Here is a 55,588-nt window from a genome sequence, read left to right as displayed (position 1 = left end):
GGTCAAGGCCGTCATGTGGCTGGCGGTGGTGGCACTGGTGATCGTGGGCGCCTTCACGGTGTTCAAGGCTTTCGCCAAGAGCTGACCGGCCGCGGCCGGTCAGGGCCAGCGACATGTCGATCGCGTCGTCGGAGCCGACGGTGTCGGCCACCGCGGTCACCGGCGCGGGAGCGGCGGCACTCATCGCGGCCGCCAGGTCGCCGTCGTAGGCCACCGGAATCGCGCCGAGCCCGCGGTGACCCCGGCCAGCAGCAGTGCCGCCGCCGAACCCGCCGCGCGCACCACCACCACCACGTCGTCGGGGCCCGGCTCGGCCACCTCCATGTCGATGAGGCGCACCACCTCGGTCGGCTCGCCGGACTGTGTCGCCACGCTCCGATGTGCCATGCCCGAGCCTAGCCATCCGCCCGCCCGCAGCTCCCGAGAGCCGACCGCGCTCCCGCGAGAGGCTTGCGCTCCCGCGGCCTCGGGAGTACCCGCGGGAACGGGAACTTCTCGCGGGAACGGGCGGGTTCGTGTGGGGAGGGTGGGAAGCGGATAGCGTGGGGACGAGAGTTTCGAGTGAGGAGAGACATGCTGCCGTTGAGTGTTCTGGGATGGGTGCTGATCGGCGGTTTCGCCGGCTGGATCGCCGCCAAGGTGATGAAACGCGGCGACTCGATGGGCCTGCTGCTGAACATCGTCGTCGGAGTGATCGGCGGATTGCTGGGCGGGTTCCTGCTCAGCTTGATCGGCGTGAACGTCGACGACGGCACGTGGGTGTTCAGTTTCCTGACGTGTTTCGGCGGCGCGTGCCTGCTGCTGTGGCTGATGAACGTCGTCAACGCCCGGCAGAACCGGTGAACACGGACCGATGACGACCGCCCGATTGCTCGCCGACCTCGCCGAGGTGGTGGGACCGGCGCACGTCCTGACCGATCCGGCGGTCACCTCGGCCTACTGCACCGACTGGACGGGTCGGTGGCGCGGCGTCGCGCAGGCAGTGGTGCGTCCGGCCGACACCGCGCAGACCGCCGAGGTGGTGCGCCGGTGCGCCGCGGCGGGCGTGGCGATCTGTCCGCAGGGCGGCAATACCGGCCTGGTCGGCGGTGGGGTGCCGCCCGCCGACGGCAGGCCGACGATCGTGCTGTCGATGACCCGGCTGACCGGAGTCGACGACGTCGACGTCGCCGCTCGGGCCGTCGGTGTCGGTGCGGGCGTGACGATCGGCGACGTCCAGCGGGCCGCCGTCGCCGCGGGCCTGGACTTCGGGGTGGATCTGGCCTCGCGCGATTCGGCGACGGTCGGCGGTGCGATCGCGACCAACGCCGGCGGCATCCACTTCGTCCGATACGGCGGCATGCGCGCCCAACTCCTGGGCATCGAAGCGGTGCTGACCTCCGGCGAAGTGCTGCGTCGCTGGCGCCCGCTGCGCAAGGACAACGTCGGCTACGACCTGCCGGGGCTGCTCGCGGGCAGCGAAGGCACCCTGGCGGTGATCACCGGGGCGCTGCTGCGACTGGTGCCGCAGACGCGGCGCGGCGCGGTGGCCGTGGTCGCCGTGCAGGACCCAGCGCGCGGTCTAGCGGTGATCGACGCCGTGGAACGGGCCGGTCTGACGCTGCACGCGGCGGAACTGATGACCGAGGCGGGACTGGACCTGGTACACCGCCACGGGCAGCGTCGAGCACTGCCGGCGGGCACGCCGTTCGCGGTGTTGATCGAGGTGGCCGGTGCCGACGCCGGCGATCTGGCAGCCGTGTTGGCGGAGGCCTCCGTCGACGACGCGGCGATCGACGACAGTCCCGCCGCCGACCTGTGGGCGCTGCGCGAGCGGCACACCGAGTCCATCGCGCGCGACTCGACGACCCCGGTGGTCAAACTCGACCTCACGCTGCCCGCCGGTGCGCTGGGGGCGTTCGTGGCGACCGTCGAGCGACTCGCCGCCGCAGCGGGCGTGCGACCGATTATGTTCGGGCATCTCGCCGACGGCAACGTGCACGTGAACCTGCTCGATGTGGACCCGGCGCACGCCGAAGACGTGACCGACGCGGTGCTGCGTGAGGTCGCGGCCGTCGGCGGCAGCATCAGTGCCGAACACGGGGTGGGGCGCGCGAAAGCGCCGTGGCTGGGGCTCGGGCGCGACGCCGTGGACGTGGCGGCCATGCGGGCGATCAAGCGGGCCCTGGATCCGGCCGGGCTGCTGAATCCCGGCGTGCTCGGCCTGTGAGCTTCACAGGTGACGCGCGCCGTGCCCTGAGTTACTGTGAGTGCCTGTCACAGTAAGTGTTAGGCGGGGTTTTCATGAGCACTCAGCAACTCGACCACGACGCGGTCATCGTCGGCGCCGGCTTCGGCGGCATGGGCGCGGGCATCGAACTGCGTCGGCAGGGCGTGGAGAACCTGGCGATTCTGGAGCGCGAGGACGACCTCGGCGGCACCTGGCACGTCAACCACTATCCGGGGCTGGCCGTCGACATCGCCTCGGTGACCTACTCCTACTCCTTCGAGCCCAACCCGCACTGGTCGCGGCTGTTCGCGCCCGGCGCCGAGCTCAAGCAGTACGCCGAGCACATCGCCGACAAGTACGACCTGCGTCGCGTGATGGAGTTCGGCACCGCCGTGGAGCGTGCCGAATGGGACGACGACGGTCAGTTCTGGACCGTGTACACCGCCGACGGCCGCAGTCGCACCACGCGCTACCTGGTGACGGCCACCGGCTTCCTGTCCCAGCCGCACACCCCGGACTTCCCGGGCATGCCGACCTTCGCAGGAAAAATCCTGCACACCACCGCGTGGGAGGACGGCTACGACTTCACTGGACAGCGCGCCGCCGTGATCGGCACCGGTGCCACCGCGGTGCAGCTGATCCCGGAGATCGCCCGAAAGGCCAAGGCGCTCACCGTGTTTCAGCGCACGCCGATCTGGGTGGTGCCCAAGCTCGACTTCGCGATCCCGGCCCCGGTGCAGACCCTGTTCGAGAAGGCGCCGCTCACCCAGAAGGCCGCGCGGCTCGTCAACACGACCATGCTCGAAGCCCTGATGGTGGTCGGCGTGCTGCATTACAAGCAGGCCAAGCCCGGCAACCGGCTGGCGTCGCTGCTGGCCAAGGCACACCTGCGCGCCCAGGTGCGTAACGCCGACACCCGCCGCAAGTTGACGCCGACCTACGACTTCGGCTGCAAACGCCCGACCTTCTCCAACGCCTACTTCCGTGTCTTCAACCAGCCGAACGTGAGCCTGCAGACGTCGTCGATCGAACGCGTGGAACCCGACGGCATCGTGTGCGCCGACGGCACCAAGGTGGAGATCGACACCCTGGTGCTGGCCACCGGCTTCAACCTCTGGGACACCAACTTCCCGGCCTTCGAGATCATCGGCCGCGACGACCGGAATCTGGGGCAGTGGTGGAGGGACGGCCGCTTCCAGGCCTACGAAGGCATCACGGTGCCCAAGATGCCCAACTTCCTCAGCCTGAACAGCCCGTACTCGTACAGCGGTCTGAGCTACTTCACCACCATCGAAGGGCAGATGAAGCACATCGCGCGGCTCTTCGGCGAGCTCCGTCGCCGCGGCGTCGACACCTTCGAGGTGACCGAGGAGGCCAACACCCGCTTCCTGGACCGCTCCACCGCGGCGCTGGACTCGTCGGTGTTCTACGCAGGCGACTGCGCCGGGTCGCGCAGCTACTACTTCAACCAGCACGGCGAAGCGACGCTGCTGCGCCCCAGCTCCACCCTCGCCACGCTCCGCGAGATGGAGAGCTTTCCGCTCGAGGACTACACCTTCGCCTGACCCGGGGCGTCCGGGCCCGAGGACTGCTCGGGGTCCTTCGGTTCGACGATCACCGAGTCGATCACCGCCCGGTTCTGCGGAGTCGGCGGTGTCGCAGGCTGCGGGACGTCGTACGGGGCCATGGACACCTCTTGGGGCCGGTGCTGGCTCCGATACAGCGCCTCGGCCTCGGAGAGCCGGACGATCGTGACCTTGTCCGCCAGCTTCGGGTCGAGCCCGTTGTTGCGCAACAGATGTCGGCGGTAGATGTTCATCAGCGCCAGCTGGAAGTACAGCAGCGGAATCGCCAGGAGCAGGATCATGCCCGCGCGGACCATCCAGCTGCCGGGCACGAAGCACAGCCCGATCGCGATCGGCAGGAACGGGATGAAGCCGCGCAGCAGGTAGCGCACGACGTGCCCGCGGCCGGTGATGTCCTTGCGCACCCAGTCGGACATCTCCGGGGGCAGCCGTCGGCCCAGCAGGTAGCCGATACGTTGCAGCGGTCCGGGCCGGGTGGCGCTCATGAGACGGGCTCCAAGAGTTCGGGGCCGTTGTTGGCGACCCGGTTGACCAGCGGGGACACCTCGCGGATCGTGATGGCCTCGACCAGCGACGCGGCGGGCGGCGCCAGCAGATCCGGATCCACCGGATGGTCCGGATCGAGCCAGGCCTGCCAGTACTCCAGCGGCATGATCAGCGGCATCCGGTCGTGCACCTGCGTCAGGTGCCCGACGGCGTCGGTGGTGAGGATGGTGGCGCTGGAGATCCAGGCGTCGTCGTCGCCGGCCTCCCGGGCCTCCGGCGACCGCCACGCGCCCCACAGTCCGCCCATGAACAGCCGGGAGCCGTCGGCGGGGGATATGTAGAACGGGATCTTCTGCGGCTTGCCGTTGGCACCGACCGGTCCTCTGCGCCACTCGTACCAGCCGTCCATCGGGAACAGGCAGCGCTTGTTCTTGGCGGCGGCGCGGAAGGCGGGCTTGGTCTGGACGGTCTCGGCGCGGGCGTTGAACAGTAGCGGCCCCTTGCCGAACTCCTTGGTCCACGGCGGCACCAGGCCCCACCGCATGGCGCGCACCCGCCGCTCGATCGGCTGGTCGGCGTCGTTGCCGTCGTGCCGGTCGACGACAGTCAGCACGGTGGTCGTCGGCGCCACGTTGTAGTTGGCGGTGCTGGCGACGTCCTCGGGGACCTCGTTGCGCGCGTCGATCTCGGCGGCCAGGCGTGCCGGGTCCGTCGTCACCGCATAGCGTCCACACATGACCCCCATTGTCCCACGTCGTCGGCCGGTCGCCGCGCCCGCTGGGAGCGGTCGCTGTCACAGAGCGGTCCACCGTGGTCATAGTGACCACGGTGCGCCCGGATATGCCGGCGAAGCTGCTCGCGAGGGGGCCTTTGGAACAAGACCGGGGGTCGGGGTGTTGGCATATCCAGAGGAACCGACCCAGAAGTGAAGGGGACGTCGTGACTGCGGCAACCGTCGACAGGCCTACAGCGCAGCGGAGTCTGCGCGGCTCGCTAGACTTGGTGGAGCATATTTCCAGCGAAGGGATAGCTGTGTCGCCATCCGATCCGCACGACGAGCCGACGCCGGAGGAGACCCCGGATGAACTCACCGCTCGATTCGAGCGAGATGCCCTGCCTCTCCTCGACCAGCTCTACGGTGCCGCGCTCCGCATGACCCGCAATCCGGCCGACGCCGAGGACCTGGTGCAGGAGACCTACGTCAAGGCGTTCACCGCCTTCGCGTCGTTCAAGGCCGGTACCAACCTGAAGGCCTGGATGTACCGCATCCTGACCAATACGTACATCAACTCGTATCGGAAGAAGCAGCGCCAGCCGGCGCAGTATCCGACGGACGAGATCACCGACTGGCAGCTCGCCGCCAGCGCCGAGCACACCTCCACCGGGTTGCGGTCCGCCGAGATCGAAGCCCTGGACGCGCTGCCCGACAACGAGATCAAGGACGCGCTCGGCCAGCTGCCGGAAGACTTCCGGATGGCGGTGTACTACGCCGACGTCGAAGGGCTGCCGTACAAGGAGATCGCCGAGATCATGGACACCCCCATCGGCACCGTGATGTCGCGCCTGCACCGCGGGCGCAAGCAATTGCGTGAACTGCTCGCCGACGTCGCCCACGAGCGAGGTATCGGCCGCACCAAGAGTGAGGCCGGCCGATGAGCGGATACGAGGAACTGGACTGCTCGGCGGTACTCGCCGACATCTACCTGCTGCTGGACAACGAGTGCGACACCGGCGCCCGCGATCGGTTGCGCGGCCACATCACCGGCTGCTCGTCGTGCCTGGAGCACTACGAGGTGCAGGACCAGCTCAAAGCATTGCTGCGGCGTAAGTGCGGGGAGGCGGCACCCGAGGGACTCCGCGAGCGGCTGCGCGTGGAGATCCGGCGCACCGTGATCGTGCAGACCACCCAGATCCGCGACGTCGACTGACCCCGCCGGTACCTAGAACAACGGCCCGGCCCCGAGTGAATCGGGGCCGGGCCGTCGGCGTTCCTGGCTGAGCGAGAATGCTCAGGCGTTGGGGCGCTTGCCGTGGTTGGCGGCGTTCTTCTTCCGTGCACGCTTCTTGCGTCCGCGCTTACCCATGACGGGCCTCCTGTCGTTCTCGGGAAGTTCGCCACTGATTCTGTCACGACGGCGCAGATCAGCGGTAATCGCATGCCACGGATTCCCGCGGGGGCCACTAGGATTGACCGCATGATCGAAGACGTGGTCGCAGAGATCGTCGCTACGGTTCTGGAAGTGACCGCCCGCCCGGGCCAGGAGGTCGCCGTCGGCGACACCCTGTTGCTGCTCGACTCGATGAAGATGGAGATCCCGGTGATCGCCGAGTACGAGGGCGTCCTGGACACGGTCACCGTGACGCCGGGCGATCAGATCCGGGCCGGCGACGTGCTGGCCACCTACCGGCACTGAGCGGGGCCGTCGCCGATGGCCACGCTGCACGATCTCCTCGCCGAGCACACCGCTCTCTCCGAAGCCGCGGCCCTGCACCTGCAGCGTCTCGTCGCCGAATGGCAGCTGCTCGCCGACCTCTCCTTCGCCGACTACGTCCTCGCCGTCCGCGGCGCCGACGGTCAGCTGGTCTATGTGGCGCAGGTGCGCCCGAACACCGCGTCGACGCTGTTCCAGCACGACGAAGTGGGGCACCGGGTGCAGAATCCGGCGAGTCCGCAGGGCGACAACCCGCTCGTCGAGGCGGCCTATGCGAGCGGCCGGATCGAGCGCGACGCGGCGCCGGTGCGGTTCGGCGACCTGCTGGTCCATCGGATCGCGGTGCCGGTGACCTTCGACGGCGAGGTGATCGCCGCGCTCGGGCGGGCCGGTGACGCGGGCGACGCCTTGCCGTCGTCGCCGCTGGAGTCGGCCTACCGGGCCGCCGCCGAGGCGCTGTGCCGGATGGTGGTCGACGGCGTATTCCCGCTCGACGAAGCGAATTCGCTCGGACTGTCCACGCCGCGCGCCGGCGACGGCTTCATCCGCCTCGGCGCCGACGGCCGCGTGGTCTACGCCAGCCCGAACGCGCTCTCGGCGGCATTCGGATGGGGTGGACGGCCGATCTGGGGTCGGCGCGTCTGGCCGACGTCTTCGCCGAACTGCTGACCGATCCGTTCGATGCGGTCGACGTCGGGGCCATGCTCGACGCCGCCGTGGGCGTCGACGGGAGCGGCCGCCTGCCGGATCCGGATCTGCCGCTGCGCATGGAACTCGATGCGCGCAGGTCCAGCGTGCTGATCCGCGCGGTGCCGCTGCGCGCGGGGGAGGCGGCCGACGGCGCGGTGCTGCTGATCCGCGACGTGACCGAGGTGAAGCGGCGTGATCTGGCGCTGCTCAGCAAGGACGCCACGATCCGCGAGATCCACCATCGGGTCAAGAACAATCTGCAGTCGGTGTCGGCGCTGCTGCGACTGCAGGCGCGGCGCTCGGATAACAGCGAGACCGTGGTGGCCCTCAACGAGGCCGTGCAGCGGGTGTCGTCGATCGCCCTGGTGCACGAGATGCTGTCCGGCAGCGTCGACGAAGTGGTGGATCTCGACGTGGTGGTCGACCGGCTGCTGCCGTCCCTGGTGGACGTGTGGGCGCCGGGCGGCGCCGGCGGGGTGCGGGTGCGCCGGGTCAGTCGGCTCGGGGTGCTGCCGGCCGATCTGGCCATGCCGCTGGTGCAGGTGCTCACCGAGGTACTGCAGAACTCCATCGAGCACGCCTTCGTCGGAGTGACCGACACGGCGGAGCTCATCGTCGACGGGGAACGCGATCTGCGGGGGCTCACGGTGCGGGTCATCGACAACGGCGTCGGCCTGCCCGCCGACTTCGACCTCGCCGCCTCCGACCGTCTCGGCCTGCAGATCGTGCGCACCCTGGTGAGCGGTGACCTAGGCGGCCAGATCGACATGCGGCCCGGTCCGGACGGCCGCGGCACCGTGGTCAGTATTCGGATTCCGCTGCACTGACCGGGCCGGGTGCCGCAGAGAAGCACGAAGCCCGGCCGTGAAGAGAACGGCCGGGCTTCGTGGTGTTGCGGTACTGCAGTCTTGCGGGGCGTCCTTAGACGGCGCTGCGGGCGCGGGTGCGCGCGTTGCGGCGCTTGAGCGCGCGACGCTCGTCCTCGCTCATGCCGCCCCACACGCCGGCGTCCTGACCGGTCTCGAGGGCCCAGCTCAGGCACTCGGCAGTGACCGGGCAGCGCTGGCAGACCAGCTTGGCATCGGCGACCTGCGCGATGGCCGGGCCGCTGGTGCCCACCGGGAAGAACAGTTCCGGGTCTTCATCGCGGCAAATGGCATTGTGACGCCAGTCCATGTCAGTTCTCCTTGAAGCAGGGGCTTCATCGCACGCTCGTTATTCGGGCGCGAGAAGCTCGGGTGTATGTGTTTCGGGCTGTGAAACAGCAGGTGCTTCACCTAGCAGGCGCGCTTAGATCCGGTGCGCACGGGGGTGCCGTTTTGCTGTCTGTATCCGTTGTACTAGCCTGTCTGCGGATTTGGCTAGGGTTAATTCTGGATTGCCGAATAAGTCACAAGGGGTTGGCAAGCACGTTAATCCATGCTTACCAGCCGGTAGCGGGCCGGTGACCTGCGAAAACCTGGTCTGAAAAACCTAGTCTGCAGTGGCGCCGGGGCGGGCGGCTGCGACGTGCAACACATTCGGTCGGCAGCCGAAGGTCATGTCCGTGAAGCGGCCCAGATAGTCGCCGTCCATCTGGACGTCGGCGGGTTCGGGGCCGCTGAAACGCACCCATTCCACATCGTCGTCGCGGTAGAGATGTTTCGCGTGCGGGTTGTCCACGCCGCGGAGCAACTGGCTGCCGAGCATGATGTTGGGGAGCACCGAGATGCTGGTCGCGGCGAAGACACCCAGACCGTGGTCGAAGTCGGTGCTCGGGTTGGTGGCGATCGGGCGGGTGCCGAAATACGTCCACGGCCCGGTGTTGCTCACGAAACCGAAGCGCACGCCCTCGATCGGTTCGCGGTCGGGCACCGTCACGGTGAAGGCGGGCGGCACCACCTTCGAGGAGAAGAAGGCCGCCAGGGTGGTGCCGAAGTAGCGCTGCGCGGTGGCCTTCTTGCCTGCGCGCCGCTTGTCCTCCATCCGGCGCACCACGATGGCGTCCATCCCCATGCCCGAGTTGAACAGGAACCAGCGGTTCAGCGTGTGGCCGAGGCTGATCGGTCGACGACTGCCTGCGTCGAGAAGTTTGATGAGCTGGGCGGTCGCCACGATCGGGTCGCGGTCGATGCCGAGGGCCCGGGCGAACACGTTGGCGCTGCCGCCGGGCACCACGCCGAGGGCCGGCAGCGTGGCCGGGTCCACCGGATCGGGGCGGTCGGGCGTGCCGAGCAGTCCGTTGACCACTTCGTTCACCGTGCCGTCGCCGCCGTGCACCACGATCGCGTCGTAGCCTTCGGCGGCGGCGCGGGCGCCCAGTTCGCCCGCGTGGCCACGGTGCGTCGTGTGTTCCACGTCGACGTCGTACCGCGCGCTCAGCGTGTTCGCCAAGGTGTCGCGACCCGCCGGGGTCGTGAAGGTGGCAAACGGATTGGAAACAAGCATGACGCGCACGAGTGATCAGCTTACCGGTGACCGGGGCGCGGCCGGTCGCGGCGTCCGTCGCGACCGCCGAATGTGAGCATTCGCCGTTCCGCAATAGGCTGGGGAGCGTGAGCAACCCCGATTCGACCACACCGGTACCGCTACCTCTGCGCTGGGCGGGCGGCCTCGTCGCCTTCCAAGGTGCCCTCGGGCTGGCGGTGGCGGTCTTTCTGGTGATTCGGGCCGCGGGCGGCAACCATCACGAGGACTTCATCAGCGGGTACGGCACCGCGCTGTGGTTCGTGCTGATCGGCGGCGGCGTGCTGGCCGGCGGCCTGGCCGTGTATCAGGGTCGACGATGGGGTCGGGCGATCGCGCTCCTCACCCAGTTACTGTTGATTCCGGTGGGCTGGTCGCTGTTGACCGACAGTAATCTCCCGGTGTTCGGTGCGCCGCTCCTGGCGCTCGTGGTGGTGGTCCTGTGCCTGCTGTTCGCGCCCGTCTCGCAGCAGTACTGGGCCGCCGACAGCCTTCCCCCGGACGCGTGAATCCCGACGCCCCGAAATCGGTGTGCGCGGACGCACACTAGGGTTGGGGTTATGACGCGTACGCTCGCCATCGCGAACCAGAAGGGTGGGGTCGCCAAGACCACCACCACCGCCTCCATCGGCGCCGCACTGGCCGACGAAGACGTCTCCGTCCTCGTGGTGGACCTGGATCCGCAAGGCTGCCTTACCTTTTCCCTCGGCCACGACCCCGACGCGCTCACCAAGTCGGTGCACGACGTGCTGATCGGCGCGGAAGACATCGCCGACGTCCTGCTCGACACCGACGACAACGTGACCCTGCTGCCGGCCACCATCGACCTGGCCGGCGCCGAAGCGCTGCTGCTGATGCGGCCGGGCCGCGAGTACGCCCTCAAGCGCGCGCTGGCCGAAGTAGCGCAGGACTACGATGTGATCCTGATCGACTGCCCGCCGTCGTTGGGCGTGCTGACCCTCAACGGGCTCACCGCCGCCGACGAGGTGGTGGTACCGCTGCAGTGCGAGACCTTGGCGCACCGCGGCGTGGGGCAGTTGCTGCGCACGGTCACCGAGGTCCAGCAGATCACCAACCCGGAGCTGAAGCTGCTGGGCACCGTGGCGACGCTCTTCGACGCGCGGACCACGCACAGCCGGGACGTGCTGTCGGACGTGTCCGACCGCTACGACCTCCCGGTGCTGTCGCCGCCGATCCCGCGCACCGTCCGCTTCGCCGAAGCCTCGGCGTCGGGCGCCTCGGTGATGCGCGGCCGCAAGAACAAGGGCGCCACCGCCTACCGCGAGCTCGCCGACAATCTGCGTGCACACTGGGCCGGCGACGAGCTGGCGACCTTCGAACTGTCCGAGTGAGCCGCGCCGGTCACTCGGCGGTCGGGCCGAGGACGACGATCTCGGCCCCGCGCTGCTCGATCACGTAGGGGCCCAGGGTGCGCAGGGACACCATGCCGCGGTAATCGCCGCGGTCCACGGGGATCCGCCGCAGTTCGGCGCCGTTGACCGGATCGCGCACCGTGATGCCGCCGACCACCGGGATCAGTAGGCCGGTGGCCTGCTCGCCGGGGCCGATCGTGTCGGAGATCTGCACCCGCGCCTCACCGGTGGTGCTGTCCAGCACCAGCGTGGACCGGCCGGTCCAGTAGGTGGTCAGGGCCCGAGCGTTCAGCGGCCGGCTGTCGGCCGGGGGAGTCGCCGCGCCCTCGACCGAGCGGGCGCCCCGCTCGATCGCATCGGTGCCGAAGGTGCGCACGGTGGGGCCGGGCCGATTCGGGTCACCGCCGTCGTACACCGTCACGGTGGAGTCGGTCGTCGCGATCACCACGGGGGGCGCGCCCTGCGCGGAGTCGGTGATCAGTTCCGATCCCCACTCGCGGATCTTCTCTTCGTCGGTGAGTGTCGAGGAGAGGATGGTCAGCCGGTAGCCCTCGTCGCGGGAGCAGCGCTCGATCACCGCGACCCGACTGCTGCCGGAGATCGCCGAGTACAGGTGGCAGGCATCCCGGTCCGGGGCGACGTCCGGGTTGACCGGCGCGTCGACGCGCCCGTACTCGATGCCGCGCACCAGGTTGGTGCCCCAGGTCTCCAGTCGGGTGTCGCCGGCGGCCAGCGCGAAGGTCTGATCGTAGGAGAGGGTGATCGAGGCGTCGGCGTCGCTGGTGCGGTTGCCGCGGCGTTCGCCGGAGCTCGCATCGAGCGCGGTCACCTCGCTGCAGCCGCGGCTGTTGCGGTACACGCCGAGGGCGTCGTTGGTTCCGCCCGGCCAGGCGGCGACGGCCGCGCACAGCTGCGCGTCGCGGCGGTAACTCCACAGTTCGCGGCCGGTGGCCGGATCACGGCCGGCCAGCAGGCCGCCGTCGCCAGTGACGACGGTGGCCTTGCCGATGGCCGGGACGTCGGTGGCCGCCGACGGCGCCCGCCACAGTTCGCGGAACGCGGTCGGCAGACTCTCGGTCGGCAGCGCGACGACCGGCTCCTCGGTGGCGGTGCGCAGTTCGGTGGTGCGCGACGGCGCGGTCCACCAGAGCAGGACGCCCGCCAGCACCACGGACGCCGTGATCACCGCCGTGATCGTCAGATCCAGGCGGGTGCGGCGTTCGGGCGCTAAGCGGGCGGCCAAGAGGGGGAGCGGTCGGTGCTAGTCGGCGGCCGGGGCAGCGGCGGCGGTCTCACCGGCACCGGCACCGCCGGAACGGCGACGACGGCGACGGCGCGGGCGGGTCGCGCCGCCCTCGGCCTTGCCGCCTTCGGTCGGTGCGGTTGCGGCATCGTCGGTCGACGAGGCGGCCTCGGCGGCGGGCGCGGCGCCGTCGGTGTCCGCGGTCTTGCCGCCGCGGGTACGACGACGGTTCCGGGCCGGACGGTCGGTGCGCGGTTCCCGCTCGCGGCGCGGCTCACGGCGTTCGCCGGAACGCGAGCCCGACGTCGAACCGGAGGGCTTGCCGATGCGGCCGGTGGCGTCGGCGGGCACACCCAGTTCCTCCTGCAGGCGCTCGGACGTCGAGTACGTCTCGATCGGCTCCGGAATGCCCAGGCCCAGGGCCTTGTCGATGAGTTCCCAGCGGTGCAACTCGTCCCAGTCGACGAAGGTGATCGCGGTGCCGGTGCGGCCTGCGCGACCGGTGCGGCCGATGCGGTGCACGTAGGTCTTGTCGTCCTCCGGGCACTGGTAGTTGATCACGTGCGTCACGTCGTCGATGTCGATGCCGCGCGCCGCGACGTCGGTGGCCACCAGGACGTCGATGGTGCCGTCGCGGAACCGGCCCAGGGCCTTCTCGCGGGCCACCTGGCCGAGGTCGCCGTGCACGGCGCCCACCGAGAAACCGCGGTCGGCGAGGTCGTCGGCCACCTTCTGGGCGGTGCGCTTGGTGCGGGTGAAGATCATCGTCGCGCCGCGGCCGTCGGCCTGCAGGATGCGCGCCACCAGTTCGGCCTTGTCCAGGGCGTGCGCGCGGTAGACGTACTGGGTGGTGCGCTCGTGCACCGCGGAGTCGTTGGCCTGCTCGGCGCGAATATGCGTCGGCTGGGTCAGGAAGGTGCGGGCCAGCGTCACGATCGGTCCCGGCATGGTGGCCGAGAACAGCATGGTCTGGCGCGGCGTGGGCAGGGCGCCCATGATGCGCTCGATGTCCGGGAGGAAGCCCAGGTCGAGCATCTCGTCGGCCTCGTCGAGCACCAGGATCTGAACCTTGCCCAGCACCAGGTGGCCCTGCTGGGCCAGGTCGAGCAGACGGCCCGGGGTGCCGACCACCACGTCGACGCCGGCCTGCAGCTCAGCGATCTGCGAGTCGTAGGGGCGGCCGCCGTAGATCGCGGTCAGCTTGAGGGGGCGGTTGGCGGCGGTGTCACTGCCCGCGGCGGTCAGCGCGTCGACGGTGACGCCCTTGGCGGCGGTCTGCAGATCCTCGTGGACCTGGATGCAGAGCTCGCGGGTGGGCACGATGATCAGGGCGCGCGGAGTGCCGTCGAGCGGGCGCAGGCCGAAGTCGGCGGCGTGCACCAGGCGGTGCAGCAGCGGGATGCCGAAGCCGTAGGTCTTGCCCATGCCGGTGCGCGCCTGACCGATGAGGTCGCTGCCGGCCAGCGCGAGGGGCAGCGTCAGTTCCTGGATCGCGAAGGTGCGGGACTTGCCGTCGGCCTCGAGGGCGGCGACGATCGCGGGGTCCACGCCGAGTTCGGCGAAGGTGGGGGCCTGGTGGTCTTCGGCGACGATGGTGGTCTGCACGTCGTCGTTCGGATCTGTGGCGGTGCTGATATCCGTGGTCATGATTGGTTTTGGTGCCTCTCGTGTGCGTCGTGCACGCACTCGTCAAGCTCCACGGGGTCCCGAGAATCGGTGGGGTCGCCGGCGTGAGCGATCTTGGTGCGCGCTCATAAGTTCGACGGGCACAGCGGAAAAACTCCCGGCTGCGACCTGCGTCTGGTCACAGTGTAGCCCGTTGCCTACGCTGACTCCCATGCCGAACACGCCCGCAGCGCCCGAGAACCCCGTCGTCGTGACCCTGTGCGAGATCTTTCTCGCCGGCGAGTACGCCGCTGTCGCACGGCTGATCTCCGAAGGGGCGATGGCGCCGACCACCGCCGATCGGGTGGCCCTGCTGCGCATGACCGGTTCGGAGATCAACCATTTCCAGGTGCTCGCCGAGCAGGTCACGGCCGCCGGGCGCGACGTCGCCGACGCCGTCGACCAGCATGTTGACGTATTCAACCGCTATCACAAGGTCACCGACCCCTCCACCTGGCTGGAGGTGCTGGTCAAGATGTATATCGGCGACGGCATGTCGGCGGACTTCTTCGCCGAGATGGTCGATCACCTGCCGGAAGAGGTACGTGACACATTCGGCGAGGTGATGGCGGACACATCGTCGTCGGAGTGGGCGTGCGAGCAGGTGCGGGCGGCCGTCACGGCCGATCCGGCGGTGGCGGCGCCGCTGACGCTGTGGGGTCGTCGACTGCTCGGCGAGGCCATCACGCACATGCAGTGGGTGCTCGCCGAAGACCCCGACGTGACCGACCTGCTCTTCTCCGGCACCGGCTCGCTCACCGACGTGGCGACCTTCTTCGACTCGATCGCGGAGCGACACGGGGAGCGGATGCGCGCCCTCGGCCTCGCGTGAGCGCGGCGGGGCCTGCAGTAGGATTCGACACCATGAGCGTTGAGGTCAAAATCGGTATCGAGAACACCGCACGGGAACTGTCGCTGTCGACGACGGAGAAGGCCGACAAGGTGTACAAGTCCGTCGCGGACGCGTTGGCCACCGGCGAGGGCGTGCTGGAACTGACCGACGAGAAGGGCTCCCGCGTCCTGGTGCCGGCAAGCAAGATCTCCTACGTCGAGGTCGGCAGCTCGGAGAGCCGCCGGGTGGGCTTCGGCGCTTCCTGACCTTCGCCCCGACGGCCCACTCGGTCGCGACCTATTCGGTCTACTCCACGGCTTCTGCGGCGTCGCTGCCCTCGGCAGCGGCGCCGCCGGCATCTGCGGAGTCAGCCCCCGCAGCGATGCCGGTCTCGCCGTCGATGCGCGGGACACCGGACAGACCGTGCCACAGCAGGGCCACGGTCACCTCGACGGCCTCGGCCTTCTCGATCGGCCGGTTGGCCTCGAGCCAGTAGCGCGCGTTCACCTGGCTGGCGCCGACCATGCCGGCGGCGAGCATGCGGGAGCGGTGCGGGTCCAGGCCGGAGTCGGTCATCACGAGGCCGTAGACCGCGTCCACGCACGCTTCGGTGGCGCCCTCGACGCGACGGATCACCGCCGGATCCTTCGCATCGGAGGAGAAGATCAGGCGGTAGCCGGAGTTGTCCTCGTCGATGAAGTCGAAGAAGGCACCGACGGCGGCGCGGACGCGCTGGTGATTGTCGGTGGTGGTCAGCAGCGCGCGGTTCACATCGGAGACCAGCTTCTCGGCGTGCGAGTCGACGACGGCGATGTACAGGTCGAGCTTCGACGGAAAGTGCTGATACAGAACGGGTTTGCTGACGCCCGCCGCGGCGGCGATCTCGTCCATACCTGCGCTGTGGTAGCCGCGTTCGACGAAGATCTCGCTGGCCGCATCGAGCAGTTGGCGGCGTCGCGCGCTGCGCGGGAGACGAGTGCTGCTCCGAGACTGGGCGGCGCCTCCGGTGCCCGAGGAAGCAGAGAAATCAGCGGCTGACATGGCTAGCAGCGTACTCGCCGCCCCGGCCGCGCCGAACGGGGTGCACGTCGAAACGACGGGGCGGATGCGGTATTGGTACCCCGTGCTGTGAGACAGTTGGGACGTGACTGCTACACCTCCACCTGGCCCGACGCGGCCCCGACGCCCGCGGCCCGATCAGCCGTTGCGGGCCCGTTGGGATCCGATCGGTGAGCGCGACGAGGACTCCGAGGAGCGCAAACGCGGCGCTGTGAGCGGTTTTCTGCACGCCTACGGGTGGCGTGCCTACGCCATCGGCGTGCTCGCGGTGCTGACCGTCGTCCTGCTGGTCGTGACGATCACCGACGACGGTTCCGGCGACGCACAGGTGGCCGCGCCCATCGATCCGAAGGCGCGCAACGTCGACGTCGCGCAGGAGACCACGGCGATCGGTGCGCCGACCGCCGACATCGCCGCCGCGGCGCTGCCTGCCGGTGCGCTGCCCGCGGGCGGGGCGTTCACGGTCAAGGGGGAGCAGGTCTTCTCCGTGGTGCCCGGTACCACCGACAAGCTGGGTCACGGCAACGAGGTGTACACCTACACCGTCGAGGTGGAGGACGGACTGAATCCGCAGAACTTCGGCGGTGACAAGAGTTTCGCCAAGCTCGTCGACGCGACGCTGGCCAACCCGAAGAGCTGGATCGGCGGCGGCAAGGTCGCCTTCCGGCGCATCGACAAGGGGGAGCCGGATCTGCGGATCTCGCTGACCTCCACGGCGACCTCGCGCGATCTGTGCGGCTACCAGATCAAGCTGGAGACGTCGTGCTTCTACCCGCCGGAGGGCCGGGTGGTGCTCAACGAGGCGCGCTGGGTGCGCGGTGCCTCGGCCTTCGGCGGCGACGATCTGGCCTACCGCCAGTATCTGATCAACCACGAGGTCGGCCACGGTATCGGCTACGAACACCATCTGCCGTGCGAGCAGAACGGCGGGCTCGCGCCGATCATGATGCAGCAGACCTTCGGTACGTCCAACAGCGAGATCATGGCGCTCGATCCGGAGATGAAGGCGAACCGGACGTACACCTGCCGAGCGAGCGCCTGGCCCTACCCGGACAAATGACCCCGGCGTCCGCGCTGCCGCCGCTCGTCGAGCCGGGGCCCGAGCTGACCGCCGAGGAGATCGCGCGGTACAGCAGGCACCTGATCATTCCCGACGTCGGGGTGGCGGGTCAGCGTCGTCTGAAGAACGCGCGCGTCCTCGTGATGGGGGCGGGCGGCCTCGGCTCGCCGACGCTGCTCTACCTGGCGGCGGCGGGCGTGGGCACGCTGGGCATCGTCGACTTCGACGTGGTCGACGAATCCAATCTGCAGCGACAGATCCTGCACGGCGTGGCCGACGTGGGGCGCGCGAAGATCGAATCGGCGCGGGACGCGATCGCCGCGATCAATCCGCTGGTTCGGGTGGAACTGCACGACGTCGTGCTCACCAACGATAATGCGGTGGAGCTGTTCGGTCGCTACGACCTGATCCTGGACGGCACCGACAACTTCGCCACCCGCTACCTGGTGAACGACGCCGCGGCGCTCGCGCACAAGCCGTACGTGTGGGGCTCCATCTTCCGGTTCTCCGGTCAGGTGTCGGTGTTCTGGGAGGACGCACCGGACGGGCGCGGCCTCAATTATCGCGACCTGTACCCGCAGGCGCCGCCGGCCGGACTGGTGCCGTCGTGCGCCGAGGGCGGCGTCTTCGGGCTGCTCTGCGGCACCATCGGTTCGCTGATGGGCACCGAGGCGATCAAGCTGCTCTGCGGCATCGGCGATCCGCTGCTGGGGCGCCTGCTGATCTACGACGCGCTCGCGATGACGCACCGGACCGTGCGGTTCGCGCGCGATCCGGACCGCGCGCCGATCACCGCGCTGATCGATTACGACGCGTTCTGCGGCATCCCCGCCGTCGTCGACGCCGACACCGCGGCCGACACGTCGTCGATCACGCCGCTGCAGCTGCGCGCCGAACTCGACAGCGACGATCCGCCGGTGCTGATCGACGTGCGCGAACCGGTCGAATGGGAGATCGCGGCGCTGCCCGGCGCCCGGCTGGTGCCGCGCGGCGACATCGTCGACGGTCGGGCGTCGGCCCAGATCCCGCGCGAGGGTCGGGTGGTCCTGTACTGCAAGACCGGGATCCGTTCGGCGCAGGCGCTGGCGGCGCTGCGGGCGGCCGGACTGGACCGGGTGGTGCACCTGGAGGGCGGCATCCTGGCGTGGGCGCAGCAGGTGGACCCCGAGATGCCGACCTACTGACTCCGCCTCCGTCCTGCGCGGCGGGGTGGATCACCGCTGATCGGCGACGCGCGGGCCGGTGTGGCACCCGGAAACCGAGCGCTTGCCTGGGTAGTCTGTGGCATCGTGACCACGATCGCCGCGCCACCGGAACAGGTGCTGACCACCTTCGGTCTGACCGCGCACCCGCCCATCGCCATGGAAGGCAGCGGCGTGCTCGGCTGGCGCGTCGGCGAAGTGGTCCTGACCCTGGTGCCCGACCACGCGCGGGCCGCCTGGTCGGCGAACGCCCGGGAGAACCTGTACGTGGAGGGCATGCGGATCGCCCGCCCGCTGCGCGCCACCGACGGCCGCTATGTGGTCTCCGGCTGGCGCGCCGACACCTACGTGGCGGGCAGCCCGGAACCGCGGTACGACGAGGTGCTGGCCGTCGCCGATCGCCTGAACGCCGCGCTGGCCAAGCTCGAACGTCCGCGTTTTCTGCTGCAGCCGCCGGCGCCGCCGTTCGACGACGTCGACGTCTTCAACGCCGCCGACCGCGGCGCCTGGGAGGAGCCGCCCCTGCGGTCCGCGCGCGGGGCGGGCATGCCGACCCCGACCGAGGACGACGGCGATGCCTCCGTCGCTGCGATCAAGGAACTCGCCGGTCTGCGTCGACCGGTCAAGATGACCCAGCAGGTGGTGCACGGCGACCTCTTCGGGACCGTGCTGTTCGCCGGTGCCGCGGCCCCGGCGATCACCGACATCGTGCCGTACTGGCGCCCGGCGTCGTGGGCGTCGGCGGTGGTCGTGGTCGACGCGCTCGCCTGGGGCGGGGCCGACGACGAGCTCATCGAGCGCTGGTCGCACCTGGAGGAGTGGCCGCAGATGCTGTTGCGCGCCACCATGTTCCGGCTCGGCGTGCACGCGCTGCACCCGCGTTCCACCGCGGGCGCCCTGCCCGGTCTGCTGCGGGTCGTCGACAAGGTCCGACTGCTCGTTTAGCTTTCCGTTCGTCGTCCGCGTGAGTCCGGTTCACGGAGCAGGCGAGTGCGGCACTCGCGCAACAGGATTCGTCCGTCGTGGATCGGAACCCCTTCGGCGGCAAGGAGATCCAGTTGGCGGGTCGCCTTGTCGATGGTGGGCCGACCGGACGCAGGCACCACACGCTGCCACGGCAGGTCGGCGCCGTCGGTGCGCAGGATCCACCCCACCTGGCGCGGATTGGTGAGACCGGCGGCCTCGGCCAGGTCCCCGTACGTGCTGACCTCGCCGGGCGGGATCGCCGCGATCAGCGCGCGGACCGTTTCGATCTGGGTGTCGCTGATCTTGGCCATCGGCTAGAGCACCTCCCGGATCAGCGCGGCCACCGTGTCGGGCGCGAGAAAGGGCACCATGTGTTCGGTGTCGACGTGCGTGACCCGCACGGTGTCGGCGCGGTCGGCGGCGCACGCGGCGAGGAAGTCGGCGGTGACGAAGGGCGGCTGCACCCGTGCCGCCACGACGACCCGGGTGGGCACCTGTGCCGGCGGCAACAGCGCCGGACGCGCCAGTTCGCTCCACGCGGCGGTGGCGGCGGGGGCGCACACCCGCCAGGCCACTCCGTCGCCGTCCTCGATCAGATGGTCGACGATCTCCCTGTCGAGGATGTCCGCGTGCACCGCGCCCCAGCCCTCGGCGCGTTTGGCGGCCTGCGCGGTGGCCGCATCGGGGTAGCCGCGGTAGGTAATGCTGTTCTGCGCCATCGCCAAGGCGAATTCCGGGTTCAGGCCCTGCGCGGGGTCCAGCAGAACCAGGCCGTCGACCAGGTCGGGGCGGTCGTGCGCCAGTCGCAGGGCCACGGCGGCGCCGAACGAGTGTGCCACCACCGTCAGCGGCCGCCGCTCGCGGGGGACGTGCGCCTCGACGGCGTCGGCGACGGCCGCGGCGTGATCCTCGATCGACCACGGCGGCGTCCATGGCGAATGTCCGTGCCCGAGCAGGTCCGGTGCCACCACCCGCAGCTCGGGCAGCAGCGGTGCCAGATGCTCCCAGCGCTTGCCGTGCCCGGTGAGACCGTGCAGAGCCAGCACGGTCGGCGCGTCGGCGGGTCCGAACAGATGGGTGTGGAGGGCGCGGGCCATGTCATCAGTGTCGCAGGGGCGTGCTTCCATGGGCGTATGGCCACCGCGCAGACTCGATTGATCGCCTCCCCGGCACCGTTCGAGCTGCCCGCCCGCACCTGGCCGGCGGAAGCGGCGGCGCTGTTGACACCCGGGCATCAGGCCGACCCCGAACGCCCGTGGCGGCCGTATCGGGTGCGCGGCGGACCCGGCACCGGCAAGACCGCGCTGCTGATCGACGTCGCCGTCGCCCGACTGCTCGACGACGCCGCCGACCCCGAATCGGTCCTGGTGTTGACCGCCAACCGCCGGTCGGCGGTGGCTGTGCGCAGCGAGATCACCCGGCGCGTGCTCGCGGCCGGGCACTCGCGGACCGGCGCGGCCCTGCGCGAGCCGCTCGTGCGGACCGTCCACTCGTACGCGTTCGCGGTGCTGCGCTTGCAGGCCAGCGCGCACGGCAATCCGCCGCCCCGGTTGATCACCGGATCCGAGCAGGACGTGATCCTGCGCGAACTGCTCGCCGGCGACCTCGAAGACGGCGCCGCGTACTGGCCGGCGTCGCTGCGTCCGGCGCTGGCCACCGACGGCTTCGCCCAGGCCCTGCGCGATCTGCTGATGCGGGCCGCCGAGCGCGGCCTGGGACCGGAAGACCTGATGGCACTGGGGCGCGAGCACGCGCGGCCCGAGTGGGCGGCGGCGGGACGCGCCTTCGCCCAGTACGAGCAGACCATGCTCCTGCGCGGGGCGGTGGGCATCGACTCGCCGGAAGCCGGTCCGCAGGCGGTCGATGCCGCCGAACTGGTGGGCTCGGCACTGTCGACCTTCGCCCTGGAACCGCACCTGCTGGCCGATCAGCGCGCCCGCATCCGACACCTGCTGGTCGACGACGCCCAGCACCTGGACCCGCAGGCCGCCCGGCTGGTGGAGCTGATCGGCACCGGCGCCGATCTCACGGTGATCGCCGCCGACCCCGACCAGTCGATCTACTCCTTCCGCGGTGCCAGTCCGCGCTTCTTCGCCGAACTGCCCGACGGCCGGGATGTGGTGCTGACGCAGAGTCACCGCGCCGCGGGAGAGGTGCCGACGGTGGGTCGCGCGCTGGCCGCCCGACTGCCCGGCGCCCGTTCGCAGCCGTTCCCCGACCCGGCGCCGGGTCCCGGTGCCGCGTCGGTGCGGGTGTTCTCCTCGGCCGCCAAAGAGGCGACCGCGGTGGCCGACCTGCTGCGGCGCGCGCACCTGTTCGACGACGTGCCGTGGTCGGAGATGGCGGTGATCGTACGCTCGGTGCCGCGGATGCTGCCCGCGCTGCGGCGCGCCTTCTCCTCGGCCGGAGTACCGGTGGTGACGCCCACCAGCGACCTCCCGCTGTTCCGGCAGCGCGCGGTGGAGGCCTTCGCGCTCGCCCTACGGGCCGGCAGCTCCCCGGAGCTGCTGGGCCCCGACGACGTGGTGACCCTGTTGTCCGGGCCGATCGGTGCGGCCGGCCCGGGTCAGTTGCGTCGACTCCGGCGCGGTGTCCGTCGGTTGCACGAGGAGGGCAAGGTGGTCGTCGAACCGGCGGCCCCGGCGGTGCCCGACGTCGACGGACCGCCCCACACCGTCGAAGACGGACCGCCCCACACCGTCGAAGACGGACCGCCCCACACCGTCGAAGACGGACCGCCCGACTCGCTCAGCGCTTTGGCCGCAGCCCTGGCCGATCCCGATCGGGCCGCGCCCTACCTGGCCGGTCTCACCGAGTTCGAGGCGCAGCCGCTGGCCCGGACCCTGAAGGTGGTGCGGGCCGCGTGGGCCGCCGACCGCGGCGGACTCGGCGTGGAGGAGACGCTGTGGAGGTCCTGGCAGGCGTCCGGCCTCGAACGCACCTGGCTGCTCCGGTCCCTGCGCGGCGACCGGGCGGGCGGGCAGGCCGACCGCGACCTCGACGCCATGCTGGCGCTGTTCGAGGCGGCCGCGTCGTACACCGACAACGTCCCCGCGGGCGGGCTGAGCGGCTTCCTGCACTACCTGAGCCAGCTGCAGATCCCGCGCGAATCGCGCACGCCCGCCGCCGCGGCCGACGCGGTGCAGCTGCTGTCGGCGCATTCGGCGGCCGGCCGCGAGTGGGAGGTGGTCGCCGTGGCCGGGGTGCTCGACGGGCTGTGGCCGTCGCTGCGCAGTCGGGGCAGCGTCCTGGGCACCCCCGCGCTGCTCGACGTGCTGGACGGGCTCGACGCGCAGGCCGTGGACACCGTCTCCCGGAACGCCCAACTGCTGGCCGACGAACGCCGCCTCCTGCTGGTGGCGTGCACCCGCGCGCGCAGTCAGCTGCTGGTCACCGCGGTGGAGGACGGCACCGGCGATGCCTCGCCGTCGAGGTTCGTGCCGGAGATCGCCGACGCCCTCGGTGGCTACGGTGCCGACCACGACCGCCACGGCGACCAGGCCGACGAGATCCCGCTCGACGGCGGGCTGCGCCGCCTGCTGTCGTTGCCGTCGATGGTGGCCGAGTTGCGCGCGGCCCTCGTCGATCCGGACACCACCGCGGTGCGGCGCGAGGCGGCCGCCGCGCTGCTGGCCGAGCTGGCCGACGCCGAGGTGCCCGCGGCCCCGCCGCAGCAGTGGTACGGCCTGCTCGACCCGTCCAGCGGCGCCCCGCTGTGGACGCCGGACCAGGGCGCGCTCACGCTGTCGCCGTCGACCGTCGACTCGCTCACCAGCTGCTCGTTGCGCTGGATGCTCGAACGGCACGGCGGGCGCGACGGCGACGCCGAACCGGCGGTGACCGGCACCCTGGTGCACACGCTGGTGCAGGCGGTGGCCGGGCAGCTCGACCACGCCGAGGTCACCACGGCCCTGCACGAGATCTGGGACCGCGTCGCCTCGCCCGCCGCCTGGTTCAGCGAACGCGAGCTGCGGCGCGCGGAGACCATGCTCACCAACTTCCGGGACTGGCTGGAGTATTCGCGGTCCGAACTCACCGAAGCCGCCGTCGAGGTGGCGCTGACCGCCGCGGTGCCGCCCGGCGTCGACGCCGACGGCCGCCCGGACGAGCTGCCGGTGACCCTCACCGGACGCATCGACCGGTTGGAGGCCGACGATCTGGGCCGTCCGGTCGTGATCGACGTGAAGACCGGCAAGACCGTGATCACCGCCGCTGACGCGGCCGCCCACCCGCAGTTGGCCGCCTACCAGTTGGCGCTGCTGCTCGGCGGTGTGGAAGGGCTGCCCGCGGGCACCACCGGCGGCGGCCGACTGGTGTACGTGGCCACACCGAACCGCAAGACCGGCGCCGCCGAACGCGTGCAGGAGCCGCTGACGCCCGAGCAGGTGGACGAATGGGTGGCGGTGGTGCGCGGCGCGGCGCGCGCCGGGATCGGGCCCGGTTTCGTCGCCTCCGTCAACTCCGGCTGCCAACACTGCGGGCTGGTCACCAGCTGTCCCGCCCAACTCCGTGGGAAGGCGGTCATCGATGACTGAACAGCCCTCTGCGCCGCACCCGTCCGGCCTGATCGGCGCTCGGGTGCTGGCGGGCGCGCTCGGTCTGCCGCTGCCCACCGACGAGCAGGTCGAGGTGATCGAGGCGCCGCTCGAACCGATGCTGGTGGTGGCCGGGGCCGGTGCGGGCAAGACCGAGACCATGGCGTCGCGGGTGGTGTGGTTGGTGGCCAACCGACTGGTGGCCCCCGACGAGATCCTCGGCCTCACCTTCACCCGGAAGGCGGCCAGCGAGCTCGGCGCGCGCATCCGCCGTCGTCTCGCCATGCTCGCCGGCTCGTCGGCCCTGCACGACTGGGATCCGGGCGGGGAACTACGGCAGGTGCTGCGCAGTGCCGACGCCGAGGTCAGCACCTATCACGCCTACGCCGGGCGGCTGATCGCCGACTACGGGTTGCTGCTGCCGGTGGAACCGTCGTCCACGCTGCTCAGCGAGACCGAACTGTGGCAGCTGGCCTTCTCGGTAGTCACCTCCTGGCCGCACGAGCTGAACACCCCCAAGGTGCCGTCCAGCGTCACCGAGGCGGTGCTGAATCTGTACTCGGAGATGGCCGAGCACCTCGTCGACGACGACGCGCTGCGCGCGGCCGGTACCGACCTGTACACCCTGATCGACACGCTTCCGAAGGGGCCGCGCCAGCGCGCCGAGCCCAGTCAGGCGCTGCGCGGGGTGCAGGCCGTGATCGACGAGCGCCGCGAGTTCCTGCCACTGGTCACGGCGCTGCGAGCCAAGATGGCCGAGCAGGGCGCGCTGGACTTCGGCAGCCAGATGTCGCTGGCCGCGCGACTGGTCACCACCCACCCCGAGGTGGTCGCGACCGAACGCGGCGGCATCAAGGCGGTCCTGCTCGACGAATACCAGGACACCGGTCACTCGCAGCGGCTGCTGCTGTCGGCGCTGTTCGGCGGGGCCGGGCAAGCGCCGGTCGCGGTCACCGCGGTGGGCGACCCCATCCAGTCGATCTACGGGTGGCGCGGCGCGTCGGCGGCCAATCTGCCGCGCTTCGCGCACGACTTCCCGCGTCCGGTGGACGAGCCCGGCGGCTGGGCGCCCGCGCACCGTCGGGAACTGCTCACCAGCTGGCGGAACTGTCAGGGCACGCTGTACCTGGCCAACGAGGTCTCGGCGCAGCTGCGGGCCCGCGGGGTGCCGGTCTCCACGCTGCGTCCGCGCGACGGGGCCCCGGAGGGCACGGTGCGGCTCGCGCTCACCGAGACGGTCGACGACGAGCGCCGGTGGATCGCCGACCACGTGGAGGCCGCCTACCGGGACGCCGAGGGTCGCGGGGAGCAGCCGCCGACCGTGGCGGTGCTGGTGCGCCGCAACGAGGACTCCGCGCCGATGGCGGCCGAGATCTCCGAGCGCGGCATCCCCGTCGAGGTGGTCGGCATCGGCGGCCTGCTGCACGTCCCGGAGATCACCGACATCGTGGCGACCCTGACCCTGATGGCCGACCCGATGGCTGGGACCGCCGCCATGCGTCTGCTCACCGGTGCCCGCTGGCAGCTCGGCGCCGCCGACCTGTCGGCGCTGTGGCGCCGCGCGCGGGAACTGGCCGCGCGCCGCCTGGACCCGGTGTCCGGTGCCGTCGCCACGCGCGAAGAACTCGATTCCGCGCTGGCGGCCTCGCTGCCCGCCGAGTCCGTCGACGCCGCCGGACTCGGCGATGCCCTCGTCGATCCGGGGGAGGCGGAGCGGTACACCGCCGCCGGCTACCAGCGGGTGCGGGCGTTCGGTCGCGAGCTGGAGCGTCTGCGGCGGCGGATCGGCCAGCCGCTGCCGGAGCTCGTCGCCGACGTCGAACAGACCATCGGGGTGGCCGTCGAGGCCCAGCTGCGGGCCCGCCGCATGCGCGGTGCGATCACCGGCCGCGAACACCTCGACGCCTTCGCCGAATACGTGGCCGCCTACGCCGAGCGGCCGGGAGCCACGCTGCCCGGCCTGCTGAGCTTCCTCGACGCCGCCGAGTCGGTGGAGAAGGGACTCGAGGCCGGGCAGGTGGAAGTGGCCGAGGACCGCGTGCAGATCCTCACCGTGCACGCCGCCAAGGGGCTGGAATGGGACATCGTCGTGGTGCCGCACCTGGCGCGCGGCATCTTCCCGAGCGCCAAGGCCGACACCACCTGGCTGGGTTCGGCGCGGGAGCTGCCCGCAGCTCTGCGCGGGGACCTGAGCCAGGACGACACCGAAGGCTTTCCGTCGCTGCGGCTCGCCGGGCTCGGCGACCGCAAGGAACTCGAGGAAGCGCTCACCGAGCACAAGGAGGCAATCAAGGCGCGCCGCCTCGACGAGGACCGGCGGCTGCTCTACGTGGCCCTGACCCGCGCCAAGGAGACGCTGCTGGTGACCGCCCATCACTGGTCGGCCACCGGCGACAAGCCGCGCGGCGGCTCGGACTTCTACCTCGAACTGGTGGAGCTGGTGGCCGCCGCCGATTCGCCGGCGCTCACCGTCGACGTCGACGCGCCCGTCCCCGAGGACGGCGTGGAGAACCCGATGACGCTCGAACCGGTGAGTGCGGCCTGGCCGGTGGACCGCTTGGGCGATCGGCGCGGAGCGCTGCTGGCGGCGGCGCGCGCGGTGGACGAGGCGCGGGCCGAGCGGGCCCTGGTGCCGCGACCGGCGCCGCCCACCGACGACCCGGAGATTCTGGCGTGGCGGGCGGAGGTGGAGGCGCTGCTGGCCGAACGCCGCCGGTCCGCGGCCGAGGCCGTCGACGTCGAACTGCCCGGACAGATGTCGGTGAGCCAGCTCGTGGAGCTGGGCACCGACGAGGCCGCCTTCGCCGCGCGGCTGCGTCGCCCCGTCCCGTTCCGGCCCAATCCGATGGCGCGTCGCGGCACCGCCTTTCACGCCTGGGTGGAACGCCGCTTCGGCGCCACCCGGCTGCTCGACCTGGACGAGCTGCCCGGCGCCGCCGACGAGACCGCTGTCGACGACGACCTCGAAGTGCTGCGCGCCGCGTTCCTCGCCTCGCCGTGGGCCGACCGGACACCCCTGGAAGTGGAAGTGGGCTTCGAGACGGTGATCGGATCGACGGTGGTGCGCGGCCGGATGGACGCGGTCTTCGCCGACGGCGACGGCTACCTGGTGGTGGACTGGAAGACCGGTGCGGTGCCCGAACCCGCCAAGCGGGGCGCGCTGGAACTGCAGTTGGCCGCCTACCGGGTGGCGTGGGCGCGGCTGCGCGGCGTCGATGTCAGCGCGGTCCGCGCCGCGTTCGTCTACGTCCGCCACCATTACACGCTGGAACCGGACCGGCTGCCGGACGCGACGGAGCTGGCGGCACTCTTGGCCGTCGAGCCCGCATCGATCGAGTAGCCTTCACAGACGTGAGGACGACCACGCGCGAGGCCTGTGATGCGTAAGCGCCTGCGGATGTCCCGGCTCACCGGCGACGACCTGTTCGACAAGCCCGATTACGCGCTCGTGGGCATCGTCAAGATCCCGGAACTGGAGAAGAGTCCGGCGCGCGCCATCGGCCGCCGCGTGCTCTGGGCGCTGCTGGCGTTGTTGCTGTGCTCGCTGGTGGTCTACATCGACCGGTCCGGCTACCGGGACGCCAAGGGCACCACGCTCAGCTATCTCGACGCGCTCTATTACTCGGCGGTGACGCTGTCGACCACCGGCTACGGCGACATCACGCCGATCACCGAGTCGGCCCGCCTGATCAACGTCCTGTTCATCACCCCGCTGCGCGTGCTGTTCCTGATCGTGCTGATCGGTACCACCCTGGAGGTGCTCACCGAGCGGTCGCGGCAGGCCATCAAGATCCAGAACTGGAGGAATCGGGTGCGCAATCACACCGTCGTCATCGGTTACGGCACCAAGGGGCGGACCGCCACCGCGGCCGTCCTCGCCGACGGCGTGCGACCGAGCGAAGTGGTGGTGGTCGACGAGGACCAGGCCGCCCTCGACGTCGCTGCCGCGCACGGCCTCGTCACGGTCCGCGGCGACGCCACCAAGTCCGACGTGCTGCGACTGGCCGGTGTGCAGCACGCCGCGGCCCTGGTGATCGCGGCCAACCGCGACGACACCGCCGTGATGGTGACCCTCACCGCGCGCGAGTTGAATCCGCGCGCCAAGATCGTGGTCTCCATTCGCGAATCGGAGAACACCCACCTGATGCGCCAGTCCGGCGCCAACTCGGTGGTGGTGTCCTCGGAGACCGCCGGCCGCCTGCTCGGCATCGCGACCATCACCCCGTCGGTGGTGGAGGTGGTCGAGGACCTGCTCAGCCCGGAGGAGGGCTACGCCATCGCCGAGCGCGAGGTGGAGCCGTCGGAGACCGGCGGTTCGCCCGCACACACCCGCGACCTGGTGCTCGGCGTGGTGCGCGACGGCACGCTGTACCGCGTCGGCGACTCGCACGTGGAGGAGATCGAAGAGGGCGATCGGCTGCTCTACGTGCGTCAGGGCGGGCGGGCCTGATCCGATGGCCGCCTTCGCGTTCCAGACGCCCCCGCTGCTGTCCCAAGCGGTCTTCGACCGTGCCGATCATCTGCGCGACGACGCCGAGCGACTGGCCGCCGGATGGGCGCGCGCCCAAGTCCTGCTGGTCGACGAGCGCGGTCGCTACCCGGTCGACGCGACGGGCGCGCTGCGCTGGACGTCGGCCGTCGACGTGGGTGCCCAGCCGGTCGCCGATGCCGTGTTCCTCGGGGTGCTCGGCGAGACCGACCTGTGGGCGCTGCGCCGCGGCGAGGTCGCCGAGCCGTTGGGCGAGCCGCGCAGCGGCGCCCACCTGCTCTCCGGCGACGAGGCCGGTCTGGTCGCCACCGCGCTCGGCGTCCTCAACTGGCACCGGTCCGCTGCGTTCTCACCGTCCGACGGCAGCCCGACCACGAGCGATCGCTCCGGCTGGGTCCGCCGCACCGCGGGCGGCACCGAGGAGTATCCGCGGACGGATCCCGCGGTGATCATGGTGGTCCACGACGGCTCCGACCAGATCCTGCTCGGCCGCCAGCACGCCTGGCCGCGCCCGTGGTTCTCCACCCTCGCCGGCTTCGTCGAACCCGGAGAGTCGTTGGAGCAGTGCGTGATCCGCGAGGTGGCCGAGGAGGTCGGCGTCGTCGCGCATTCACCGCAGTATGTCGGGTCGCAGCCCTGGCCCTTCCCGCGATCGCTGATGCTCGGCTTCGAGGCGACCGCCGATCCGGCCCAGCCCGTGGAACTGCTCGACGGCGAACTCGCCGAGGCGCAGTGGTTCACCCGCGACCAGGTGCGCGAGGCACTCGAGGCCGACGCGGACTGGGGCAGCGGCAGCGACGAGACGGCGCTGATGCTGCCGCCGCCGGTGTCGATCGCGCGGTCGCTGATCACCAGCTGGGCGGTTGCCCGCACGCGGCCTCTAGAATGGTCCGTATGGCCGATCTGACTGTCTACACCACCTCCTGGTGCCCGTTCTGCAGCCGCCTCAAGGGTGGGCTGGACCGCAACAAGATCGAGTACACCGAGATCGATATCGAAGCCGACCCGGAGGCCGCCGCGTTCGTCGGCAGCGTCAACGGCGGCAATCACGTGGTCCCCACGGTGAAGTTCGCCGACGGCTCCACCAAGACCAATCCGGGCATCGGCGAGGTCATGAGCCAGCTCGGTCTGCTCTGACCGCTGGCCCACCGCGCTCGCGGCCACCGATGTCGGTGCCGCGTGAGAATCTCGTGCCATGACTCGTCCAGATAGACCCGGGCAATCGGGCATCCGCGACGGGCTGGACCCGCAGCAGCTCGAGGCCGTGCTCGCACCGCGCGGGCCGGTGTGCGTGCTCGCCGGTGCGGGCACCGGCAAGACCCGCACCATCACCCGCCGCATCGCCGCGCTGGTCGATTCCGGTCAGGTCAACCCCAGCCAGGTCCTGGCCGTCACCTTCACCGCCCGCGCCGCCGCCGAGATGCGCGACCGGCTCGGAGCGCTCGGGGTGTCCGGGCCCGGCGGCCAGGTCTCCGCCCTCACCTTCCACGCTGCCGCGCTGCGCCAGCTGCGCTACTTCTGGCCGCTCGCCTTCGGCGATACGCGCTGGGAGCTGATGGACAGCAAGTTCCCGATGGTGCGCCGTGCCGCCCGCGAGGTGGGCCTGGACACCGCCGACCGGGAACTGATCCGCGACCTGGCCGGGGAGATCGAATGGGCCAAGTCGAGCCTCATCGGTCCGGAGGGGTACGCCGCGCGCAGCGCCGGCCGCGATGTGCCGATCCGCGCCGAACTGATCGGGCAGGTCTTCGCCGCCTACGAGGAGGGCAAGCTCCCGTCGTCGGGGGACTGGCTCTTCGACTTCGAGGACCTGATCATCTATACCGCCGAGGTGCTCGGCAGCACGCCGTCGATTGCCGAGGAGTTCCGGTCGCGCTACCGCAGCTTCGTCGTCGACGAGTATCAGGACGTGACCCCGGCGCAGCAGCAGTTGCTGAACGCGTGGCTCGGTGGACGCGATGATCTGACCGTGGTGGGCGACGCCAACCAGACCATCTACAGCTTCACCGGGGCCACCCCGGACTACCTGCTCGACTTCACGCGCACCTACCCGGAGGCCACGCTGGTGCGCCTGGAGCGCGACTACCGCTCCACCCCGCAGGTGGTGGCGCTGGCCAACGGCGTCATCGAGAAGGCGAAGGGCCGGGTGGCCGGCACCCGCCTCGAGCTGATCGGCATGCGCCCGAGCGGCCCGGAGCCGGTGTTCGCCGAGTACCCGGACGAGAACTCCGAGGTGGTCGGGGTGGTGGCCGAGATCAAGCGTCTGCTGCGGGCCGGTGTCGACGCCGACGAGATCGCCGTGCTGTACCGCATCAATGTGCAGTCCGAGGGCTACGAGGAAGCGCTGAGTGCGGCCGGCATCGCCTATCGCGTGCGCGGCGACCAGGGCTTCTTCGAACGACCCCAGGTGCGGGCGGCGCTGCGGCGTCTCGGGACGCTGGCGCAGGGCGCTCCTCCGCCGATGGCGCCCGCGCAGGCCGTGCGGGCCGCGCTGTCGCCGCTGGGCTACGCCGAGTCCGAGCCGTCCGGCGTCCAGACCAAGGTCAATTGGCAGCAGATGACGCGGCTCGTCGAACTGGCCGACGAGGTGCTCGCCGAACGGCCGGACCGCACCTTCGCCGACCTGGTGCGCAGCCTGCACGACCGCGCCCGCACCGGCGGCGACGAGCAGCGCGGTGTCACCCTCGCGTCCCTGCACGCGGCCAAGGGGCTCGAGTGGGACGCGGTCTTGATCACCGGCGTGCACGAGGGGTCGGTGCCGCTCGGGCGGGCCAGTAAGTCGCCCGAGGAGGTCGAAGAAGAGCGGCGCCTGCTCTACGTCGGCGTCACGCGTGCGCGGCAGCACCTGCACGTGTCGTGGTCGCTGGCGCGCAACGAGGGCCGCGCGGCCACGCGTCGTCGTTCCCGCTTCCTCGACGGTCTGGTGCCCCACGAGAAGCCGGTCGCGTCGCTGCCGGAGGCGTCCACCGGTCCTGACAAGGTGGTCTTCGAGGCGCTCAAGCAGTGGCGGAGCGACTACGCCGCCGAGAACGAACTCGCTGAAGTGAACGTCTGCAGCGGCAACGTGCTCAAGCAGCTCGCCCGGATCCTGCCCGCCGACACCGGCGCACTGAGTCGCGTCAGCGGCATGACCGCCGACCGCGTCGACGCGATCGGCACTCCGATCCTCGCCGTGATCGCCGCCCACCGCTCCTGACACTCCCAGCCTCCGCCGCGTGTCGCGACCCTGTTGCCGAGTCGCCGTCGGGGCTCCTGGATCGACGCGCGAACAGCGTCGCGAAGTCGGCTAGCTAGGGAGTGTCGTCGCAGGTCAAAAATAGATTGTGCGCCGCCGGGCGGTCGGCGTACCCTGGTCGACGTTGACCACCGCTTCGCGATCGAGGAAGGAATCGTTCCGATGAAGATTCATCTGGCCCATGGCGCCCATCTGGCAGCAGCACGCGTACCGGCGGCTGCGCGAGCGCGCCGGCGATTCCCCGTGGCCCCCACTGGCGGCCCGTCGATCCAGTTGAGTATCTGACGGACTGACCGAGTCTCTGTACCGGCCGCGGCGAATCGCTTCAGCGAATCCCCGCGGCCGTGATCTTTCTGCTCCGGCCCGGGGCTTCGCACACGGATCCATCTGACCCACCTGCGAAAGCCCACTTCATGACCATCACCGATCTACCCACCATCGAATCGTTCCCGTCCGATTGCGACCCGGCACCCGGCCGCCTGAAACAGCTCGAACTTCCCTGCCAGAGCGGCGACGCCGACCTGTGGTTTGCGGAGGACCCCGCCGACCTCGAGGCTGCGAAAGCCCTGTGCGCACGGTGCCCGCTGCAGCGGCCGTGCCTCGCCGAAGCCGTCGACCGCGGCGAGCCGTGGGGCGTCTGGGGCGGCGAGATCTTCGACCGCGGCGTCGTCATCGCCCGCAAGCGCCCCCGGGGCCGCCCCCGCAAGAACGCCTAGTGCCACGGGGCACTAGTCCGCTCTCGGCCCTTCGGCGAGTTCAGGGAGCGGGTTCGACCGGGGCGTCCTCGTCCTCCACCAGACCCGGCACCCAGCGGTACATGATCTCGCGGTAGGGGGCCTCGGCGTCGAGCTGCGCGGCGATACCGACGCAGCCGAGCAGTACGCGGAAAACCATCACGTACTCCTTCGGCAGGTTGAGAAGCCGGGAGGTCTTGTAGACGTCGCCGCTGACGTCGGTCGCCTTGCCGGCCGCCCGCTGCAGCCACTTCCGGGTGAAGTGGAACGAGTCGGTGTACAGCGGATCGACGTACGGCTGCAGGTACTTCGCCAGGTCGTCGCCGCTGACCTTGTCGGCGTACTGCGGGCGAATGAAGTTGTGCTGCACCAGAAGTTCGCGGAGCTCGTCGTACTTCTGGTCCCGGGCCAACGCCAGAATCGGGCCGGTCTCGGCGGGCAGGCCGTCCGGGTACTCGCCGATCGCACCGAAGTCGAGGATGCCGAAGCGGCCGTCGTCGAGCACGAAGAAGTTGCCGGGGTGCGGATCGCCGTGCAGCAGTCCGACGCGGGCCGGGGAGCTGAACTCGAACGTGGTCATCTTGGTGGCGGCCGCATTGCGCTGCTCGCGCGTGCCGTCGGTGATGATCTTGCTCAGGCGGGTGCCCTCGATCCATTCCGAGACCACCACCTTGGGGGCGCTGGCGACCACCTTCGGTACCACGAAGTCCGGGTCGCCGTCGAAGGCCTTCGCGAAGGCCCGCTGGTGGTCGGCCTCGGCGATGTAGTCCAGCTCGTCTTCGGTACGGTCGATCAGCTCGTCGATCATCGCCTTGGCATCGGTGCCGGGCGACAGCTTCTGGATCAGACCGGACATCCGGCTCAGGGTCTTGAGGTCCGCCTTGAGCGCCTGGTCGGCGCCCGGGTACTGAACCTTGACGGCGACGACGCGACCGTCGGCCCAGACCGCTTTATGGACCTGGCCGATACTGGCCGACGCGGCGGGCTCGTCGTCGAACGACGCGAACCGCTCCCGCCAGCGGGTGCCGAGCTGCTGGTCGAGAACCTTGTGCACGGTCTCGATCGGCATCGGCGGCGCTTCGGCCTGCAGTTTGGTGAGCGCCTCGCGGAACGGCCCCCCGAACTCCTCGGGGACGGCAGCCTCCATGATCGAGAGGGCCTGGCCCACCTTCATGGCGCCGCCCTTGAGCTGCCCGAGCACCTCGAAGAGCTGTTCGGCGGTCTTCTCCATCAGCTCGGCGCTGACTTCGTCTTTGCTCTTGCCGGCAAGTCGTTTACCGAATCCTGCCGCTGCTCGCCCCGCCATGCCGAGCGGTAGTGCCGCCAGCTTGGCATTGCGGCGGCCCTGTCCCCGTGTGATGTCGCTCAACGCTGTCCTTTCGCCTGCTCTGAGAGTAGTGGACGCGCGGTCGAGGCGGCAGGGTGGCCGGGACCGATCGGCACCCGCAGCGAGGATGCGGCGGTGCCGCGACCAGCGTGGTTCCCGCCGGCGAGGAGTGGATCTGAAGCCGATGGTTCAGGGTCTGCGGCGGCGACGTGTCGCGCATCCGGAGTCGACGGGCGATACCGGCGACCTCCTGGCAGGTGAGCGCCGCGGTGACGGCGAGGTCGTCGGGAGCCGCGTCGACGCCGACCACCGCGAGCTGCGCCGCCAGCCGCGGCCACTCCGGATCCAGTTCGGCGCGGTGCAGATCGGCACAGCGCAGACAACTCGACAGGCCGGGCAGCACCAGCGGTCCGACCAGGCCCACGCCGTCGTGCACGACGACCGGCAGGTGCGGGGTGCGCGCTGCCATCAGCGCGAGCCGCACCGGCGGATCGACGATCAGCCGATCGGCCAGCAGCAGCAGGTTGCAGTCGAAGCGCCGCGACGGGTGCAGCGCACCCGGACCCAGTGTCTGCGAGACCACCGGGATGTCGAGGGCGGCCAGCCCGTCGGCGAGTCGTGCCGCCAGCGGGCCGCGACCGTGGATCCGCACCCGAAGGTGCGGGGCGTCGGGTCCGGCCGGCGGCTCCGCCTTGCCCGCCGCGACCAGTCGCTGCAGCAACGCGGACAACGCCGCCATGGTGAGGCCGGCCGCCCGCGCCCGCGCACTGAGCTGGGCGCGGGTGAGCGGGCGACGCAGGTCGTCGAGCAGTCGGGCCACGGCGGGCGCGTCGGCGGGCGGCTCCAGCGTCAGGACGAGCGCCGAGGACGGTTCGCCGCCGATGTGCAGCCGTCCGTCACCGCGCGGCAGGATCGGGGTGCCCGCACTGATCACCGGCAACAGCTGGTCGGAAGTCGTGTGCCCCATGGAGCACACGGTGTCACCGTGGGCGCGGCCCGTCGAGAGCGTTGTCCACAGGCCGACCGCTCAGGACCGACGGCTCAGGCGTCGTCGTCCCCGCGCGCTTTGCGCTCTTCCTCGATGGTGCGCTCGAGCTCCGCGATCGGATCGTCGAACGCTCCGGTGCCGCCGCCGATCACGCGATCGATGAAGGCGGCCGGCTCGTCGAGATCGGTCGAATCGGGGAGCAGGTCGGGGTGCGCCCAGACACCGTCGCGGACGTCGTTGCCCGCCGCAGCGCCGGACTCGCCGACGGCCTGCGCCAGACGACGCCACAGCTCGCCGGCCTCCCGCACCTTGCGCGGTCGCAGATCGAGACCGATGAGGGTGGCGAAGGTCTGCTCGGCCGGTCCGCCGGTGGCCCGGCGACGACGCATCGTCTCGGTGAGCGCAGCGGTCGACGGAATGCGGTCGCCCAACGCGGCGGTGACGACGTTCTCCACCCAGCCCTCGATCAGCGCGAGCAGCGTCTCCAGGCGGTTGAGTGCCGCCTGCTGTTCCGGGCTGAGGGCGGGCTCGAAAGCCGCCGCCTGGCTCATCAGCTCTTCCATCTTGGCGGGATTGCTGAGCAGTTCCTGCGGATCGACGCCGGCTCCGAGCTGTTCCAGCCCGCTCATGTCCAGGCGGATGCCGCGCGCATAGTCCTCCACGCTGGAGAGCAGCCGTTGCCGCAGCCAGCCGACGCCGGCGAACAGGCGCTGGTGGGCGGCTTCGCGAGCAGCCAGGAACACCACGATCTCCTGACCGGGCACGTCCAGGCCTTCGGCGAACTTCGCGATCGCCTCCGGCAGCAGCGCCGCGGTCCCGGCCGGGGCCAGGGGCAGGCCGATGTCGGTGGAGGTCAGGACGCCGGTGGAGAGGTGCCCGAGGCCCTGCCCCAGCTGGCTGCCGAACATCATGCCGCCGAGCCCGGACATCATCGACAGCATCTGCCCGGCCATCGCCTTGGCCTCCTCGGGCAGCCCGTCCTGCCAGGTGGTCTCCAGCGACGTCGCGATCGGATCGCACAGCAGGCGCCACGTCGGCAGCGTCTGCTCGAGCCAGTCGACGGGGGTCCACGCGTGGGTCACGGTGATCCCGGACGGCAGGGCGGTCTGCTCGTCGAGCCACAGTTCGGCCAGGCGCACGGCGTCGGCGACGGCGCGCTCCTCACTCTCCAGCATGGGACGGAAGTCGCCCATCTGCTGGCGGGCCAGGCGGGCGGCGAGGTCGTAGTTCACCGGTCCGGAACCCGCGGCGCCCGGAGCGCCGATCCCGCTGAACATCTGGCCCAGCTGGGTGAACATCTGGCCGAGCTGCGACGGATCGAATCCGGCACCGCCCGCCGCGCCGCCGAACATGGACGGGTCGAAGCCGCCGAAGCCGCCGGCGCCGCTCTCTCGCCGTGCGCGCTCCTTGTCGTCGTCGTCGCGGCCGTCGGACGAGGAGAAACCGAAGGGCAGATCAGTCATGCCACCACGGTACCGGGATCGGACGGGATGCGGCGGCGTCGGTATCCTCGGCCGAATGAGGCTCAACCCTTCGCGTCGCCGGCTGATCACCATCGGTGTCGCGGCGGTCATCCTGATCGCCTTCGTGCTCCTCGGCAGCAATGTGCGCGTGCCGTACGTGGCGCTCAGCCCCGGGCCGACGGTGAACACCCTCGGTGAGGTCGACGGCAAGCCCGTGGTTTCGGTGACCGGGGGCGTCGACAACGACCCGAGCGGCAACCTCAACCTGACCACCGTGTCGCTGACCGACGGTCTCACCCTGTTCCAGGCGCTGGGTCTGTGGTTCTCCAGCGACTACCAGCTGCAGCCGCGGGAACTGTACTTCCCGGCGGGCGTCTCCAACGAGGAAGTGCAGCAGCAGAACACCGCGCAGATGGCGAGCTCGGAGGACAACGCCACCGGCGCCGCCCTGACCTACCTGCAGCGTCCGACGGCGGTCGGGGTCGGACCGATCGCCGACGACAGCCCGGCCCAGGGCAAGCTCGAGGTGAACGACGTGATCCGCGCCCTCGACGGCCAGCCGGTGACCACCGTCGAGCAGGTGCACGAGAAGATCCGCGGTCTCGCGCCGGGCTCGACGGTCGCGGTGACCGTCGACCGCAACGACACCGAGCAAGTGATCGACGTGACGCTCGGCACCCGCCCGGACGATCCGAAGGCCGGCTTCCTCGGCGTGACCCCGAAGGTGGTCAGCGCCGATCCGAACGTCACGATCACCTACAACGTGGGCGACATCGGCGGCCCGTCGGCCGGACTGATGCTGACCCTCGCGGTGATCGACCACCTGACGCCCGACGACCTGGCCGACGGCCGGTTCATCGCGGGCACCGGCACCATCGTGCCCAGCGGCGAGGTGGGGCAGATCGGCGGCATCACGCACAAGCTGGCCGCCGCGCGGGAGGCCGGGGCGACGTCGTTCCTGGTGCCCGCGGCCAACTGCGCCGAAGCCAAGACGGATGCGCCGGACGGTCTGGAGCTGATCAAGGTGGACACCCTGACCAGTGCCGTGGACTCGCTCGGAGCGCTCAAGACCGGAGCGCCGCGCCCGCACTGCTGAACGCCGAACCCCTGAGCCAGGGCTCAGCCTTCGGTGGGTACCTCGTCGAAGGTGGCGGCCAGCGCGTCGAGCAGCTCCGGGGCCAGCTCCGGGTGGGTGCGCAGGTGGTTGGGGGAGTCGGGGTCGTCGGACTCGTCCGGCTGCACGTCGAGCAGCGCCAGACGCGCACCGGTACGCAGCGCGCCGCCGATGAGGCGCGCACGACGGCCGTCGTCGTCTCCGCCGTCCGGCGCCACCACGGTGATCTCGGTGAGCAGTGCCGTGCCGACCACCGCGTCGGGCCAGCCGATGCCGGCCAGCAGGGTGGCGGTGTCCACCGACGGGTCGTCGACCTCCTGCAGCACCGGGCTGAGCGGCGCGTCGTCGCCCTCACCGACCAGATCGGGTGCCTGCAACCGCAGTTCGGCGGTCGGGACGAGAGCGAAGAGCAGGTCGTGCGAACCCCACGGCAGGTCTGCCGCGTAGGCGGCGCACTGCGCCAGAGCGTTGCCGAGATCGGCTTGGGAGAAGGTCACGGCACCATTGTGACCCGAGCCGGATTCGGATGCTTGCGTAAGGTGGTACCCGTTGCTGTCCCCTGACCCCCAATTGGAGTAAACGATCGTGGTGGGTGTGCGCAGTCCTATCGGACGGCCGTCGTTGTCTCGTAGAAGCAAGATCCTGATCGGCGTGGCGGTGGTGCTGCTGCTTCTGCTGATCCTCGGGCCGCGGTTGGTCAGCCTGATCACCGATTGGCTGTGGTTCTCCGACCTCGGTTTCTCGTCGGTCATGTCCACCATGCTCACGGCGCGGGTGGTGATCTTCCTGGTGGCCACCCTGGTGGTGGGGGCGATCGTCTTCGCCTGCATCTACTTCGCCTACCGGACGCGTCCGGAATACGTGATGGCGGCCGGACCCAATGATCCGCTGGCGCGCTACCGGGAGACGATCAGCAAGCGCCCGCGCCTGCTGGGGATCCTGCCCGCGCTGCTGATCGGCGTGATGGCCGGTCTGGTGGCGCAGGCCTCGTGGGCCACCGTGCTGACCTTCCTCAACGGGGAGTCGTTCGGGATCACCGATCCGCAGTTCGGCATGGACATGGGCTTCTACGCCTTCACGCTGCCGTTCGCCCGCCTGGTGATGGATCTGCTGTTCCTGGCGCTGGGCATCGGCTTCGTCGCGAACCTGCTGACCCAGTACCTGGTCGGCGGCATCCGTCTCGGCGGCGGTGGCCGCACCGGCTCCATCAGCAATCCGGCGCGCGTGCAGCTCGCCGTGATCGCCGGCCTGTTCGTCGCGCTCAAGGCCGTGGCCTACTGGTTCGACCGCTACGACCTGCTCACCAGTGAACGACGCGGCGACATCTTCACCGGCGCCACGTTCACCGACATCAACTACGTGCTGCCGTCCAAGCTCATCCTGATGGTCATCGCGGTCGTGTGCGCGCTCGCCTTCTTCTCCGCGATCTTCCTGCGCGACCTGCGGATCCCGGCGCTCAGCGCCGTGCTCCTGCTGCTGTCGTCGCTGGTGATCGGCGTGGCCTGGCCGATGGCGATGGAACAGTTCGCCGTCAAGCCCAGCGCCGCCGACAAGGAACGCGAATACATCCAGCGCAACATCAACGCCACCCGCGACGCCTTCCGGATCCGTGACGGCCTAGACGTGACCTACGACGGCGACTGGACGCGCACCCCGGCGATCCCGGCGGAGGTCAACTCCGACGCGGCGACGCTCAGCAACATTCGCATCCTGGATCCGGAGCTGCTGTCGAAGGCGTTCTACCAGCGTCAGGCGCTCAAGAACATCTACGGTTTCCCGTCGCAGCTGGCGGTGGACCGGTACGAGGTGGACGGACAGCAGCGCGATTTCGTGGTCGCGGTGCGCGAGGTGGATCCCAACCGCCTCGGCGAGAACCAGACCAACTGGATCAACAAGCACACCGTCTTCACGCACGGCAACGGTTTCATCGCCGCGCAGGCCAACACCGTCGACGAGGCGTCCGGCGATTCGTCGTCGGACCGCGGCGGCATGCCGGTGTTCATCGTCGCCGACGTGCAGACCATCAAGGACCCGAAGTTCCAGGCGAACGCCCCGTTCAAGGTGACACAGCCGCGGATCTACTTCGGCGAGCTCATCGGCAGCCTCAGCCCGGACTACGCGATCGTCGGATCCTCGGACGGTGACCGCGAGTTCGACGGCGACGGTGCGCAGTACACCTACACCGCCGATTCCGGCGTGAGCCTGAGCAACTGGGGCTCGCGTCTGCTGTACGCCCTCAAGTACGGCGAGCGGAACTTCCTGCTGTCCAACGCGCTCAACGACAACTCGCGCATCCTGTACAACCGGGACCCGCGGGACCGCGTGAAGCAGGTCGCGCCGTGGCTGACCGTCGACGCCAAGACTTACCCGGCCGTCATGGCCGACGGCTCCATCAAGTGGATCGTCGACGGCTACACGACCCTGGACAAGTACCCGTACTCGCAGCAGATGTCGCTGCAGGACGCCACCGCCGATTCCCGGCAGGCCGACAGCGGCACCACCGGCCGCACCCAGGTGAACGAGAACGTCTCCTACGTGCGGAACTCGGTCAAGGCGACCGTCGACGCCTACACCGGCAAGGTGGATCTGTATCAAGCCGACGACACCGATCCGGTGCTGAAGACCTGGATGAAGGTCTTCCCCGGCGTGGTGAAGTCGAAGGTCGACCTCGACAAGCAGCCCGACCTGAAGGCGCACCTGCGCTACCCGGAGGACCTGTTCAAGCTGCAGCGCGCGCTGTTGACTCGCTACCACGTCAGCGACGCGCAGACGTTCTTCCGGGCCAACAACTTCTGGTCGGTCCCGGCGGATCCGCGGAACGAGTCCAACGAGGGGCCCAAGCAGCCGCCGTACTACTTCACGGCGTCGGCGCCCGGACAGATGAACCTCCCGCAGTTCCAGTTGACGGCCGCGTTGAACGCGCTCGACCGGCCCAACCTGGCGGCCTACATGACGGCCAACTCCGACCCGGACGGCTACGGCAAGATCACCGTGAAAACGCTGCCCACCGACACCACGACCATCGGTCCACGGCAGGCCGGCGAGAACATGAAGACCAACGCCCGTGTCCAGCAGGAACTGAAGCTGCTGGAGAACACGAACGTGTTGTACGGCAACCTGCTGGCGCTGCCGGTGGGCGGCAACGGTCTCCTGTACGCACAGCCGATCTATACCGAGGCCAAATCCGGTGACTCGGCCATGCCGAAGCTGTACCGCGTCCTGACGTACTACAACGCCGCGGCCGGCGAGGGCGGAGTCCGGGTGGGCTTCGCGCCGACGGTCGGCGAGGCGTTGAGTCAGGTCGGCATCAACCCGAGCGCGGCCACGCCGACGCTCGCCGGTGAAGGGGCCACTTCGGGCCCGCAGCAGAAGCCGGAGACCGACGAGAAGCCGCAGCCGACGGCCCCGCAGCAGGGTGGCTCACCGGAACGCGACGCGGCGGTGCGGGACCTCGGTGCCGCGCTCGACGCCGTGCAGAAGGCGCAGGGCAGCGGTGACCTCGGTCAGCTCGGCGATGCGCTGAAGAAGCTCGACGACGCGGTGAAGAAGTACGAGTCGCTCGAGAACTGATCGGAGAAAGACGACGACGCGGGTCCCGCCTTCTGGGGTGGCGGGGCCCGCGTCGTCTTCACAAGGGGCGTAAACCGTGCTGCCTACTCAGTTCTCTCTGGCGCTTCGGGTCGGAGCCCCGGCTTCTCGAGGGTCATGCTGAGCCGCGAACCTTCTCCAGGTACCGCTTCTCTTCGGCCTCGGTGTGGTCCGGGAGCAGCGGCGAGTGGTGCAGGTGTCGGGTGAGCCAGCCGAAGATCACCGCGGTCGACAGCAGCAGCCCGAGCGCGATGATGCCGTAGGCGATGTTCGTCGGCTTGTTGTCGGGCAGATCGGCCAGGGTGATCACCCACAGCGCCGAGAAACACGCGCCGACGAGCAGCATCGTGAATGCGACCATGCTCATGGGGTGCCAGCCCCGATTCTCGTGAACGGAATGGGTTGCCATGACTCCTCCTGTTGATCGGTCCTGCTTCCAATGTAGCCCATAGGTGAGGAGAATCACATGGCATCGATCTTCCGGACAATCGGGGCCGGGTGCGATAGGTGTGGCGTCCGCTACTGTCGTCGTCGACGATTTGGCGAACCGAAACGCGCCTGTGTAACGTAGCTCTTGCAACGCGGGGTGGAGCAGCTCGGTAGCTCGCTGGGCTCATAACCCAGAGGTCGTAGGTTCAAATCCTGCCCCCGCTACCACGAAAAGGCCCCCGATCGGATCTCCGGTCGGGGGCCTTTTTCTGTGCGGGTCAGCGAGACTGTTGAGCTTCCACTCGGCAGCACTCTGCCGTCTAGTGCAGTCGCCTGGTGACTGCACCGGACGGCGGCGGTCAGGCGGGGGTCGATCCTGGGTGTGCACGACGTTCTTCCCGGGGCGGATTCGAACCTCTGACCAGCCGGTTTCGTGTCCCGCGCCGCCCTGTGTAGTGTTACCTCTTGCAACGCGGGGTGGAGCAGCTCGGTAGCTCGCTGGGCTCATAACCCAGAGGTCGTAGGTTCAAATCCTGCCCCCGCTACCAACGAAGAAACCCGCACTGGAAACAGTGCGGGTTTCTTCGCATCCGTCGGTGCCGCGGGCGCGTCAGGCCTGGGCGCCGAGTTCGGCGTCGAGGCGCAGGATGCCCGAGCCGTCGCCGTCGATCAGCTTGATACGGCCGATGATCTCGCGCACGGTGGCTTCTTCCTCCACCTGCTCGGCGATGAACCAGTCGATCACCGGGCGGGAGTCGATGTCGCCGGTCTCCTGGCCCAGGCGGTACAGGCCGCGGATCGACTCCGAAACGGTTTCCTCGGCCTTGAGTGCGATCTCGAAGGCATCGCCGATGCCGTCGATCTTGATCGACCCGACGCTGATGTCGCCGATCACCGGGTGGTTGTCGCGATCGAGGAGGTGCTTGATCAGTCGGTCGGCGTGCGTGAGCTCCTCGGCGGCCTGGACCTTCATCCAGGTGGCGAAGCCCGGCAGGTCCTTCAGCTCGAATTCGATGGCGAGCTGGCGGTACAGCATCGCCGACTCGAACTCCAGGGTGATCTGCTTGCTGAATGCGTGTTCGAGTTCCTCATTCATCTTCATGCCCTTCACGTTAGGCCGGGAAGGCTCTATGCGCTAGCAAGAGTTGTCTACCCTAAACTGGCGTTGAACTGCGGATATGTACTTATCCTAGCCTAATTGGGCGTGACTGGGCGGCCGAGTCCGAGGGCCGGCCGCGGGCTACGGTGGGACCGTGCAACTGGAATCGTCGACGCAAATCGCCCTCATCGCCGGCGGGCTGATCTTCCTCTGGGCGCTGCTACTGGGGGTCTGGAAGTTCGTTCAGATCAGTAGGAGCCCGGTGGGGCAGGCGCACGTCTACGTCGACATCGCCCACCGGGCGGCCCTCATGTACGCCTTCGCGACCGTCATGCTGGCACCGTTCGTGCAGTTCAGCGCCTGGCCGAGCTGGGTCAACATCGTCGCGCTCGCGGTGGTCGTGGCCTTCTTCGTCGGGGCCATCGCGGCCTACTGCCTGCACGGCTGGCGCCAGGACACCACGAATCAGTACCACCCGGCCGACCGCGGGCTGACCGCCGCCACCATCGCGCTGATCATCGGCGAGGTGGGCGGCACGCTGGTGATCTTCATCGGCTTCGTCGTGGAGCAGGCGCGCAACTGGGGTTGATGCGACGCCGGGTGGAAACGACTCTGGGGCCGACCGAACCGACTGTGCGGTTCGAGCAGCCCCAGGGGCGGGGTAGTTCAGGTGCGGCAGATCAGGAGTACAGCAGACCGCCGCAGGTCGGCCACGCGCCGACGCCCTGCGTCTGCAGCACGTTCTCGGCGACGCGGATCTGCTCCTCACGGCTCACCTGGTGGGGCATGCCGGAGCCGCCGTGCGACTGCCAGGTCGGCAGCGAGAACTGCAGGCCGCCGTAGTAGCCGTTGCCCGTGTTGATCGCCCAGTCGCCGCCGGACTCGCAGCCGGCCACGGCGTCCCAGTTGTGGGACTGCGCCGAAGCGTTGCCGGCCACAGCCGCCATCGGGACCAGGGTGAGGGCGCCGGTGATGACGGCGCGCGTCGCGATCTTGGTGAAGCTCAAGGTAATTCCTCCTAAGTCTCGCCGGGGCGATTTCCCTGGCGATTTCGGACCGACGACGACGCTACGAGATCGGAAAGCAAAGGTCACGCCCGTTTTTGTGACGCACCGCACTGCCGCGTTCCGGCGTCGGTGCGACGAAATCGGCGTCGTTCCTGGTCATCGTCGGCGTGTCGTCGTTATCTGTTCGTGACCAAAAAATCGGTGATTGTGAGGCGGTACACACGGGGAAAGTGACCGCCGACACCAGCGCGGATCGTTACCGTAGGCACGTGGGCGCATACAACGACGAATTCACTCGCAGCATCGACGACCCGGAGGGCTTCTGGCTCGATGCCGCGAAGGCGGTGGACTGGCTGACGCCGCCGGAGCAGGCGCTCGACGCCTCCAACCCGCCGATCTACCGCTGGTTCCCCGGCGCGATGCTGAACACCTCCGCCAACGCGCTGGACCGGCACGTGCAGGCCGGGCACGGCGATCGCGCCGCCCTCATCTGGGACTCGGCGATGACCGGGCAGCAGCGCACCTATACCTATGCGGAACTGCTCGACGCCGTGGCGGCCTTCGCCGGCGCACTCACCGAACGCGGTGTGGGCAAGGGCGACCGCGTCATCATCTACATGCCGATGATCCCGGAAGCGGCGATCGCCATGCTCGCCTGCGCGCGTATCGGCGCGGTGCACTCGGTGGTCTTCGGCGGTTTCGCCGCACCCGAGCTCGCCACCCGGATCGACGACGCCGAACCGGTCGCCATCGTGACCGCGTCGGGAGGACTCGAGCCCGGCCGCACCGTCGAGTACCTGCCGATGGTGCAGGCCGCGCTGGAACTGTCGGCCACGGCGCCGTCGACCGTCATCGTGAAGGACCGCCCCGAGGTGACCGGCAGTGCCGCCGACTACGGCTGGCTGGACTTCGACGAGGTGAGCGCGGCGGCCACCCCGGTCGGCCCGGTGCCGGTCGCGGCCACCGATCCGCTGTACATCCTCTACACCTCGGGCACCACCGGTAAGCCCAAGGGCGTGGTCCGCGACAACGGCGGCCACGCCGTCGCGCTGACCTGGTCGATGAAGAACGTCTACGACGTCTCACCCGGCGAGGTCTGGTGGACGGCTTCCGACGTGGGCTGGGTGGTGGGGCACTCCTACATCGTCTACGGCCCGCTCCTGGTCGGCGCCACGACGATCATGTACGAGGGCAAGCCGGTCGGCACCCCGGACGCCGGCGCCTTCTGGCGCGTGATCAGCGAACACGGCGCCGTCGCACTGTTCACCGCGCCCACCGCGATCCGCGCCGTCCGCAAGGCCGATCCGGACGCACGCGAACTGGCCAAGTACGACATCTCGAGCCTGCGCACCCTCTACGCCGCCGGTGAGCGACTGGACCCGGACACCTTCTTCTGGGCGTCGGAGAAGCTGGGCGTCCCGGTGGTGGACCACTGGTGGCAGACCGAGACGGGCTGGGCGATCGTCGCCAACCTGCGAGGTCTGGAGCAGCTGGAGATCAAGGCCGGTTCGCCGAGCGTGCCGGTGCCCGGCTACCGCGTGGAGATCGTCGACGGCGCGGGCGCCCCGGTGCCGGCCGGCTCCGAGGGCAACATCGTGGTGCGGCTGCCGCTGCCGCCGGGCACGCTCGCCGGGCTGTGGCGCGACGAGGAGCGCTACCGCACGTCGTACCTGAACACCTTCCCGGGCTACTACCTGACCGGCGACTCCGGCTACGTCGACGACGACGGCTACGTCTTCGTCCTGGGCCGCTCCGACGACGTGATCAACGTGGCCGGTCACCGTCTGTCCACCGGCAGCATCGAGGCCGTCGTTGCCAGTCACCCGGCCGTGGCCGAGTGCGCAGTGGTCGGCATCCACGACGATCTCAAGGGGCAGCGTCCCAGCGGTTACATCGTGCTCAAGGCCGGCGTCGACACCGCCGAGGACACCCTCCGCAGCGAACTGGTGAAGCTGGTGCGCGACGAGATCGGCGCCGTGGCCACGTTCCGCGACGTGACGGTGGTGCAGGCGCTGCCCAAGACCCGCTCCGGCAAGATTCTGCGCAAGACCATGCGCCAGATCGTCGACGGCGAGGACTACGCGGTGCCGTCGACCATCGAGGATCCCGCGGTGCTGGAAGCCCTCGTCGAGCAGCTCGCTCCGCCGACGGAAGACTGAGTGCGGCTCCGCCGACGGCAGATTAGTTCACGTCTGCTGCGCCCAGGATCCCCGGGCGCAGTAGCGTGCGCATCGCATCGACCACGTCGGTCTCGGTGATCGACGGGTCCAGCGTGCGTTCGACGATGGCCGCGTTCACCGCGCCGATATAGGCCGCCCACTGCAGCGGGCTCGCCGTGGAGATGGTCAACCCGCCCTCGGCGCCCACCTCGGCGGCCGCCCGTAGTAATTCGCCCCACTGGGCACGACGAAGCTGGCGGTGCTCTTCGAAGGCACTGCTGACGCCGACCACGTCGATGAAGTTGATGCGGACCAGCCGCGCGTCGTCGTGATACACCGCGAGGAAGGCCCGCACGCCGGCGTCGAGGATGCCGTCGAGCTGATCGCCGGCGGCGATGCGCTCGAGGACCTTGGCGTTGACCTCGGCCATGGTGCGGTCCTGCAACTGGTCGTACAGGGTGCGCAGCAGGTGCTCGCGGTCGGTGAACTCCTGGTAGAACTGGCGCGTCGACAGTCCGGCCGCCCGGCACACCTGCGGGACCGAACTGCTCGCGTACCCCTGGGTGCCGAAGACCTCGACGGCCGCCGCCAGAAACCGCTCTCGGCGGTCTCGGCGACGGTCGCCGACGGCTTGCCCCCGGTAGACACGATCTTCACTCACGACCACCAGATTACGTGGCGCGAGCGCTCACTTTCCGTGTCCGATCGCGGCGCCGAAGAGCGACGCGATATTCGTACCGACGGCGTCAGTGAACGTGGGCCACCACTTCGCGTCGGAGGTCATCGTGAGCTCGTCGCGCACGGTGCAACCCGGCGTGGTCGGTGTGCCGTTGAGCCGGTCCCTGAGCCACAGGATGGCCGGCGGGGCTCCGGCGACCTCGCCGATCAGGTGCTCGGACAGGTGATCGCGGGTGTAGGTGATCGACGCCTTCGGGTCGCGACAGTAGGTCTTCACCAGCGTGTTCACCTGGCTCACCGGGATGATCTCGTCGAGCTGCGCGTTCCAGATGTACATCGGCATGTCCGGCACGGCCTTGCCCATGCGCGTGTCGTCGAGCACCTTGCGGACCGCGGGGGCGTCGACGGGGTCGCCGGGCCACCCGATGAAGCCCTTGTTGTTGAGGAAGGGGAGGGTCATCGCCTGATGGCCCACGCAGAGCGGTCCCTTGATGGCCATCAGGGCCCGGCCCTCGGGGTTGAGGCGTCGCTGCAGGAAGCGGTCGAACTCCGGGTACTCGCGGCTCAGGCCGAGGACCGCCGCCAGGATCAGTCCGCTCGTCGCGCCGTTCTGCGCGGCGTTCAACACCACCTTCAGGTCGGCCGGGACCCCTCCCTCGGCCGCGCCCACGATGTTCAGTTCCGGCGCATAGGTCTGCTTCAGCTCGGCGGCGTGACCGGTCACGATGGCCCCGCCCGAGTAGCCGTACATCGCCATCGGTGACGCCTCGTCGATCCCGACGGGCGCGAAGTGCTTGGCCGCGCGCAGGCCGTCGAGCGTGATCCGCGCGCCCAGCGGCCCGGCGGCGTAGGCGTGCTTGGGTCCCTGATGGTCGGGGATCGACAGCGCCCAGCCCTGCGCCAGCATGCCCTGGGCGATGATCATCTCGCCCGGAATCACCTGCTGGCCGAGGGCGGCCGCGGCCGACCACTGCTGCAGCGCGTACGACGGCGCGCAGTAGCCGGCCGTCGAATCCTCGGCCAGTTGCATGGAGACCACCTTGCGCGGCCCCTTCGACTTCCCGCGCGGCTTGAGCAGGGTGGTGACCGCACCGATCGGCTGGTTGCGGGAATTCGTCGACCGGTACGACAGCTGCCAGGCGTCGACGTTCATCGGCACCAGGCCCAGCGTGGCCGCATTGATCCGGCGCGCGGCGATGATGTGGCCGGGTTCGGTCGCGGCCAGCACGCGCGCGGGCGGCTCGAAGAAGCCGCGGTCCAGTTCCTGGGGGAGGGCCACCGGCGGAGCGGGGGCCACCGGCACCTGCTGCGTGCGGGAACGCGGGGTGGGCGGCTCGGCCGCGGCTGTGGGCGCGAGCAGGCCCAGGGCGAGCGCGGCGGCGGCCCCGACCGCCGTCGCCGCGCGGAGTGGATTCTTCACGTCACGGATTCCTTGAACTGTTGATGACGGGCACGCCAGCCCGCAGTGAAACAGGCGTGTTTCACTGTGCTACTGGACGGTACTGCAGAAGTGGTGCTCAGCACAACGGGGTCACCGATGCGACGAGCCCCGCTCCGATGGAGCGGGGCTCGTCGTTCGTCGATCGCGTGGCTACTTCAGCTCGGAACTGGACTTGCCCAGCACGCGCCGCGCGATGATCAGCTGCTGGATCTGCTGCGTGCCCTCGAAGATGTCCAGGATCTTCGAGTCGCGCGCCCACTTCTCCAGCAGGGACCGCTCGGAGTAGCCGACGGTGCCTGCCAGCTCGACGGCCTTGTTGGTCACGTCGGTGCCGGTCCGGCCGGCCTTGGCCTTGCTCATCGAGGCTTCCAGCGAGTTCGGCATCTTGTTGTCGGCCATCCAGGCGGCGCGCAGCGTCATCAGGTACGCGGCCTCCCAGTCGGACTCGAGACGGATGAACTCGGCGACCGCGGCGGGCTGATCGCTGGCCGGACGGTCGTAGTCGATCGTCAGGCCGGCCTTCTCCAGCACCGCCCGCAGTTCCTCCAGCGACGCGCGAGCGACGCCGACGGCCATGGCCGCCACCATCGGACGCGTATTGTCGAAGGTCTGCATCACGCCGCCGAAGCCCTTTTTGACGTCCACCTCGGGGGAGCCCAGCAGGTTCGCCTTGGGGATGCGGCAGTTGTCGAAGACGATCACCGCGGTGTCGGAGGCGCGGATGCCGAGCTTCTCCTCCAGGCGGGCGACGGTGACGCCCGGGTGCTCGCGCGGGACCACGAAGCTCTTGATGGCGGCGCGGCCCAGGCTCTTGTCGACCGACGCCCAGACCACGATGTGGGTGGCCCGCGAGCCGGCGGTGACGAAGATCTTCTCGCCGTTGAGCACGTACTCGTCGCCGTCGAGGGTGGCGGTGGCGGTCACCGCGGCCGAGTCGGAACCGAAGCTCGGCTCGGTGATGGCCATGGCGGCCCACACCTTGCCGAAGGCTTCGAGCTGCTCGTCGGTGGCCACCGCGGCGATCGCGGCGTTGCCGAGGCCCTGGTAGGGAATCGACAGCATCAGGCCGACGTCGCCGTAGGAGGCTTCCATCGAGTTGATGATCGACTGCATGTTGCCGCCGTTGGCGTTGTAGCCCTCCGGTCGCTTCTTGCCCTCGTCGCCGCGGCCGCCCGCGGCGCCGGCGCCGGCCTGACCGGCTTCGGCGAGGCCGTCGTAGAGTGCCGCCAGGGTGTCCAGTTCCACCGGGTATTCGTGCTCGGCGCTGTCGTACTTGCGGGAGATCGGGCGGAACACCTGCAGGCCGGCCTGGCGGGCCTGGTCGATGTGCGCGTTGAACTTCTTCGGGAGTTCGAGGTTGATTGCCATGGGATCAGTTCTTCCTATCGCTCGTCGCCCGTCAGAGGACGACGATGCCCTCGCCGATGCCGGCGCCGCGGAGGTCGCGGTACCACCGCTCCACCGGGTGCTCCTTGGTGAAGCCGTGGCCGCCGAGCAGCTGGATGCCGTCGAGGCCGATCTGCAGGCCCTTGTCGATGGTCAGCTTGCGGGCCAGCGCGGCCTCGCGGGCGAACGACAGGCCCTGCTCGGCGCGCGAGGCGCCGCGCAGCATCACCAGGCGGATCGAGTCCACCTCGGTGGCCATGGTGGCGACCATGAAGGCCACGGCCTGGCGGTTGGAGATGGGCTCGCCGAAGGCTTCACGCTCGTTGACGTAGGGGATCACGTAGTCGAGGACGGCCTTGGCGGTGCCTGCGGCCAGCGCCGACCAGCCGAGGCGGGACAGGCGGACCACGTCGCTGTAGGCGTTGACGGCCGGATCGCCCTCTTCGCCGCCGACGATGGCGTGCGCGGGCACCGCGACGTTGTCGAGCACCAGGCGGCCCATCCCGGCGGCGCGCAGGCCCATGCCCGGGTCGGCCTCCACCGAGACACCGGTGGTGTCCGACTCGACGATGAACAGGGCGGGGCGGCCGTCGAGCATCGCGCCGACCAGGAACAGTTCGGCGCTGCCCGCGTTCGGCACGAACGACTTGACGCCGGTCAGGCGGTAGCCGCTGGGCACGCGGGTGGCCTTGGTGCGCAGCGCGAACGCGTCGAACAGCGGCCACGGCTCGGCGATGACGACGGCCGAGGCCGGCACGCTCTCTCCGGCGAAGTCGGGCAGGTAGGTCTTCTGCTGGGCGTCGCTGCCGAAGTTGGTCAGCGTGGTGGCCACGCCGCTCGGGGCCAGCAGCGGCAGGGCCAGGCCCATGTCGCCGTAGGCCATCGCCTCGGCGACGAGTGCGTTGGTGACGACGCTGCGCTCGTCGGCGGCGCCGTCGAAAGCCTCGGGCACGTTGATCATCGTGATGCCGAGTTCCGCGGAGCGGGCCACGATCTCTTCCGGTGCGGTCGCGGCGTTGTCGGCGTCGTAGGCGGCCGGACGGAGGATCTCGGTCGCGAAATCACGGACGGTCTCGGCGATCATCGCCTGCTCTTCGTCCGGATTCAGGTTGAAGTAGCCCTTGGGGCTCACGGCGGGCGCTGCGGATCGGCGCCGCCGGAGGCCTGTGCGAAGGCGCGGTTGGCGGCGCCCAACGTCTTGAAGCCCGACTTGGTGGCCTCGTACGCGACCCGGTTCAGTGGCTCGCGAAGCTTGTACTTGGCCGCGAAATCGGAGCCGGTGATAGCGGTGAGCGCGCGCATCGCGGTGCCGATCGGCGTGCGCTTGTGCGCCTGTGCGCCGACGGACGTGGTGTCGCGGGGTTGGGTCTTTTCGGTCATGGCCTGCACTCTCTCGACGTCGGACGGTGTGATCCGGGTTCGCAACGGAATCTTACTCCGCGGTAAGAAGTTACCTTACTTTGCGGTAAGGAGGATGTCGATAGCGAGTCTCGCGACGACAATCGTCGTGGGCCGTTCTACTGTATGACCCATGACACAACCTCCGAACACGCCGCCCAACTCAGGCCAGCCCGGACAACAGCCCGACTACGGCCAAGGCTCGCCGCAGGGTCAGCCGTACGGCGCTCCCCAGGGCCAGCCCTACGGGGCTCCCCAGGGGCAGCCGCAGTTCGGTGCTCCGCAGGGGCAGCCCTACGGCGCACCGCAGGGCCAGCCGTACCCGGGCCAGGCCAATCCCGTCAGCGGCAGCTACATCGCAGTGGTCAACGGCCAGGAGGTGGGCCCGCTCTCAGTCCAGGATCTACAGGCCTACTCGCTGGACGGTCGGGTGCGTTCGACCACCCAGATTCGCGACGTGAGCGGCGGCAACTGGTTCCAGGCCGGCGCGATCCCCGGACTGTTCTCCAGCCGCGAGTGGCTCGTCACCATGCTGCTGTCGCTGTTCGTCGGCGGACTCGGCGTGGACCGGTTCTACCTCGGGTACACCGGTCTCGGCGTCGCCAAGCTGCTGACCTGCGGCGGATTGGGGATCTGGTCGATCATCGACTTCATCCTCATCGTGATCCGCAAGCTCCCCGACTCGGACGGTCGCGCGCTCAGCGCCTGACATGTTGATCACTTCGTTCGGTCATTCGTGCGTGCTGGTGGAGGTCGCCGGGGCGCGGATTCTGTTCGACCCGGGCAACTTCTCGTCCGGGTTCGAAGGGCTCGCCGGTCTCGACGCGATTCTGGTGACCCACCAGCACCCCGATCACGCCGATGTGGCGAAGCTGCCCGCGCTGGTCGCCGCCAACCCGGCGGCGGTCCTCTACGCCGATCCGCAGACAGCGGCGCAACTGAACGCCGACGGCTCGATGGGGCAGTGGGCGGTGCAGGCGCCGGGTGGAACGTTCCAGGTCGGTACGGTCACCGTGCGCGGTACCGGTGGTCGGCACGCGGTGATCCATCCGGAACTGCCGGTGGTCGACAACACGGTGTACATCCTGGACACGCCCGACCGTCCGGGGGCGTTCATGCACCCGGGCGACAGCCTGTACATCCCGTTCGAGGAGATCGACGTCCTCGCCCTGCCCGCGGCCGCGCCGTGGATGAAGCTGAGCGAGGCCGTCGACTATCTGCGCGGGGCGGCCCCGCGCCGCGCCTTCCCGATCCACCAGGCGGTGGTCTCGGACGCCGGTCTCGGCATTCACAACGCGCGCCTGGCGGAGATGAAGCCCGCGTGCACCGAATTCGTGGTCATCGAACCGGGTGCCTCCCGGGAGTTCTGACACCGGAAAGTTTCATGTCCCCGGAGGCACCTCAGCGGTGCCTCCGGGGACATGAAACTTTTGTTCAGTGGGTCAGCGGCCCAACGACTTGTAGAAGACGAGGCCGTTGCCCTGGCTGTCGTACACCACGGCGCGACGCTCGTGCGCGTCGTCGTACGGGGCCGTCACCAGGCCGCCACCGGCGGCGACGGCGGCTTCGGCGGCCGCGTCGACGTCGTCGGTCTTGATACCGACCACCACCTTGCCCGGAATCGGGTGGTCCACCTCGGTGGCCAGGGCCAGGGTGATCCCGTTGCCGTCCAGGGCGGCGAAGTGCGTGCCGTCGCGGAACTTCAGAGTGAAACCCAGGGTCTGGGTGTAGAAGTCGACCGAAGCATCGAGGTCCTCGGTCGACAGCATGATCATCTTGACGTCGTTCTGGGTCATGTCGCTCCTAACGCGTATGCCGCGGGGTGGTCGCGGCGGGCCGTGGGTCCGAGGGCCACGCTAGTCCGCGGGCGGCCTGGATCCGAGCGTTTGCAACCAAGAGGGGGCTTTGGCCCAGGGAGTCAGGTACGCAGGGCCCGGAGGACATCGTCGTGCAGCAGTCCGTTGCTGGCCACGGCGCTGCCGCCGGCCGGGCCGGCGGTCCCGTCGAGTGCGGTGAAGCTGCCGCCGGCCTCGCGCACCAGGATGTCCAGGGGTGCGAGGTCCCAGAGGGACACCTCCGGTTCGGCGGCGATGTCGACCGCGCCCTCGGCCACCAGGCAGTAGTTCCAGAAGTCGCCGTAGCCGCGGACCCGCCACACCTGATCGGTCAGATCCACGAAGCGATCCCGGAGGCCGCGATCGGCCCATCCGGACAGGCTGGAGAAGGCCAACGACGCCGAGCCGAGCGCGGGCACGGCGGACACCGCCAGCGGCCGCGGGGCGCCGCCGTCGACCGAGGCGAAGGCCCCGCCCCCGGCCGAGGCCCACCAGCGCCGCCCGAGGGCCGGTGCGCTGATCACGCCGACCACGGGCACGCCGTCGTGCAGCAGGGCGATCAGCGTGGCCCACACCGGCACGCCGCGCACGAAATTCTTGGTGCCGTCGATCGGGTCGATGATCCACTGCCGCCCGGTCAGCGCCGCGTCGCCGCCGAACTCCTCGCCCAGCACCGCGTCGGCGGGGCGGTGGGTGGCCAGCAGCTCGCGCACGAGGCGCTCGCAGGCCAGGTCGGCGTCGGTGACCGGGGTCAGGTCGGGCTTGTCGTCCACCTGCAAGTCGAGCGCGCCGAACCGATCGGCGGTGAGGCGATCGGCGGCGTCCGCCAGGTCCAGGGCCAACTGAAGATCGGCCGCGATGCTTTCAGCGGCGGGGATCGAGTCCATGATCGCCTAGGGTAGTCCCATGCCGTCCTGGATCACCGTCGTGTTCATTCTGCTGATCGCCGCGACGATCGCTTCGTTGTTCATCGGCCGCACGCGACGGGCCGGCGGCCCGGTGTCGGGTGCCTCCGGGTACGCGAGCGGGACGCTGACCATCACCGGCGTGAGCGGTCGCGGGGACGCCGACAAGAGCGGGCAGGCCTACTTCACCGTCTCGGGCACCATCATCGGTCCCGATACCGCGCCGACCGAGGTGTACACCACCCTCGCCCTCCCGGCCGAGGCCGCCGATCCGTTCATCGGCGAGGAGCGTCCGGTGGTCTACAAGCCGGGTAAGACGGCCACCACCTGGCGGTTCGGCACCTTGGAAGCGTGATCGCGCCGCGGGTCGGTAGGCTGACATGCTGTGCACCCCGAAGTCGTCGCTGATCTGGAATCGCTGAACACCACCCTCACCACGGTCGAGAAGGTGATGGATCTCGACGAGCTGCGCAGCCGCATCGCCGAACTCGAGATGCAGGCCTCCGATCCGGAGCTGTGGAACGACCAGGATCACGCCCAGCAGGTCACCAGCCGCCTCTCGCACGCGCAGTCCGAGATGCGGCGCGTCACCGAGCTGCGGTCGCGGCTCGAGGACCTGCCGGTCCTCTACGAGCTCGTCGAGATGGAGGAGGGCGAGGCGCAGACCGCCGCGCAGGCCGACGCCGACGCCGAGCGGGCATCGCTGCGCGCCGACATCGAGGCCATGGAAGTCAAGACCATGCTGGCCGGCGAGTACGACGAGCGCGAGGCCGTGGTGAACATCCGGTCCGGCGCAGGCGGCATCGACGCCGCCGACTGGGCGCAGATGCTGATGCGCATGTACATCCGCTGGGCCGAGCAGCACGGTTACGGCGTCGAGGTCTACGACACCAGCTACGCCGAAGAAGCCGGCATCAAGTCCGCGACCTTCGTCGTCAAGGCGCCGTACATGTACGGCACCCTGTCGGTGGAGCAGGGCACGCACCGCCTGGTGCGCATCAGCCCGTTCGACAACCAGGGCCGACGCCAGACGTCGTTCGCCGAGGTCGAGGTGCTGCCGGTGGTGGAGACCACCGACCACATCGACATCGACGAGAACGAAGTGAAGGTCGACGTCTACCGGTCGTCGGGTCCGGGCGGACAGTCGGTCAACACCACCGACTCGGCGGTGCGCCTCACGCACATCCCGACCGGCATCGTCGTGACCTGTCAGAACGAGAAGAGCCAGCTGCAGAACAAGGCGTCCGCCATGCGCGTGCTCGCCGCGAAACTGCTCGAGCGCAAGCGCCAGGAGGAGCGCGCGCAGCTCGACGCACTCAAGAGCGACAGCGGCTCCAGCTGGGGCAACCAGATGCGTTCGTACGTCCTACACCCGTACCAGATGGTCAAGGATCTGCGCACCAACGTCGAAGGCAACAACCCCACCGCGGTGCTCGACGGCGATCTCGACGAGTTCATCGAGGCCGGCATCCGGTGGCGGATGAACGACGGAGAGGCCTGACCTGCTACTCGCGGCTAGCGGTGACGTCGAATATCTGACCACCCGACTCGGACTGCCCCAGTGGACCAACTTCCTGGAGGAGTGGCTGGCCACCAAGGGGTTGAACATCCTGATCTGGATCCTGGGCGGCATCCTGCTGGTCCGGTTCGTCCGATGGATCGGTGACCGGTACGACCTGCGAGTGGACAAGCGGTTCCACCGCTCGGACGCGATCGTGCAGTCCGAGGACGCCAAGCATCAGCGCGCGCTGGTCGACGTGGTGGTCTGGACCGTCATCGCGATGATCGCGGTGGTCGTGGTGCTGCACATCCTGTCGGTCTTCGGAGTGCGCTTCAGCGCACTGGTGGGTCCGTCCGCAGTGGTCGGCGCAGCCCTCGGCTTCGGCGCCCAACGCATCGTGCAGGACGTCCTGGCCGGCTTCTTCATCGTCGCCGAACGACAGTACGGCTACGGAGACGTGGTGAACCTGACCATCACCAGCGCATCGGTCGCCGAGGGCACGGTGGAGGACGTGACCCTGCGCGTCACCCGGCTGCGCACCAGCGACGGCGAGATGATCATCGTGCCCAACGGGCAGATCCTCAAGGTCAACAATCTGTCCCGCGAATGGGCGCGCGCCGTGGTCGACGTCCCGGTGCCCGCCGACGCGGACATCACCGTCGTCAACGAGACGCTCACCGCGGTCGGCAAGGCCTTCTACCGGGATCCGCACTGGCATCGCCTGCTGCTGGACGCCCCGGCGCCGCTCGGCGTGACCAACCTGGAGCTGGACTCGCTGACCGTTCGCATGGTGGCGCGGACCCTGCCCGGCAAGCAGTTCGACGTCAGCCGCGCGCTGCGCGTACGCATCGTGCAGGGCTTGGCGCGCAGCGGCATCACGGTCGCGGCGAAGATGCCCGCGGAATCGACGGGCGAAGCATGATGGGCGACGATCTGCAGCCGACGCAGGATCAGGACGGTCTGGACGAGGACGGCCTGCTCACCACCGACCAGATGGCGGCCATCGCCAAGGCCGCCAAGGAGGAGTCC

Annotated in this window: 54 protein-coding genes, 2 tRNA genes and 2 pseudogenes (2 of these 58 running past the window's edge); 34 read left to right on the top strand and 24 right to left on the bottom strand. The window is 69.8% G+C overall.

Features of this window, described 5'->3' with window-relative positions:
- Nucleotides 1-85: the final stretch of a hypothetical protein gene (locus MUG78_RS02165; RefSeq protein WP_246997162.1), read on the top strand. Its footprint begins 92 nt before the window's first position; the window shows 85 of its 177 coding nt (coding positions 93-177); the start codon falls outside the window, past its left edge; its stop codon occupies nt 83-85.
- Nucleotides 86-180: 95 nt separating this feature from the next.
- Here MUG78_RS02165 and MUG78_RS02155 read toward each other — a convergent pair whose 3' ends face one another.
- On the bottom strand, nt 181-387 hold the full coding sequence (locus MUG78_RS02155) for a hypothetical protein (RefSeq protein WP_246997160.1): 207 nt from the start codon (nt 385-387) through the stop codon (nt 181-183).
- A 186-nt stretch (nt 388-573) separates the two neighbouring features.
- Between MUG78_RS02155 and MUG78_RS02150 the strand changes: the two genes are divergently transcribed.
- The 3 genes from MUG78_RS02150 to MUG78_RS02140 all read left to right on the top strand — a co-directional run bounded on the left by MUG78_RS02150 (nt 574) and on the right by MUG78_RS02140 (nt 3,774).
- Nucleotides 574-843, top strand: a complete 270-nt coding sequence (locus tag MUG78_RS02150) for a GlsB/YeaQ/YmgE family stress response membrane protein (RefSeq protein ID WP_246991754.1) — start codon at nt 574-576, stop codon at nt 841-843.
- A gap of 10 nt (nt 844-853) precedes the next feature.
- On the top strand, nt 854-2,209 hold the full coding sequence (locus MUG78_RS02145; RefSeq protein WP_246991753.1) for an FAD-binding oxidoreductase: 1,356 nt from the start codon (nt 854-856) through the stop codon (nt 2,207-2,209).
- Nucleotides 2,210-2,283: 74 nt separating this feature from the next.
- Nucleotides 2,284-3,774: a flavin-containing monooxygenase gene (locus MUG78_RS02140; protein WP_246991751.1), complete on the top strand. Its 1,491-nt coding sequence runs from the start codon at nt 2,284-2,286 to the stop codon at nt 3,772-3,774.
- Here the strand turns inward: MUG78_RS02140 and MUG78_RS02135 are convergent.
- Nucleotides 3,759-4,280, bottom strand: a complete 522-nt coding sequence (locus tag MUG78_RS02135; RefSeq protein WP_246991749.1) for a DUF5313 family protein — start codon at nt 4,278-4,280, stop codon at nt 3,759-3,761. The genes MUG78_RS02140 and MUG78_RS02135 overlap by 16 nt on opposite strands.
- A complete protein-coding gene (locus tag MUG78_RS02130) occupies nt 4,277-5,017 on the bottom strand; it encodes an SOS response-associated peptidase (RefSeq protein ID WP_246991747.1) in 741 nt (246 codons plus the stop codon). The genes MUG78_RS02135 and MUG78_RS02130 overlap by 4 nt, the downstream gene beginning before the upstream one ends.
- A gap of 203 nt (nt 5,018-5,220) precedes the next feature.
- Between MUG78_RS02130 and MUG78_RS02125 the strand changes: the two genes are divergently transcribed.
- On the top strand, nt 5,221-5,937 hold the full coding sequence (locus MUG78_RS02125; protein WP_372493088.1) for a sigma-70 family RNA polymerase sigma factor: 717 nt from the start codon (nt 5,221-5,223) through the stop codon (nt 5,935-5,937).
- Entirely contained in the window at nt 5,934-6,209 is a 276-nt protein-coding gene (rsrA, locus tag MUG78_RS02120) for a mycothiol system anti-sigma-R factor (RefSeq protein WP_246991745.1), read from the top strand. The genes MUG78_RS02125 and rsrA overlap by 4 nt, the downstream gene beginning before the upstream one ends.
- Nucleotides 6,210-6,290: 81 nt before the next feature.
- Here the strand turns inward: rsrA and MUG78_RS18405 are convergent, their stop codons facing one another.
- On the bottom strand, nt 6,291-6,365 hold the full coding sequence (locus tag MUG78_RS18405; RefSeq protein ID WP_369758845.1) for a 50S ribosomal protein bL37: 75 nt from the start codon (nt 6,363-6,365) through the stop codon (nt 6,291-6,293).
- A gap of 111 nt (nt 6,366-6,476) precedes the next feature.
- Between MUG78_RS18405 and MUG78_RS02115 the strand changes: the two genes are divergently transcribed.
- A complete protein-coding gene (locus MUG78_RS02115) occupies nt 6,477-6,695 on the top strand; it encodes a biotin/lipoyl-binding carrier protein (protein WP_246991743.1) in 219 nt (72 codons plus the stop codon).
- Nucleotides 6,696-6,710: 15 nt separating this feature from the next.
- Nucleotides 6,711-8,230 (top strand): annotated as a pseudogene (locus MUG78_RS02110) (sensor histidine kinase).
- A 94-nt stretch (nt 8,231-8,324) separates the two neighbouring features.
- Here the strand turns inward: MUG78_RS02110 and MUG78_RS02105 are convergent.
- Both MUG78_RS02105 and MUG78_RS02100 read right to left on the bottom strand, forming a co-directional pair.
- Nucleotides 8,325-8,579, bottom strand: a complete 255-nt coding sequence (locus MUG78_RS02105; RefSeq protein ID WP_246991742.1) for a WhiB family transcriptional regulator — start codon at nt 8,577-8,579, stop codon at nt 8,325-8,327.
- Between the two features lie 297 nt (nt 8,580-8,876).
- Nucleotides 8,877-9,839 carry a diacylglycerol/lipid kinase family protein gene (locus tag MUG78_RS02100; RefSeq protein WP_246991739.1) on the bottom strand — a complete coding sequence of 321 codons (963 nt, stop codon included), beginning with the start codon at nt 9,837-9,839 and terminating at the stop codon, nt 8,877-8,879.
- A gap of 98 nt (nt 9,840-9,937) precedes the next feature.
- Here MUG78_RS02100 and MUG78_RS02095 point away from each other — a divergent pair, with 98 nt between their 5' ends.
- Together MUG78_RS02095 and MUG78_RS02090 are read left to right on the top strand one after the other, a co-directional pair.
- Complete coding sequence (locus MUG78_RS02095; protein WP_246991738.1) at nt 9,938-10,357, top strand: hypothetical protein; 420 nt, start codon at nt 9,938-9,940, stop codon at nt 10,355-10,357.
- A 51-nt stretch (nt 10,358-10,408) separates the two neighbouring features.
- On the top strand, nt 10,409-11,200 hold the full coding sequence (locus MUG78_RS02090; RefSeq protein WP_246991737.1) for a ParA family protein: 792 nt from the start codon (nt 10,409-10,411) through the stop codon (nt 11,198-11,200).
- A 10-nt stretch (nt 11,201-11,210) separates the two neighbouring features.
- Here the strand turns inward: MUG78_RS02090 and MUG78_RS02085 are convergent, their stop codons facing one another.
- Both MUG78_RS02085 and MUG78_RS02080 read right to left on the bottom strand, forming a co-directional pair.
- Nucleotides 11,211-12,464 carry an Rv3212 family protein gene (locus MUG78_RS02085; protein WP_246991736.1) on the bottom strand — a complete coding sequence of 418 codons (1,254 nt, stop codon included), beginning with the start codon at nt 12,462-12,464 and terminating at the stop codon, nt 11,211-11,213.
- 18 nt (nt 12,465-12,482) lie between these two features.
- Nucleotides 12,483-14,111: a DEAD/DEAH box helicase gene (locus MUG78_RS02080; RefSeq protein WP_246991735.1), complete on the bottom strand. Its 1,629-nt coding sequence runs from the start codon at nt 14,109-14,111 to the stop codon at nt 12,483-12,485.
- Between the two features lie 190 nt (nt 14,112-14,301).
- Here MUG78_RS02080 and MUG78_RS02075 point away from each other — a divergent pair, with 190 nt between their 5' ends.
- Together MUG78_RS02075 and MUG78_RS02070 are read left to right on the top strand one after the other, a co-directional pair.
- Nucleotides 14,302-14,961, top strand: coding sequence for a ferritin-like fold-containing protein (locus tag MUG78_RS02075; RefSeq protein WP_246991734.1), 660 nt, complete (start codon nt 14,302-14,304; stop codon nt 14,959-14,961).
- Between the two features lie 32 nt (nt 14,962-14,993).
- Entirely contained in the window at nt 14,994-15,227 is a 234-nt protein-coding gene (locus tag MUG78_RS02070; RefSeq protein WP_246991733.1) for a DUF3107 domain-containing protein, read from the top strand.
- Nucleotides 15,228-15,267: 40 nt separating this feature from the next.
- On the opposite strand, the gene fasR is transcribed toward MUG78_RS02070, so the two are convergent.
- The gene (gene fasR, locus MUG78_RS02065; protein ID WP_246991731.1) at nt 15,268-16,002 is read right to left on the bottom strand and encodes an HTH-type transcriptional activator FasR; all 735 of its coding nucleotides are present in this window, start codon (nt 16,000-16,002) and stop codon (nt 15,268-15,270) included.
- Between the two features lie 103 nt (nt 16,003-16,105).
- Between fasR and MUG78_RS02060 the strand changes: the two genes are divergently transcribed.
- The 3 genes from MUG78_RS02060 to MUG78_RS02050 all read left to right on the top strand — a co-directional run bounded on the left by MUG78_RS02060 (nt 16,106) and on the right by MUG78_RS02050 (nt 19,227).
- A complete protein-coding gene (locus tag MUG78_RS02060; RefSeq protein ID WP_246991729.1) occupies nt 16,106-17,080 on the top strand; it encodes a DUF3152 domain-containing protein in 975 nt (324 codons plus the stop codon).
- Nucleotides 17,077-18,264 carry an adenylyltransferase/sulfurtransferase MoeZ gene (gene moeZ, locus MUG78_RS02055; RefSeq protein WP_246991727.1) on the top strand — a complete coding sequence of 396 codons (1,188 nt, stop codon included), beginning with the start codon at nt 17,077-17,079 and terminating at the stop codon, nt 18,262-18,264. Before MUG78_RS02060 ends, moeZ begins: the two co-directional genes overlap by 4 nt.
- A gap of 105 nt (nt 18,265-18,369) precedes the next feature.
- On the top strand, nt 18,370-19,227 hold the full coding sequence (locus tag MUG78_RS02050; RefSeq protein ID WP_246991726.1) for a TIGR02569 family protein: 858 nt from the start codon (nt 18,370-18,372) through the stop codon (nt 19,225-19,227).
- Here the strand turns inward: MUG78_RS02050 and MUG78_RS02045 are convergent.
- Both MUG78_RS02045 and MUG78_RS02040 read right to left on the bottom strand, forming a co-directional pair.
- Nucleotides 19,224-19,559, bottom strand: coding sequence for an MGMT family protein (locus MUG78_RS02045; RefSeq protein WP_246991724.1), 336 nt, complete (start codon nt 19,557-19,559; stop codon nt 19,224-19,226). The two genes, MUG78_RS02050 and MUG78_RS02045, sit on opposite strands and share 4 nt — an antisense overlap.
- Before the next feature lie 3 nt (nt 19,560-19,562).
- A complete protein-coding gene (locus tag MUG78_RS02040) occupies nt 19,563-20,345 on the bottom strand; it encodes an alpha/beta fold hydrolase (protein ID WP_246991722.1) in 783 nt (260 codons plus the stop codon).
- Nucleotides 20,346-20,381: 36 nt separating this feature from the next.
- Here MUG78_RS02040 and MUG78_RS02035 point away from each other — a divergent pair, with 36 nt between their 5' ends.
- From MUG78_RS02035 to MUG78_RS02005, 7 genes are all read left to right on the top strand, one after another.
- Nucleotides 20,382-23,783 carry an ATP-dependent helicase gene (locus MUG78_RS02035; RefSeq protein WP_246991720.1) on the top strand — a complete coding sequence of 1,134 codons (3,402 nt, stop codon included), beginning with the start codon at nt 20,382-20,384 and terminating at the stop codon, nt 23,781-23,783.
- Nucleotides 23,776-27,123 (top strand): ATP-dependent helicase, encoded by a 3,348-nt coding sequence (locus MUG78_RS02030; RefSeq protein WP_246991718.1) that lies wholly within the window; start codon nt 23,776-23,778, stop codon nt 27,121-27,123. Before MUG78_RS02035 ends, MUG78_RS02030 begins: the two co-directional genes overlap by 8 nt.
- A 39-nt stretch (nt 27,124-27,162) precedes the next feature.
- On the top strand, nt 27,163-28,233 hold the full coding sequence (locus tag MUG78_RS02025) for a potassium channel family protein (RefSeq protein ID WP_246991716.1): 1,071 nt from the start codon (nt 27,163-27,165) through the stop codon (nt 28,231-28,233).
- Between the two features lie 4 nt (nt 28,234-28,237).
- Complete coding sequence (gene nudC, locus MUG78_RS02020) at nt 28,238-29,179, top strand: NAD(+) diphosphatase (protein ID WP_246991714.1); 942 nt, start codon at nt 28,238-28,240, stop codon at nt 29,177-29,179.
- Nucleotides 29,167-29,409 (top strand): mycoredoxin, encoded by a 243-nt coding sequence (locus MUG78_RS02015; RefSeq protein ID WP_372493084.1) that lies wholly within the window; start codon nt 29,167-29,169, stop codon nt 29,407-29,409. The genes nudC and MUG78_RS02015 overlap by 13 nt, the downstream gene beginning before the upstream one ends.
- 58 nt (nt 29,410-29,467) lie before the next feature.
- On the top strand, nt 29,468-31,468 hold the full coding sequence (locus MUG78_RS02010) for an ATP-dependent helicase (protein ID WP_246991710.1): 2,001 nt from the start codon (nt 29,468-29,470) through the stop codon (nt 31,466-31,468).
- Nucleotides 31,469-31,920: 452 nt separating this feature from the next.
- Nucleotides 31,921-32,223, top strand: a complete 303-nt coding sequence (locus MUG78_RS02005) for a WhiB family transcriptional regulator (RefSeq protein ID WP_246991708.1) — start codon at nt 31,921-31,923, stop codon at nt 32,221-32,223.
- A 40-nt stretch (nt 32,224-32,263) separates the two neighbouring features.
- Here the strand turns inward: MUG78_RS02005 and MUG78_RS02000 are convergent, their stop codons facing one another.
- The 3 genes from MUG78_RS02000 to MUG78_RS01990 all read right to left on the bottom strand — a co-directional run bounded on the left by MUG78_RS02000 (nt 32,264) and on the right by MUG78_RS01990 (nt 36,019).
- Nucleotides 32,264-33,610, bottom strand: coding sequence for an ABC1 kinase family protein (locus MUG78_RS02000; protein ID WP_246991706.1), 1,347 nt, complete (start codon nt 33,608-33,610; stop codon nt 32,264-32,266).
- Entirely contained in the window at nt 33,516-34,535 is a 1,020-nt protein-coding gene (locus MUG78_RS01995; RefSeq protein WP_246991704.1) for a hypothetical protein, read from the bottom strand. The genes MUG78_RS02000 and MUG78_RS01995 overlap by 95 nt, the downstream gene beginning before the upstream one ends.
- A gap of 74 nt (nt 34,536-34,609) precedes the next feature.
- Nucleotides 34,610-36,019, bottom strand: coding sequence for a zinc-dependent metalloprotease (locus MUG78_RS01990; protein WP_246991702.1), 1,410 nt, complete (start codon nt 36,017-36,019; stop codon nt 34,610-34,612).
- 55 nt (nt 36,020-36,074) lie between these two features.
- On the opposite strand from MUG78_RS01990, the gene MUG78_RS01985 reads away from it, so the two are divergent.
- On the top strand, nt 36,075-37,115 hold the full coding sequence (locus MUG78_RS01985; protein ID WP_246991700.1) for a YlbL family protein: 1,041 nt from the start codon (nt 36,075-36,077) through the stop codon (nt 37,113-37,115).
- A 23-nt stretch (nt 37,116-37,138) separates the two neighbouring features.
- Here MUG78_RS01985 and MUG78_RS01980 read toward each other — a convergent pair whose 3' ends face one another.
- Complete coding sequence (locus tag MUG78_RS01980) at nt 37,139-37,630, bottom strand: PPA1309 family protein (RefSeq protein ID WP_246991698.1); 492 nt, start codon at nt 37,628-37,630, stop codon at nt 37,139-37,141.
- An 88-nt stretch (nt 37,631-37,718) separates the two neighbouring features.
- On the opposite strand from MUG78_RS01980, the gene MUG78_RS01975 reads away from it, so the two are divergent.
- On the top strand, nt 37,719-40,703 hold the full coding sequence (locus MUG78_RS01975; RefSeq protein WP_372493083.1) for a UPF0182 family protein: 2,985 nt from the start codon (nt 37,719-37,721) through the stop codon (nt 40,701-40,703).
- A gap of 133 nt (nt 40,704-40,836) precedes the next feature.
- Here MUG78_RS01975 and MUG78_RS01970 read toward each other — a convergent pair whose 3' ends face one another.
- A complete protein-coding gene (locus MUG78_RS01970; protein ID WP_246991696.1) occupies nt 40,837-41,130 on the bottom strand; it encodes a hypothetical protein in 294 nt (97 codons plus the stop codon).
- A gap of 171 nt (nt 41,131-41,301) precedes the next feature.
- Here MUG78_RS01970 and MUG78_RS01965 point away from each other — a divergent pair.
- Nucleotides 41,302-41,378 (top strand) — tRNA-Met (locus tag MUG78_RS01965).
- 243 nt (nt 41,379-41,621) lie between these two features.
- A tRNA-Met gene (locus tag MUG78_RS01960) sits at nt 41,622-41,698 on the top strand.
- A 62-nt stretch (nt 41,699-41,760) separates the two neighbouring features.
- Here the strand turns inward: MUG78_RS01960 and MUG78_RS01955 are convergent.
- On the bottom strand, nt 41,761-42,252 hold the full coding sequence (locus MUG78_RS01955; RefSeq protein ID WP_246991684.1) for a ferritin: 492 nt from the start codon (nt 42,250-42,252) through the stop codon (nt 41,761-41,763).
- A 151-nt stretch (nt 42,253-42,403) separates the two neighbouring features.
- Here MUG78_RS01955 and MUG78_RS01950 point away from each other — a divergent pair, with 151 nt between their 5' ends.
- Nucleotides 42,404-42,838 carry a hypothetical protein gene (locus MUG78_RS01950; RefSeq protein WP_246991682.1) on the top strand — a complete coding sequence of 145 codons (435 nt, stop codon included), beginning with the start codon at nt 42,404-42,406 and terminating at the stop codon, nt 42,836-42,838.
- A gap of 91 nt (nt 42,839-42,929) precedes the next feature.
- Here the strand turns inward: MUG78_RS01950 and MUG78_RS01945 are convergent, their stop codons facing one another.
- Complete coding sequence (locus tag MUG78_RS01945; protein ID WP_246991680.1) at nt 42,930-43,256, bottom strand: transglycosylase family protein; 327 nt, start codon at nt 43,254-43,256, stop codon at nt 42,930-42,932.
- Between the two features lie 269 nt (nt 43,257-43,525).
- Between MUG78_RS01945 and MUG78_RS01940 the strand changes: the two genes are divergently transcribed.
- On the top strand, nt 43,526-45,415 hold the full coding sequence (locus tag MUG78_RS01940; RefSeq protein ID WP_246991678.1) for a propionyl-CoA synthetase: 1,890 nt from the start codon (nt 43,526-43,528) through the stop codon (nt 45,413-45,415).
- Between the two features lie 22 nt (nt 45,416-45,437).
- On the opposite strand, the gene MUG78_RS01935 is transcribed toward MUG78_RS01940, so the two are convergent.
- The 4 genes and pseudogenes from MUG78_RS01935 to MUG78_RS01920 form a co-directional block, all read right to left on the bottom strand.
- Nucleotides 45,438-46,076: a TetR/AcrR family transcriptional regulator gene (locus MUG78_RS01935; RefSeq protein ID WP_246991676.1), complete on the bottom strand. Its 639-nt coding sequence runs from the start codon at nt 46,074-46,076 to the stop codon at nt 45,438-45,440.
- 27 nt (nt 46,077-46,103) lie between these two features.
- The gene (locus MUG78_RS01930) at nt 46,104-47,513 is read right to left on the bottom strand and encodes a lipase family protein (protein WP_246991674.1); all 1,410 of its coding nucleotides are present in this window, start codon (nt 47,511-47,513) and stop codon (nt 46,104-46,106) included.
- Nucleotides 47,514-47,684: 171 nt separating this feature from the next.
- Nucleotides 47,685-48,902, bottom strand: a complete 1,218-nt coding sequence (locus MUG78_RS01925) for an acyl-CoA dehydrogenase family protein (RefSeq protein WP_246991672.1) — start codon at nt 48,900-48,902, stop codon at nt 47,685-47,687.
- 31 nt (nt 48,903-48,933) lie between these two features.
- Nucleotides 48,934-50,300: pseudogene (locus MUG78_RS01920) on the bottom strand (acyl-CoA dehydrogenase family protein).
- Between the two features lie 151 nt (nt 50,301-50,451).
- On the opposite strand from MUG78_RS01920, the gene MUG78_RS01915 reads away from it, so the two are divergent.
- On the top strand, nt 50,452-51,027 hold the full coding sequence (locus MUG78_RS01915) for a TM2 domain-containing protein (protein WP_246991670.1): 576 nt from the start codon (nt 50,452-50,454) through the stop codon (nt 51,025-51,027).
- Between the two features lies 1 nt (nt 51,028).
- Nucleotides 51,029-51,688: an MBL fold metallo-hydrolase gene (locus MUG78_RS01910; RefSeq protein WP_246991668.1), complete on the top strand. Its 660-nt coding sequence runs from the start codon at nt 51,029-51,031 to the stop codon at nt 51,686-51,688.
- A 72-nt stretch (nt 51,689-51,760) separates the two neighbouring features.
- Here the strand turns inward: MUG78_RS01910 and MUG78_RS01905 are convergent, their stop codons facing one another.
- Both MUG78_RS01905 and hisN read right to left on the bottom strand, forming a co-directional pair.
- Nucleotides 51,761-52,114: a VOC family protein gene (locus MUG78_RS01905; protein ID WP_246991666.1), complete on the bottom strand. Its 354-nt coding sequence runs from the start codon at nt 52,112-52,114 to the stop codon at nt 51,761-51,763.
- A gap of 122 nt (nt 52,115-52,236) precedes the next feature.
- On the bottom strand, nt 52,237-53,040 hold the full coding sequence (gene hisN / locus MUG78_RS01900; RefSeq protein ID WP_246991664.1) for a histidinol-phosphatase: 804 nt from the start codon (nt 53,038-53,040) through the stop codon (nt 52,237-52,239).
- A 19-nt stretch (nt 53,041-53,059) separates the two neighbouring features.
- Here hisN and MUG78_RS01895 point away from each other — a divergent pair, with 19 nt between their 5' ends.
- The 4 genes in view from MUG78_RS01895 to MUG78_RS01880 are tightly spaced (at most 34 nt apart) and all read left to right on the top strand, a layout consistent with a single transcriptional unit that may run on beyond the window.
- Nucleotides 53,060-53,413, top strand: a complete 354-nt coding sequence (locus MUG78_RS01895) for a hypothetical protein (RefSeq protein WP_246991662.1) — start codon at nt 53,060-53,062, stop codon at nt 53,411-53,413.
- A gap of 30 nt (nt 53,414-53,443) precedes the next feature.
- The gene (prfB, locus tag MUG78_RS01890) at nt 53,444-54,559 is read left to right on the top strand and encodes a peptide chain release factor 2 (RefSeq protein ID WP_246991660.1); all 1,116 of its coding nucleotides are present in this window, start codon (nt 53,444-53,446) and stop codon (nt 54,557-54,559) included.
- A gap of 34 nt (nt 54,560-54,593) precedes the next feature.
- On the top strand, nt 54,594-55,481 hold the full coding sequence (locus tag MUG78_RS01885) for a mechanosensitive ion channel family protein (RefSeq protein ID WP_246996750.1): 888 nt from the start codon (nt 54,594-54,596) through the stop codon (nt 55,479-55,481).
- On the top strand, nt 55,478-55,588 hold the start of the coding sequence (locus MUG78_RS01880) for an Rv3103c transmembrane domain-containing protein (protein WP_246991659.1). The gene runs 399 nt beyond the window's last position; only the first 111 of its 510 coding nucleotides appear in the window; it begins with the start codon at nt 55,478-55,480; the stop codon falls past the right edge of the window. The genes MUG78_RS01885 and MUG78_RS01880 overlap by 4 nt, the downstream gene beginning before the upstream one ends.

The sequence above is a fragment of the Gordonia alkaliphila genome, assembly GCF_023017165.1.
GTDB classification, from domain to species: Bacteria; Actinomycetota; Actinomycetes; order Mycobacteriales; family Mycobacteriaceae; genus Gordonia; species Gordonia alkaliphila.
This window is presented reverse-complemented; position numbering and strand designations above follow the sequence as displayed.

Coding starts and splice junctions, on each gene's coding strand:
- MUG78_RS01895 (WP_246991662.1), top strand. CDS start 53,060: ATGCCGTCCTGGATCACCGTCGTGTTCATTCTGCTGATCGCCGCGACG.
- MUG78_RS02150 (WP_246991754.1), top strand. CDS start 574: ATGCTGCCGTTGAGTGTTCTGGGATGGGTGCTGATCGGCGGTTTCGCC.
- MUG78_RS02140 (WP_246991751.1), top strand. CDS start 2,284: ATGAGCACTCAGCAACTCGACCACGACGCGGTCATCGTCGGCGCCGGC.
- MUG78_RS02155 (WP_246997160.1), bottom strand. CDS start 387: ATGGCACATCGGAGCGTGGCGACACAGTCCGGCGAGCCGACCGAGGTG.
- MUG78_RS02045 (WP_246991724.1), bottom strand. CDS start 19,559: ATGGCCAAGATCAGCGACACCCAGATCGAAACGGTCCGCGCGCTGATC.
- fasR (WP_246991731.1), bottom strand. CDS start 16,002: ATGTCAGCCGCTGATTTCTCTGCTTCCTCGGGCACCGGAGGCGCCGCC.
- MUG78_RS02025 (WP_246991716.1), top strand. CDS start 27,163: ATGCGTAAGCGCCTGCGGATGTCCCGGCTCACCGGCGACGACCTGTTC.
- MUG78_RS02015 (WP_372493084.1), top strand. CDS start 29,167: ATGGCCGATCTGACTGTCTACACCACCTCCTGGTGCCCGTTCTGCAGC.
- MUG78_RS01915 (WP_246991670.1), top strand. CDS start 50,452: ATGACACAACCTCCGAACACGCCGCCCAACTCAGGCCAGCCCGGACAA.
- MUG78_RS02105 (WP_246991742.1), bottom strand. CDS start 8,579: ATGGACTGGCGTCACAATGCCATTTGCCGCGATGAAGACCCGGAACTG.
- MUG78_RS01995 (WP_246991704.1), bottom strand. CDS start 34,535: ATGGGGCACACGACTTCCGACCAGCTGTTGCCGGTGATCAGTGCGGGC.
- rsrA (WP_246991745.1), top strand. CDS start 5,934: ATGAGCGGATACGAGGAACTGGACTGCTCGGCGGTACTCGCCGACATC.
- MUG78_RS02080 (WP_246991735.1), bottom strand. CDS start 14,111: ATGACCACGGATATCAGCACCGCCACAGATCCGAACGACGACGTGCAG.
- MUG78_RS01925 (WP_246991672.1), bottom strand. CDS start 48,902: ATGGCAATCAACCTCGAACTCCCGAAGAAGTTCAACGCGCACATCGAC.
- MUG78_RS02090 (WP_246991737.1), top strand. CDS start 10,409: ATGACGCGTACGCTCGCCATCGCGAACCAGAAGGGTGGGGTCGCCAAG.
- MUG78_RS01985 (WP_246991700.1), top strand. CDS start 36,075: ATGAGGCTCAACCCTTCGCGTCGCCGGCTGATCACCATCGGTGTCGCG.
- MUG78_RS01955 (WP_246991684.1), bottom strand. CDS start 42,252: ATGAAGATGAATGAGGAACTCGAACACGCATTCAGCAAGCAGATCACC.
- hisN (WP_246991664.1), bottom strand. CDS start 53,040: ATGGACTCGATCCCCGCCGCTGAAAGCATCGCGGCCGATCTTCAGTTG.
- MUG78_RS02075 (WP_246991734.1), top strand. CDS start 14,302: ATGCCGAACACGCCCGCAGCGCCCGAGAACCCCGTCGTCGTGACCCTG.
- nudC (WP_246991714.1), top strand. CDS start 28,238: ATGGCCGCCTTCGCGTTCCAGACGCCCCCGCTGCTGTCCCAAGCGGTC.
- MUG78_RS01905 (WP_246991666.1), bottom strand. CDS start 52,114: ATGACCCAGAACGACGTCAAGATGATCATGCTGTCGACCGAGGACCTC.
- MUG78_RS02070 (WP_246991733.1), top strand. CDS start 14,994: ATGAGCGTTGAGGTCAAAATCGGTATCGAGAACACCGCACGGGAACTG.
- MUG78_RS01990 (WP_246991702.1), bottom strand. CDS start 36,019: ATGACTGATCTGCCCTTCGGTTTCTCCTCGTCCGACGGCCGCGACGAC.
- MUG78_RS02035 (WP_246991720.1), top strand. CDS start 20,382: ATGGCCACCGCGCAGACTCGATTGATCGCCTCCCCGGCACCGTTCGAG.
- MUG78_RS01910 (WP_246991668.1), top strand. CDS start 51,029: ATGTTGATCACTTCGTTCGGTCATTCGTGCGTGCTGGTGGAGGTCGCC.
- MUG78_RS02145 (WP_246991753.1), top strand. CDS start 854: ATGACGACCGCCCGATTGCTCGCCGACCTCGCCGAGGTGGTGGGACCG.
- MUG78_RS01970 (WP_246991696.1), bottom strand. CDS start 41,130: ATGGCAACCCATTCCGTTCACGAGAATCGGGGCTGGCACCCCATGAGC.
- MUG78_RS02030 (WP_246991718.1), top strand. CDS start 23,776: ATGACTGAACAGCCCTCTGCGCCGCACCCGTCCGGCCTGATCGGCGCT.
- MUG78_RS02010 (WP_246991710.1), top strand. CDS start 29,468: ATGACTCGTCCAGATAGACCCGGGCAATCGGGCATCCGCGACGGGCTG.
- MUG78_RS02040 (WP_246991722.1), bottom strand. CDS start 20,345: ATGGCCCGCGCCCTCCACACCCATCTGTTCGGACCCGCCGACGCGCCG.
- moeZ (WP_246991727.1), top strand. CDS start 17,077: ATGACCCCGGCGTCCGCGCTGCCGCCGCTCGTCGAGCCGGGGCCCGAG.
- MUG78_RS02005 (WP_246991708.1), top strand. CDS start 31,921: ATGACCATCACCGATCTACCCACCATCGAATCGTTCCCGTCCGATTGC.
- MUG78_RS02135 (WP_246991749.1), bottom strand. CDS start 4,280: ATGAGCGCCACCCGGCCCGGACCGCTGCAACGTATCGGCTACCTGCTG.
- MUG78_RS02130 (WP_246991747.1), bottom strand. CDS start 5,017: ATGTGTGGACGCTATGCGGTGACGACGGACCCGGCACGCCTGGCCGCC.
- MUG78_RS02115 (WP_246991743.1), top strand. CDS start 6,477: ATGATCGAAGACGTGGTCGCAGAGATCGTCGCTACGGTTCTGGAAGTG.